This window comes from Paenirhizobium cremeum, assembly GCF_022884085.1.
Classification (GTDB): Bacteria; Pseudomonadota; Alphaproteobacteria; order Rhizobiales; family Rhizobiaceae; genus Allorhizobium; species Allorhizobium cremeum.
The window spans coordinates 111,773-167,865 of sequence record NZ_JAGGCS010000012.1 but is presented as its reverse complement, the minus strand read 5'-3'; the positions used below and the strand labels follow the sequence as shown (position 1 = coordinate 167,865).

General features: G+C 60.1%; 51 protein-coding genes (1 of these 51 cut by a window edge). 32 read left to right on the top strand and 19 right to left on the bottom strand.

Translation table 11 applies throughout. From position 1 onward, the window contains the following. Positions 1–215: 215 nt before the first annotated feature. The 6 genes from J5N58_RS20095 to J5N58_RS20070 all read right to left on the bottom strand — a co-directional run bounded on the left by J5N58_RS20095 (position 216) and on the right by J5N58_RS20070 (position 5,093). Entirely contained in the window at positions 216–638 is a 423-nt protein-coding gene (locus J5N58_RS20095; protein ID WP_244712539.1) for a low affinity iron permease family protein, read from the bottom strand. 651 nt (positions 639–1,289) lie between these two features. Beyond that, positions 1,290–1,991, bottom strand: coding sequence for a DUF6030 family protein (locus J5N58_RS20090; protein ID WP_113467472.1), 702 nt, complete (start codon positions 1,989–1,991; stop codon positions 1,290–1,292). 85 nt (positions 1,992–2,076) lie between these two features. Next, complete coding sequence (locus J5N58_RS20085; RefSeq protein ID WP_112830008.1) at positions 2,077–2,877, bottom strand: metallophosphoesterase family protein; 801 nt, start codon at positions 2,875–2,877, stop codon at positions 2,077–2,079. Between the two features lie 362 nt (positions 2,878–3,239). Next, positions 3,240–3,722 (bottom strand): glycosyltransferase, encoded by a 483-nt coding sequence (locus J5N58_RS20080; protein ID WP_112830007.1) that lies wholly within the window; start codon positions 3,720–3,722, stop codon positions 3,240–3,242. After that, positions 3,719–4,213, bottom strand: coding sequence for a glycosyltransferase family protein (locus tag J5N58_RS20075; protein ID WP_244712537.1), 495 nt, complete (start codon positions 4,211–4,213; stop codon positions 3,719–3,721). Before J5N58_RS20075 ends, J5N58_RS20080 begins: the two co-directional genes overlap by 4 nt. 367 nt (positions 4,214–4,580) lie before the next feature. Beyond that, a complete protein-coding gene (locus tag J5N58_RS20070; protein ID WP_244712535.1) occupies positions 4,581–5,093 on the bottom strand; it encodes a hypothetical protein in 513 nt (170 codons plus the stop codon). A gap of 13 nt (positions 5,094–5,106) precedes the next feature. Here J5N58_RS20070 and J5N58_RS20065 point away from each other — a divergent pair, with 13 nt between their 5' ends. Next, positions 5,107–6,558 carry an O-antigen ligase family protein gene (locus tag J5N58_RS20065; RefSeq protein WP_244712525.1) on the top strand — a complete coding sequence of 484 codons (1,452 nt, stop codon included), beginning with the start codon at positions 5,107–5,109 and terminating at the stop codon, positions 6,556–6,558. On the opposite strand, the gene J5N58_RS20060 is transcribed toward J5N58_RS20065, so the two are convergent. The 3 genes from J5N58_RS20060 to J5N58_RS20050 all read right to left on the bottom strand — a co-directional run bounded on the left by J5N58_RS20060 (position 6,536) and on the right by J5N58_RS20050 (position 8,927). Further along, complete coding sequence (locus J5N58_RS20060) at positions 6,536–6,733, bottom strand: KTSC domain-containing protein (RefSeq protein WP_162708287.1); 198 nt, start codon at positions 6,731–6,733, stop codon at positions 6,536–6,538. The genes J5N58_RS20065 and J5N58_RS20060 overlap by 23 nt on opposite strands. Positions 6,734–6,940: 207 nt before the next feature. Beyond that, positions 6,941–7,822 carry an alginate lyase family protein gene (locus J5N58_RS20055; protein WP_244712523.1) on the bottom strand — a complete coding sequence of 294 codons (882 nt, stop codon included), beginning with the start codon at positions 7,820–7,822 and terminating at the stop codon, positions 6,941–6,943. Positions 7,823–8,318: 496 nt separating this feature from the next. Beyond that, positions 8,319–8,927, bottom strand: a complete 609-nt coding sequence (locus J5N58_RS20050) for a transglutaminase-like cysteine peptidase (protein ID WP_112830003.1) — start codon at positions 8,925–8,927, stop codon at positions 8,319–8,321. A 382-nt stretch (positions 8,928–9,309) separates the two neighbouring features. Between J5N58_RS20050 and J5N58_RS20045 the strand changes: the two genes are divergently transcribed. The 4 genes from J5N58_RS20045 (at position 9,310) to J5N58_RS20030 (ending at position 14,193) form a co-directional block, all read left to right on the top strand. After that, positions 9,310–10,392 carry a polysaccharide biosynthesis/export family protein gene (locus tag J5N58_RS20045; RefSeq protein WP_244712521.1) on the top strand — a complete coding sequence of 361 codons (1,083 nt, stop codon included), beginning with the start codon at positions 9,310–9,312 and terminating at the stop codon, positions 10,390–10,392. A 103-nt stretch (positions 10,393–10,495) separates the two neighbouring features. Beyond that, positions 10,496–11,179 (top strand): hypothetical protein, encoded by a 684-nt coding sequence (locus tag J5N58_RS20040; RefSeq protein ID WP_162708285.1) that lies wholly within the window; start codon positions 10,496–10,498, stop codon positions 11,177–11,179. A gap of 43 nt (positions 11,180–11,222) precedes the next feature. Then, positions 11,223–13,508, top strand: a complete 2,286-nt coding sequence (locus J5N58_RS20035) for a polysaccharide biosynthesis tyrosine autokinase (RefSeq protein ID WP_112830024.1) — start codon at positions 11,223–11,225, stop codon at positions 13,506–13,508. A 58-nt stretch (positions 13,509–13,566) separates the two neighbouring features. Further along, a complete protein-coding gene (locus J5N58_RS20030; RefSeq protein ID WP_112830000.1) occupies positions 13,567–14,193 on the top strand; it encodes a hypothetical protein in 627 nt (208 codons plus the stop codon). Positions 14,194–14,340: 147 nt separating this feature from the next. Here the strand turns inward: J5N58_RS20030 and J5N58_RS20025 are convergent, their stop codons facing one another. Next, positions 14,341–14,853 carry a thermonuclease family protein gene (locus tag J5N58_RS20025; protein WP_244712518.1) on the bottom strand — a complete coding sequence of 171 codons (513 nt, stop codon included), beginning with the start codon at positions 14,851–14,853 and terminating at the stop codon, positions 14,341–14,343. A gap of 1,092 nt (positions 14,854–15,945) precedes the next feature. On the opposite strand from J5N58_RS20025, the gene J5N58_RS20020 reads away from it, so the two are divergent. The 14 genes from J5N58_RS20020 (at position 15,946) to glpK (ending at position 31,640) form a co-directional block, all read left to right on the top strand. Further along, complete coding sequence (locus tag J5N58_RS20020; protein WP_113467476.1) at positions 15,946–17,541, top strand: ABC transporter substrate-binding protein; 1,596 nt, start codon at positions 15,946–15,948, stop codon at positions 17,539–17,541. 180 nt (positions 17,542–17,721) lie between these two features. Further along, the gene (locus J5N58_RS20015) at positions 17,722–18,726 is read left to right on the top strand and encodes an ABC transporter permease subunit (RefSeq protein ID WP_113340516.1); all 1,005 of its coding nucleotides are present in this window, start codon (positions 17,722–17,724) and stop codon (positions 18,724–18,726) included. A 15-nt stretch (positions 18,727–18,741) separates the two neighbouring features. Then, complete coding sequence (locus J5N58_RS20010; RefSeq protein ID WP_244712516.1) at positions 18,742–19,650, top strand: ABC transporter permease subunit; 909 nt, start codon at positions 18,742–18,744, stop codon at positions 19,648–19,650. A gap of 1 nt (position 19,651) precedes the next feature. Beyond that, a complete protein-coding gene (locus J5N58_RS20005) occupies positions 19,652–20,500 on the top strand; it encodes an ABC transporter ATP-binding protein (protein WP_113467478.1) in 849 nt (282 codons plus the stop codon). Then, complete coding sequence (locus J5N58_RS20000; protein WP_113443729.1) at positions 20,497–21,357, top strand: dipeptide ABC transporter ATP-binding protein; 861 nt, start codon at positions 20,497–20,499, stop codon at positions 21,355–21,357. Before J5N58_RS20005 ends, J5N58_RS20000 begins: the two co-directional genes overlap by 4 nt. A gap of 175 nt (positions 21,358–21,532) precedes the next feature. Next, positions 21,533–22,297, top strand: a complete 765-nt coding sequence (locus tag J5N58_RS19995) for a DeoR/GlpR family DNA-binding transcription regulator (protein WP_112830023.1) — start codon at positions 21,533–21,535, stop codon at positions 22,295–22,297. A gap of 120 nt (positions 22,298–22,417) precedes the next feature. After that, positions 22,418–23,929, top strand: a complete 1,512-nt coding sequence (locus J5N58_RS19990; protein WP_112829992.1) for a glycerol-3-phosphate dehydrogenase — start codon at positions 22,418–22,420, stop codon at positions 23,927–23,929. Positions 23,930–23,989: 60 nt separating this feature from the next. Beyond that, positions 23,990–25,072 (top strand): ABC transporter ATP-binding protein, encoded by a 1,083-nt coding sequence (locus tag J5N58_RS19985; protein WP_112829991.1) that lies wholly within the window; start codon positions 23,990–23,992, stop codon positions 25,070–25,072. Between the two features lie 14 nt (positions 25,073–25,086). Continuing rightward, positions 25,087–26,157: an ABC transporter ATP-binding protein gene (locus J5N58_RS19980; RefSeq protein ID WP_113443731.1), complete on the top strand. Its 1,071-nt coding sequence runs from the start codon at positions 25,087–25,089 to the stop codon at positions 26,155–26,157. A 3-nt stretch (positions 26,158–26,160) separates the two neighbouring features. After that, positions 26,161–27,030 carry a carbohydrate ABC transporter permease gene (locus tag J5N58_RS19975; protein ID WP_112829989.1) on the top strand — a complete coding sequence of 290 codons (870 nt, stop codon included), beginning with the start codon at positions 26,161–26,163 and terminating at the stop codon, positions 27,028–27,030. A 13-nt stretch (positions 27,031–27,043) separates the two neighbouring features. Further along, complete coding sequence (locus J5N58_RS19970; RefSeq protein ID WP_112829988.1) at positions 27,044–27,859, top strand: carbohydrate ABC transporter permease; 816 nt, start codon at positions 27,044–27,046, stop codon at positions 27,857–27,859. Positions 27,860–27,874: 15 nt separating this feature from the next. Further along, entirely contained in the window at positions 27,875–28,156 is a 282-nt protein-coding gene (locus J5N58_RS19965) for a DUF2160 domain-containing protein (RefSeq protein ID WP_112829987.1), read from the top strand. A 78-nt stretch (positions 28,157–28,234) separates the two neighbouring features. Continuing rightward, positions 28,235–29,956, top strand: a complete 1,722-nt coding sequence (locus J5N58_RS19960) for an ABC transporter substrate-binding protein (RefSeq protein ID WP_112829986.1) — start codon at positions 28,235–28,237, stop codon at positions 29,954–29,956. Between the two features lie 187 nt (positions 29,957–30,143). After that, positions 30,144–31,640, top strand: a complete 1,497-nt coding sequence (glpK, locus tag J5N58_RS19955; RefSeq protein ID WP_113443732.1) for a glycerol kinase GlpK — start codon at positions 30,144–30,146, stop codon at positions 31,638–31,640. Positions 31,641–31,643: 3 nt separating this feature from the next. Here the strand turns inward: glpK and J5N58_RS19950 are convergent, their stop codons facing one another. From J5N58_RS19950 to J5N58_RS19940, 3 genes are all read right to left on the bottom strand, one after another. After that, a complete protein-coding gene (locus tag J5N58_RS19950) occupies positions 31,644–33,269 on the bottom strand; it encodes a cisplatin damage response ATP-dependent DNA ligase (RefSeq protein WP_113438491.1) in 1,626 nt (541 codons plus the stop codon). A gap of 7 nt (positions 33,270–33,276) precedes the next feature. Further along, the gene (locus J5N58_RS19945; protein ID WP_113443735.1) at positions 33,277–34,287 is read right to left on the bottom strand and encodes a ligase-associated DNA damage response exonuclease; all 1,011 of its coding nucleotides are present in this window, start codon (positions 34,285–34,287) and stop codon (positions 33,277–33,279) included. 203 nt (positions 34,288–34,490) lie between these two features. Then, on the bottom strand, positions 34,491–36,236 hold the full coding sequence (locus J5N58_RS19940) for a methyl-accepting chemotaxis protein (RefSeq protein WP_113443733.1): 1,746 nt from the start codon (positions 36,234–36,236) through the stop codon (positions 34,491–34,493). A gap of 315 nt (positions 36,237–36,551) precedes the next feature. Here J5N58_RS19940 and J5N58_RS19935 point away from each other — a divergent pair, with 315 nt between their 5' ends. From J5N58_RS19935 to J5N58_RS19895, 9 genes are all read left to right on the top strand, one after another. Then, positions 36,552–36,872 carry an STAS domain-containing protein gene (locus J5N58_RS19935; protein ID WP_113438493.1) on the top strand — a complete coding sequence of 107 codons (321 nt, stop codon included), beginning with the start codon at positions 36,552–36,554 and terminating at the stop codon, positions 36,870–36,872. Beyond that, entirely contained in the window at positions 36,869–37,237 is a 369-nt protein-coding gene (locus J5N58_RS19930; RefSeq protein ID WP_099056040.1) for a response regulator, read from the top strand. Before J5N58_RS19935 ends, J5N58_RS19930 begins: the two co-directional genes overlap by 4 nt. Beyond that, a complete protein-coding gene (locus tag J5N58_RS19925) occupies positions 37,234–39,264 on the top strand; it encodes a chemotaxis protein CheA (protein WP_113438494.1) in 2,031 nt (676 codons plus the stop codon). Before J5N58_RS19930 ends, J5N58_RS19925 begins: the two co-directional genes overlap by 4 nt. After that, positions 39,261–39,782, top strand: coding sequence for a chemotaxis protein CheW (locus tag J5N58_RS19920; RefSeq protein WP_112829980.1), 522 nt, complete (start codon positions 39,261–39,263; stop codon positions 39,780–39,782). Before J5N58_RS19925 ends, J5N58_RS19920 begins: the two co-directional genes overlap by 4 nt. A gap of 18 nt (positions 39,783–39,800) precedes the next feature. Further along, the gene (locus tag J5N58_RS19915; RefSeq protein ID WP_244712514.1) at positions 39,801–41,501 is read left to right on the top strand and encodes a methyl-accepting chemotaxis protein; all 1,701 of its coding nucleotides are present in this window, start codon (positions 39,801–39,803) and stop codon (positions 41,499–41,501) included. 2 nt (positions 41,502–41,503) lie between these two features. Next, positions 41,504–41,986, top strand: a complete 483-nt coding sequence (locus J5N58_RS19910; RefSeq protein ID WP_112829978.1) for a chemotaxis protein CheW — start codon at positions 41,504–41,506, stop codon at positions 41,984–41,986. An 18-nt stretch (positions 41,987–42,004) separates the two neighbouring features. After that, a complete protein-coding gene (locus J5N58_RS19905; RefSeq protein ID WP_244712512.1) occupies positions 42,005–42,859 on the top strand; it encodes a CheR family methyltransferase in 855 nt (284 codons plus the stop codon). 6 nt (positions 42,860–42,865) lie between these two features. Next, positions 42,866–43,957, top strand: a complete 1,092-nt coding sequence (locus tag J5N58_RS19900; RefSeq protein WP_112829977.1) for a protein-glutamate methylesterase/protein-glutamine glutaminase — start codon at positions 42,866–42,868, stop codon at positions 43,955–43,957. Positions 43,958–44,083: 126 nt separating this feature from the next. Then, positions 44,084–44,803, top strand: coding sequence for a ParA family protein (locus J5N58_RS19895; RefSeq protein WP_113341086.1), 720 nt, complete (start codon positions 44,084–44,086; stop codon positions 44,801–44,803). Positions 44,804–44,832: 29 nt separating this feature from the next. Here J5N58_RS19895 and J5N58_RS19890 read toward each other — a convergent pair whose 3' ends face one another. From J5N58_RS19890 to J5N58_RS19880, 3 genes are all read right to left on the bottom strand, one after another. Continuing rightward, positions 44,833–46,263, bottom strand: a complete 1,431-nt coding sequence (locus J5N58_RS19890) for a phosphomannomutase (protein WP_244712510.1) — start codon at positions 46,261–46,263, stop codon at positions 44,833–44,835. 241 nt (positions 46,264–46,504) lie between these two features. Further along, entirely contained in the window at positions 46,505–47,011 is a 507-nt protein-coding gene (locus J5N58_RS19885) for a GNAT family N-acetyltransferase (protein ID WP_244712508.1), read from the bottom strand. 478 nt (positions 47,012–47,489) lie between these two features. After that, positions 47,490–48,239, bottom strand: coding sequence for an SDR family NAD(P)-dependent oxidoreductase (locus J5N58_RS19880; protein WP_244712498.1), 750 nt, complete (start codon positions 48,237–48,239; stop codon positions 47,490–47,492). A 188-nt stretch (positions 48,240–48,427) separates the two neighbouring features. Between J5N58_RS19880 and J5N58_RS19875 the strand changes: the two genes are divergently transcribed. Both J5N58_RS19875 and J5N58_RS19870 read left to right on the top strand, forming a co-directional pair. Then, on the top strand, positions 48,428–49,948 hold the full coding sequence (locus tag J5N58_RS19875) for an alkaline phosphatase family protein (protein ID WP_244712496.1): 1,521 nt from the start codon (positions 48,428–48,430) through the stop codon (positions 49,946–49,948). Positions 49,949–50,040: 92 nt separating this feature from the next. Then, positions 50,041–50,667, top strand: a complete 627-nt coding sequence (locus tag J5N58_RS19870) for a ribonuclease D (protein WP_113467147.1) — start codon at positions 50,041–50,043, stop codon at positions 50,665–50,667. Positions 50,668–50,698: 31 nt separating this feature from the next. On the opposite strand, the gene J5N58_RS19865 is transcribed toward J5N58_RS19870, so the two are convergent. Then, entirely contained in the window at positions 50,699–51,088 is a 390-nt protein-coding gene (locus tag J5N58_RS19865; protein WP_244712493.1) for a DUF6665 family protein, read from the bottom strand. A gap of 67 nt (positions 51,089–51,155) precedes the next feature. Here J5N58_RS19865 and J5N58_RS19860 point away from each other — a divergent pair, with 67 nt between their 5' ends. Beyond that, positions 51,156–51,626, top strand: coding sequence for a hypothetical protein (locus J5N58_RS19860; RefSeq protein ID WP_162757790.1), 471 nt, complete (start codon positions 51,156–51,158; stop codon positions 51,624–51,626). Positions 51,627–51,666: 40 nt separating this feature from the next. On the opposite strand, the gene J5N58_RS19855 is transcribed toward J5N58_RS19860, so the two are convergent. After that, complete coding sequence (locus J5N58_RS19855; RefSeq protein ID WP_244712491.1) at positions 51,667–53,073, bottom strand: nicotinate phosphoribosyltransferase; 1,407 nt, start codon at positions 53,071–53,073, stop codon at positions 51,667–51,669. 277 nt (positions 53,074–53,350) lie between these two features. Here J5N58_RS19855 and J5N58_RS19850 point away from each other — a divergent pair, with 277 nt between their 5' ends. Next, positions 53,351–55,078, top strand: a complete 1,728-nt coding sequence (locus tag J5N58_RS19850; RefSeq protein ID WP_113443920.1) for a hypothetical protein — start codon at positions 53,351–53,353, stop codon at positions 55,076–55,078. Between the two features lie 80 nt (positions 55,079–55,158). Here J5N58_RS19850 and rpsA read toward each other — a convergent pair whose 3' ends face one another. Next, positions 55,159–56,093: the 3' portion of a 30S ribosomal protein S1 gene (gene rpsA / locus J5N58_RS19845; protein WP_112829967.1), read on the bottom strand. Its footprint extends 769 nt past the window's final position; the window shows 935 of its 1,704 coding nt (coding positions 770–1,704); the start codon falls outside the window, past its right edge; it ends in the stop codon at positions 55,159–55,161.

Below are 56,093 nucleotides of genomic sequence, written 5' to 3'. Positions count from 1 at the left end.
GCCGCAGGTTCAAATCCTGCCCCCGCAACCAATAATCCCTGTGATCCCAAGAGCCCCCACCGCGGGGCCTTTTGCGTTCCTGAACGCCATACACACTCTGAACGACGGGGATCATCTACATCCGGGCCTTCGATGGCTTCGGCGGTCTCCCCAAACGACAAATGCTTCGCTTTTACGCGCATGTCATCGGAGACCGATGCATGGCGTTCTCTTATTCACTCCGGTAGAGCATCGTCCGCGTCGCCGAGCTTCCCGTCTGCTTTCTCCTTCAGGGTATCGGCCTGTTCTTCCAGCCGCCCGATCAGTCTTCTGAGTTCCTTGTCGTCGAGATTCTCTATTCCGACAAAGGAATTCTTCGCATGGCTGCTCAGGATGAGTTCGTCGAGTTTGGCTTGCAATGCTCGTCCATCTCGGTTCTGCGAATTTTGAAGAACGAAGACCATCAGGAAGGTTATGATGGTGGTCGCGGTGTTGACGATGAGCTGCCAGGTTTCCGAATAGTCGAAGATTGGCCCGCTGATTGCCCACACGACGATAAGAGCCGCGGCGGTGGTAAACACGATCGGCTTGCCGGTCCATTCGGCGATGACGCCGGCAAAACTCTCGAAGATCCCTTGCTTGTTCCTTCTTTTTGACATCGCCCAATCTCCGGCTTGAACCATTGTTGAACGCAGGAGCGGTCGGAAAGGTCCCGCGTGCGCGGATGCCCGATCAGGGAGGAGGCTCAGTATCGCTTTCTCATTCCTCGAAAACGGGGACTTCCTCCCGTATCTCCTCTGAAGTACCCAATCCTTTCGTTCTTGAAACGGCTTAGCCATCCGCCGGGCGTTTTCATGAGCCCGAGCTTACTTCAAAAATGGATTATTTGAATGCTGCGCGGTCAACGGCAAATGCTTGCTATCTTCACGGCTCGATCGTTCCGATCCGCTTGTGACACGAGAAATGAAGAGGTGCTGCTTTGTGACTTTCTGGAGGCTTCGATGGCCGCGCTGGCAGGCGCCAACCTCGTGTCGAGCCGGTTCCTCCAGGGAAAGGAATGCCTATGGGCAATAGGAATTCCTTCCCCGAAGAGTAGCGGCAGCCGCCTCGTGGCAACAGACCAGCGATTTCAGCCAGCCTGCAAGCCCGCAGCGACGTCTTCGTCCTACCGTCCACCAGAAAGAGCGTTTACCGATTCGACCCGGCAGCCGAGCAAAACGGTCAGCTAATCGATGTGTGGAGGGGACGCCGCCGAGATCGAATGGCCGTTCCATAGGGATCGACGGCGCAGCGAGGAAGGTAAGGGGAAGCTATCCGGCCGTGGTGATCAGCAGGTTGTAACGTCGGCTATCCATCATTTCCTGCTTCAGGATGACCCTGTCCAATCCGTACATGATGTATTTTTCCCGCCCGGCTCCCATGACATTCTCGATCTCCGCCAGATCGGCGGTATCGACCTCCGGCCGGACATGCCGGACGAGCTGCATGGATTGATTGAACATTTCACCGAGATGGGAAGGGTCCAAGAGGTTGTACTTGATCCTTATGAAGCTGACCCGCCGCCCCGCCCCCCTGATCTGCAGGAAGATCGAGTTCGACGTGTCCGCAAAGGCGGTGGTTGCCGTGCATTCCCAGGCACCCCCGCTCGCCGGTGTAAAGACGGGATCGGCAGAGGGGCTGATCGATTTCAGGCCGAGGCAGGTTTCTTCGGGAGTGCGGTCAGGTGCCATCGGTAAAATGCGCACCGCATCAGAGGCCGCAAACGAGCGGGCGAGGATGGCCGGTCGGGCGGAAGAGCTCTTCGCCCGGCCTGTTTTCACAACGGTCGTCTCCTGCCTTGGGGCAAGATCGATGTTCAGCATGGCGGCGATCCTCATGAGGTTGCGTCCGCCATTGGCGAGCAGGACGGTTGCCGTAACTGGAATCGTGAAGACAAGGAAGAAAACCAGGAACGGTGTCCAGGCCGGTTTCCGTGGTTTGCTCGGGCTATGCGCCAATGGTTCAGGCGTCATTCTGGGAACCGCTCGATTGTCTGCCGGCCAAACTCCGGTCGGGCGATGCATGACCTTGCCCAAGGCGCATGCCGTGAGCCTTGTTTCATGACGGATGGAGCAGGGAGGGCACGCCCTCCGCAATCTTAAGCACCGAAAGCTTACCAGAAAGATACGCCCCTGTGTCGATGCCAATGCGCGAAGGTCCGAAATCCGGTTCCGAAACGGGAGAGTGACCGTGGATGACGGTGAGCGGCAACTGCGGTCCGGTGGCGAGGAAAGGCTCGCGGATCCAGAGCATGTCCTCGTCGGTCTGCTCTTGCAGGGGAACGCCCGGGCGAACCCCTGCATGTACGAAGAGATAAGGGCCGACACGCAGGCTGATGGGCAAAATCTCGATCAGGGACAAATGCCGTGCGGGAATAGCCTGCGAGAGGACACGGGCCACCTCTTCCGGCCGGCCCCGGCCCCGCGTCAGCAACTCGTCGATATCGATGCCGTAGGAAAGCATTGTCTGGCGGCCGCCGAAGTCTAGCCAGTCCAGATGGTTCATCGGATCCCTGGCGAAGGCGGCGAAGATCGAATCGTGATTGCCGCACAGCGGCAGCCTGCGCATCCGCTTGTCTTGATTGGGGCCGCTCAGATGATTGAGAACGCCGGCGGATTGTGGCCCCCGGTCGACGTAATCGCCGAGATAGATGACGAGACCCGGCGTTTCACTTGCGAGTATGTCCTCGCGAATGCGCTCTTCCGCGGAAAGAAGTTCGTCGAGGCAGCCATGCACGTCCCCTATCGCATAAAGCGTGTAGGGCGGTAGGGCCTCGCCGAGGTCGATGCGCCGACGGCGGATGGCTGGCGCTTCCTCCTTCGGCGGAGTTCCGAAGAGTGATCTCCAGATACTAAGCATTCACTCAGAAATCCCTGTTTGACCGAACCCTGCGACGCGTCCCGTTAAATCCGGCATATCGCAGTGGAACCTCCTGCACCGCGGAGATGGCAATTCCGCGGACATGGAAACGAAGCGAGCCGATTCCGCCGTCGTAAGGTCGAAGACGCGAAAGGAAAGCTCTGACAGAGGATGCAGGCTTCGGCAACCCGGCACGGCGCAGGAAGATGCGTGCATCGGCCGTCGTGTGGAAAGGCCATCCGGTAAATGCGCAATGAATCGAACCGGAAACAGACCGACCTCGGCTTTTCGCGAGGATCGGTCCGGTCGCGTCAGCCTCGAGATCTTGGCGTCATCATGCCGTATGCTCTGTGTAGGAAGGGTCAGGCGAGCATCTCGAGAATCGAGTTGCGCACGTAACCGCGCAGTCTCTCCGCGCTTGCGGCAACGTCATCGGATGGCTTGGCCGGATCGAGCTTCCGGTTGAGGAGGCTTTCGAGTTCCTGCTTGTTTTCGGCCACGTAGATGCCCTCGCGCCGGCGAAGCTGGGAAACGGTCGCAAGTTGATGATCGTTGCGATGTTCGCCCAGGGACGATAGCCGCGGCATCAGCACGATCGGCTTGGCATATTTGTAGGCTTTCAGCACCGTGCCGATCCCGGCATGGGAAACGATGACCGAGCAAGCCTTCAGCCTGCTGTCGAAATCCGACGCCTCGACCGTCGAACTCCACTCCATGTTTTTCGGAACATAGGTGCCGACTCCGGTCTGGGCGAAGACATCGTGCTCGAGTGAAGGCGCGAGCTCATCGATCATGCGGATCAGCCGGTCGAAGGGAAGTTGGGTGCCGACGGTGACGACGATCATAGCAGCGCTCCATGATAGCTCGGACCTGTCGTATCGCTCAGATGCTCCCATTGCGTCAGCCATTTGTCGGAAAGATAGCGGGCTATTTTCCCGGACATGGATAGCTTTTCAACATTCGCGAAACTGTCGATCCAAATCGTCTTGGCACCGATGAGCTTGCCGAAGGCAATGCAGATGATTCCCGGGGCCGCGCCGGTGGAAATGATTACCTTGGGACGACGGGAAAAGACGATGCGCGCGCATTGGCTGATACAGGTGAGGGTAAGGAGTGGACGATTGCGGTTGCAATCGGCAACCACATGACCGTCAATTTTTCCCGCCTGCTTGAGCAGTTCTGCCTTTGTGGTCACGAAGACCGGCGACATGTCTTCGAAGGCTTCCGATACGAGCAGCAATTGCTGCCAGTGACCTCCGCTGGATGCGACCGCAAGAATGGTGTTCTTCATGCTCGTAACCCATGATTGGTTGATGTTGAAATCCCGGAAGGACACACTTGGCATCCTGCAAGGAGCCGGCGTGCAAAAACCCGCATGACAGGATGACGACCGGGGTGCACAGATAGGCGAGCGACGCTCTGGATGGAGATACGCGATAAGCCCTCCGAAACTGTTGCTCGAATCAATCGCAAAAGATCGGCCTTTTTGGGGTTATTGAAATCGGTGCGATCATTCATCGGGAAACCCACCGCGTCGCGGAAAACCGCAGCCGACCAGCCTTTCGCGCTGAACGGCTTGGGCCCCGCGGCGTTTTGCGGTTGCGGCATGTCGATGGTAACCCTCATCGTCCACTCTTTACAAAGCGAGTTACTCTCACGGCGCGTGAAGCGACCGTTTACCGTCAGGCTTTCCGAATTTTATACTAACTTTTGTTTCTCATGGATTGGGGCTTGTCAATATGTTGCGTTGCAATATCATCTTTCATGTGAGTGCCGAAATCAGGATGTCGATAAGGTAATTTATTGATTTTACTGATTTTTATTGGATGTGATGCCGAATTGGCCGTTGCGTGAATGCTCACGATAATAGTGTTGCAATCCCAAAAAAGGACGTTGGCGCAGGTTGTGTCCGGACTATATTTGCTGCGTCGCAGTTGATCGGGGGCTGTGCGAAAAAGAGGCAGGCGCGGCATGGAAACGGTGCGGAGTTTCCTCAGGGGTGCCATGCGAAAGGCGGTCACAATGCACCGCTTCGAGATGGGAGAAGATGTCGGGTTTTTGTTTGGCAGAACCGGCTGAATAATGGAATGCGGCGGATATATTCGGGGCGAGTGAATGCGAACAAGTGAAAGACGTCTTGCTGCGGAACCGGATAGGAAAACGGTATCGAGATCGCGGTTCACGTTTTTCCTGACAGGCGTTTTCTGGTTCAGCATCGCTGTCTGCCTCTTGAACTATGGCGCCAACGATCCGATTACCGTCGCCATGGGGACGGGGCTCGTTTATATCCTTCTTCTCTTGACGGCGATCTCGGCCGGTATTTCCGAAAATGCCCGTTTGCCGTTGTCGATCTGCCTTCTCGTGCTCCTGGCAATTCTAGCGTGGGTGTTGTTTCAGATCGCGCCATTGCCGGAAGGTTGGCCGATCCATCCCGCCTGGCTCGAAGTCCGCAAGTTGAACCCGGAGATATCAGGAAGTATCTCGGTGACGCCTGGCGACGATCTCGGCGCCTATCTCAAAATTGCTCTGCCGTTCGGGGCCTTCATGCTGTCGCTGCTCCTCTTTGGAACGGATCGGCTCGCCGAACGTGCATTGAGGCTCTATGGCATCGTTGGAGGTGTCGTCGCAATCTTTTCGATCATCCAGTTCGTCTTCTGGCCGAAGACACTGCTCTTTGTCGAAAAGGCCGCTTATCTGGACAGCCTTACCGGCTTCTTCGTCAATCGTAATACCGCCGCCACGTTCTTCGGGATCGTCTCCCTTCTGTTGTTTGCTCTGTTGTGGCGCTCGACCAAGGACGTGCAATTCCGGCGTCTCTTCGCTGCCCTTCTTCAACCCGGGCAACAGTGGCACAAAGGCAGCGTATCAGGATGGTCGAACCTGATCTATGCCCTGCTGTTTGTGATGACCCTCCTCGCATTGGTCATGACCAAGTCGCGTGCGGGCGTTGGCGCGACCTTTGTCAGCCTATCCTTGCTGGGTATTCTGTTGGGGGCGACCCGCTACAGCCGCATGGGTACAGCAGGATTTACCCGTCGACCGGAAGGACGGTTGCTGAGGCGTCTGTGGCTCTTTGCTGGCCTGCCTTTGGTGTTTCTGGCCATTCTTGGGGTGATCGGCGGAAATGTTGTGTTGCGCGCCGATGTTCGCGGCGCGGAGGATCCGCGATTCTGCGCTCTGCCAGGGATCGCCGCGAGCGTGAGGGATCATTTCCCATGGGGGGGCGGTCTTGCCTCCTTCCAGGAGATATTTCCCGCCTATCGCAATCCTTCATGCGGTGTGTTCGGTGTTTGGGACAAGGCACACAATGTCTATCTTGAAGGCACGCTTGGCCTCGGAATCATGTTTCCGATCGCTTTGGTCATTGTCGTTGCAAGTCTGGTTTATATATTCGTTCGAGGAATCCGCGAGCGTCGCGAATACAGGTTTGCGGGATGTCTTGGACTGGCGACGCTACTGCTCGTCGCCCTGCATTCTGCGGTGGATTTTTCGCTGCAGATTCCGGGCTTTGCCCTGGCGTTTTCTCTGATGCTCGCGCCGCTTGTGACCATATCTCTCGGCAAATCCCAGAGCACAGTTCCGCATTCCGCGTCCTCGCGTCGCGGGATGCGACGAAAGCGGAGTGCGTCCGGCGCTGCAAATCCGCCCGTTGCGGAACCTAGCCTTTTGCGAGGGGGCTGATGTGGCGCGTGTAATACCAGCCGGGTGAGTCGGCGTTGATCAGATTCTCGTACATGGAACGCGGAGCGACCAGAGACTTTGTTTCGCCGGTGCGAAGTTGAATATAAAGCAGGTGAGACCGGTCGTCATAAGACGCCGAAGCAATGAGGCGTGACTTGACTTCTGTCTTTTCCATCGACACTCCCATTTCGCCAAAAAAAGGGGTTCGTTTTCGCTAGGGTGCAAAGCACCCCCGGCTTTCCTCCAGAAGCAGCATCAGTCTCCATGGTTTACGATAGGTTGTCAATTGTCGGCGGCACCCTGCTCGTGCCTTACCTTCATGAAACTATTGAAGATACGATTCCACCCGAAAAGCGGGCGATTGGCTTTTCGGTAGGCTGCGTTATTTCGCTCCCGCAAGCCCTATCATATAGTTGTTCTTGCTCCAGTCGAAAGCAGACGCTGTGGTGCGCAATTGCGTCGTCAAGCCAGGGTCGCTAACGGAAAAATGTTGGCTGAGGGGCAGCATCCATTCCGACATCGCCCTTTCCTTCATCTGCTCCATTCCTGTCCGTTTCGCGATCAGTTCCGGCTGCTCGAAAGCGGCGACCGAAAATCGCGCGGTGGCCGCAAGACGTTGTTCAGACACATCGGAGAGCGCCCGGTTGTTCTTATCGGCCAGCACCACCAGGATTGTCAGCGCCTTCATGGCGAAGCTCTGGTAGCTGAGAGCCCTGCCGCCGCGCGCGAGTTCCATTGGAAAGCTGCCGTCGGTGTCGCTTTCCGCAAGGCCGGTCTGCAGGACGTTCATGGCCCAGTCGAATTTGCGTTCATCCTGCGTAAGCGCTGCCGCAAGCCCGACAGCCGAAGCTCCCCAATACCGGGTATTGGCATTTCGATCGAGCCATTGGTCTTTCTTGGGGCGAGGCGGGGAAGGGGGCGTAAATTCGGAGACGATCGCGTCGCCGAGTTGATCGAGCCAGCCTTCTACCAGCTTCCGCTGGTCTGTTGTCGGTGCACCCAGCTGGAAAGCGACCGCATAGGCATCGGTGAAGGTCTTCATATTGAATACTGTAATCAGGATTGCCTGTCTGCGCCCCTTTGGATCGTTGTCGTCGAGATTGCCGAGCAGCGCATGCGCTTTGGCCCAAACCGCAAGTTGGCGCATAATGCAGGGACCGATTCGCCCACGGTCGCCAGGGGAATTTATGGCACGCCGGATCATGAGTTTTAGAGACGCCGCGGCATCGTCGATCGGTTTGTTGCGTTTGACATAGGCCGCCATCGCTTCCTTATCGACGACGGACTGGGTCGGTCCGGGCTTGTAGAAGGTACCGATATTCGACATGTCCACCATCGGCGGAACAGGTTTGCTGCAGACGAAGGGTTCGTCGTACCGTTCGGACGTGGGAGGAATTTCAGAAAGCACGAGCGGATAGCGTAAGTCGCCGGCATGGGAAGGGATAGCCGTCGACCAGAGGGACAGCCCGATCGCGCATGCCGCAAACCTCCGCAGGAACCTGCCAAACTTCGAAGAGGCTGTTTTCACTCGATTCGCCCTTTTGCTTGACGTGGAAAGACCTTGGACTTCCGGATCGTTTCGTCGGCAGCATAGTGTCGAAACGAGACATTATCTTGTCAAGCAATGAAGAGAGCGCCTCTTTGCTGCATATCAGGAAGGACGCCGATGACCCGCGTTTTCCGCGTCCTCTTGTTCGTTGGCCCGCTCATGAGGGCTCCAGCCCGATCCTGCCCAGAATTGGACGAGGCTCCGAAAGCGGTCACTTACGACCGATATCGTACCACTGGCGCGGGTTTTCACCCGACTGGATCTTGAGCAGACGCAAGTCGGTTTTGCGCCATTCCTTGATGGTGTTGGTCCGATTGTCGAGGATGAGATCGCCATCCGACGTCGCAACCGCAAGCACGGCATGGCCTTCGCCGTCGAAGGTTCGTGCAACCACGAGGCGCAATGCCTGGGCCGGCCAACCGGCGTCAATGAGGTGGCGACGCTTGGTCAGGGCGAAATCTTCGCAGTCCCCGGCCGCTCCCCCGATTTTCCATTCGTCGTTGCCGGCCTCGTCGCTCTGCGGTCGTATCGACCGGTTTGTCACCCGATTGATGCGCTGCAACTCCAGTTTCTTGGCGGGGGTGAGGTCAACGATATCGTTTCCCCGATTTCCGGCCTGACAATCGTCAGGATTCTGCACGCAGAAACGGACATGGGCGTAGGGCGCCAGCGTCGGTCGGCTGACAGCTATAAGCTGTATTGCCCGGTTTCGACCCAAGTCTTTCGTCAGGCCGCCGAGTGGAACTGCGTAAGAGTAAGATGCAAAACCGGCAGAAATTATCACTGCGAGTCCGACGGACAGCGCTTTGCTATAAAACATGTTCTTCCCCGTCTCTTTTACACTTGTTCAGTGCCCTTCATTGGGGAGACATTACAGAAATTGAATTTAATCCGGCTTAAGTCGATTGATGGCATTTTACGTTTTTTGCAGTTCCTAAGTGGACTCAATGCTGCACTGCGTATAAAGTCCCACCCAAATGGGGTACTGTGAGCATCCGCACCGTTCGGCGCTGCGGTGCAACGGTAATGTTTTCGCATTGCAGACGCGAAAAATGCATGTTTCTTGAGTGAGGGGATTGAACTTGAAGCTTTTCGCCGCCGGCCTGCTTTTGTCTACGTCAGTTGTTGCTCTTACAGGATGTACGGCCACGTCAAGCTCTGGTCCAACTGGCCGGGCAGTGGAAGAAAAGGCAACGGTCAAGGTGACCGATGCATCGTCCAAGCGGTCTGTCGGTATCGACTACGCCTTGGTGGATATAAATAAGGCTCTGCTTGCCTATGCTTCCGATACGACGACGGAAGCGGGTTTGGGTAGCCTTGGCAATTCGCGAGGTGGTCCGCCGAGCCTTCCGCTCGGAGCGGGCGACATCGTTCAGGTCGCAGTCTTCGAATCCCAGGCGGGCGGCCTCTTCATTCCTGCGGATGCGGGCAGCCGTCCCGGTAACTATGTAACCTTGCCCGAACAGACCATCGGGCGCGATGGCACGATCAGCGTACCTTATGCCGGCCGTGTCCGCGCTGCCGGTCGTCAGGTCGAGGATGTTCAGGCGGAAGTCGAGGACTTGCTGTCCAGCAAGGCGATCGAGCCGCAGGTCGTGATTACCAAGGTCAGCAGCAAGTCGGCTCAGGTGGCCGTTTTGGGTGATGTCAACGACCCGATGAAGGTTCAGCTTACTGATGCGGGCGAGCGTGTTCTCGATGCGATCTCCGAGGCCGGCGGTCTGAGTACGCCGAATGCGGAAACCTACGTCACCGTGCAGCGCCGCGGTCGTACCGCCCGCATACGTTTCGACAAACTTCTCGCGAACCCGGCCGAAAACATCTACGTCGCGCCCGGCGACACCATTATTGCCGAGCGCGAGCGCCGGACCTTCCTGGCCTTCGGTGCGACCGGCACGAACGGCAGGTTCGATTTCGAGGAAGAGAACCTGACGCTCGGCGAAGGCCTGGGCAAGGCGGGCGGCCTATTGGATTCCCGCGCGAATCCGGCACAGGTCCTGCTTTATCGTCAGGCGCCTCGCAAGCTGCTCGTCAATCTTGGTGTTGACGTTTCAAGATTCAAGGGTGACGAGATCCCGGTTGTCTTCAGGGCGGATCTGCGTGATCCGGCGGCGCTCTTCGCCGTCCAGAAGTTCCCGATGCAGGACAAGGACGTTCTCTACATCTCGAACTCCGACTCGGTTGAAATCATCAAGTTCCTCAACCTTGTCAATTCGATCTCCTCGACAGCTTCCGGCGTAAGTTCGGACGTAGTTTCGACAAGAGACGCGATTGAAGACCTCTAAGATGACAAAATTGCAGGATTAACTGAAAAAGAGTTTTGCTGTTGCTCGATGATGTTCCTGAAATATAAGAACAGCGCGAGCAAAAATAAGGAGCAAAGACGTGATGGACATGAAGACTGGCAAGTTTCTACTTTTCGCATTGGCGGGTGCCTGTGCAGTTCCCGTCACTGCTGGTGTCTCCTTCGCACAAGAGGCGTCGCAGCCGGCACCCCTTGGGGTCAGGCAGGGAGGTCCCTTGTCTCAGGCCGAAGTTCAGGCCTTCCTGAACGCGCCGCAATCCCTGCTGGTCGACACGATTTCGCCGGCCTCGCTGTCGCTGCAGGTTCGCGGTCTCGCGATTTCCAGTGAGGAAACGCTCGCGCCGCTGCTGGCACTGGTGTCCTCGGCCAACAACGAACAGATCGGCAGCATTGCCGCCGGTCTTGCGCGGGCTGTCCGCGTTTTGAGCGCGAGTACCGATCCGACTGACCTCGCCTATGCGGCGCGCATCCAGGAGGAGGCCGCAAAGGTCACGAATACGATTTTCCAGGCGGCGTTCGCCGGTGCGACCGGTGAAGTCGAGACTGCGGCGCTTGGAGCGGGGGCTGCGGGTGGTGACGACGGTGGCGCGGGAGCTCTGGGAGGCACTGGCGGTGGCGCAGGTGGCACCGGCGGTGGCACGGGTGCAGCCGCAACGCCGACATCGCAGGCGGGCGGGACATCGTTCTCGGGCGCATCCGGTGGCTTTTTTGCAAGTTCGGGAGGGGGCGGAACCACGACGACCGTCGTGAGCCCGAGCGGACTTTAAGTAATTCCGTCCAACAACTGGTCGAGGCGAGATCGTGCAGCTTTTGAACCGTGAACTATACGGTGAGTCAGTCGTCAACGGATCTCCGCGAGAGCATGATTCGGAAGTTATCGATGTCGAGGCCGTGTTTTCCATCGTGCGGCGACAATGGATTGTCGTCGCAGCCTGCATGGCGGCCGGGCTTCTTTTGGGCATCGTTTATCTGCTTTCGGCAGTGCCGCTCTATACCTCCCAGGTCAGCGTACTGATCGACCGCAACAACAAGCAGTTTGCCGATCAGCTCACCCTGGGCGGCGGCGTTATGGACGATGAGGGTTCCGTTCTCAGCCAGGTCGAGCTTCTGAAGTCACAGACCATTGCCCTTTCGGTGGTCGACAAGCTGAAGCTGGTCGACGACCCGCAGTTCAACGCGTCGTTCAAGTCTTTGTATAAGACGCTGTACCGGACGGTGGTCGGTATCGTGAACGTGTCCGAGTGGTTCTCTTCCGATGAGAAAGGCGCGGATGTCGATCTGGAACAGCGCAAGCTCGATGCCGCAGCCGGCGTCCGAAGCAATATAGCCGTGACACGCGTCGGCAGATCCTATGTGCTGACCGTCGAATATGTTTCGCCTTTCCCGGATCTTTCCGCCAGGGTCGCCAATGCAATCGGCGAGGCCTATCTCGAAGACAGCCTGAACTCAAAGTACGACGCAACGCGGCGGGCAAGCAACTGGCTTCTCGAGCGTATCGCGGAGCTTCGCCAGCAGGCCCTTGATACAGACCTTGCGGTCCAGAAATTCAAGAGTGCCAACGGCCTCGTGACGGCAGGCAATCAGCTGGTTTCCGATCAACAGCTCGCCGAGCTGAACAGCGCTCTGATTGTTGCACAGTCGGATGTCGCCAAGTCCCAGGCAAAGCTTCAGCGTATTGAGGAGATCATCGCCTCGGGCCAGACCGACGCCATCGTGACCGATGTGCTGGACAGCAGCATTTCCAACGAATTGCGGACGAAATACCTCAATGCCTCCAAGCTCGAGGCGCAGATTTCCGCCAAGCTCGGACCTCGCCACGTCCAGGCCGTCAGGCTGCGGGCGGAAATGGAGGAATACAAGCGGCTGATGTTTGATGAGCTCAATCGTATCGCGCAGAGTTATCGAAGCGAGGTTGAAGTTGCTCAGGCCCGCGAGAAGACCCTGGCGGCGAGTGTGGCTGACGCCACGGGGGTCAGTGCGAGCGCGAACGAAACCATGGTTCAGTTGCGCGAACTCGAGCGCGAAGCCGAGACCTATCGCAATCTCTATCAGACATTCCTGCAGCGCTACCAGGAAGCCGTACAGCAGCAGTCGTTCCCGCTGACGGATGCCCGAATCATCACGCGTGCTGCGGTTGCCACCCGACCGAGCCATCCGAAAAAGATCGTGGTGCTGGCAGGTTTTCTGGCTCTGGGCCTTTTTGCAGGCGCCAGTATCGGTGCCGTCAGGGAGTTCAGGGATCGCTTCTTCCGGGTTGGCGATCAGATTCGCTCGACGCTTGGTCTGGAATTCCTGGGTACCGCGCCGCTGATGGCGAACGACGACAACTCCCGCTACCTGTCCGAGCCGGGCAACGATCCGCGGGCGGTGGCGAAGTTCGGTCCGATTTACGACTATGTCGTGGATCATCCGCTGTCTTCCTTTGCGGAGACCCTTCGCAACAGCAAGATCGCCGTCGATCTGGCCTGCGCTGCAAAGAAGACGAAAGTCATCGGCATCGTTTCGACGCTGCCGGGCGAAGGCAAGTCCACGATTGCCGTCAATTTCGCCGAGCTTCTCGCGGCTCAGGGAGCGAGAACCACACTGATCGATGCCGACTTGCGTAACCCGGGCGCAACCCGGGCTCTCGCGCAGCATGCACAGAGCGGCATTCTCGAGGCTATCCTCGGCAGTCAGGATCTCGACCGTCTTTGCCTGGTGAATCCGCGAACCGGATTGCGGTTCCTGCCTGCCGTCATCAAGCAGCGTGTGCCGCATTCATCGGAGCTTCTGAATTCTCCCGGCATGAAGGCCATTCTTTCGCGGCTTTCGGAGAGCAACGATTACATCATCGTGGATCTGCCGCCGCTCGCGCCGGTCGTCGATGCACGCGCCTTCGCAGGCATGGTCGATGCATTCCTTCTGGTGGTGGAATGGGGCAAGGTCAGCAGGCGCCTTGTCCGCCAGTCCGTGGAAGCCGATAGCTACCTGTTCAACAAGTGCGTGGGCGTCATCCTCAACAAGGTCGACCAGGGCAAGCAGAAGCTCTATCAGAAATACGGTTCCTCGGAGTATTACTACCGCTCGTACTCTAAGTATTACAATGAGAATATATAGGCGTCTCCGGATAAACGACGCCATAGGCCTTCTTCTGATTTGTGTAGCCCTGGCGGTGATGCTTATCGCATTCATGAACTTGCGCCAGCGGCTTTACTTCACGGAAATCGGCCGCGTTGCGGGTCGCGTCGAAAGCGGAATTCCGGTCGGCGAAGACCGTATTTCACGCGCCGGGAACACCGCGGATGCCGTGGGCGGGCAGGGCGTGTGCCTGTCTGATGTCGTAAAGTCGGGTTTGACCGTTGAACTGAGACGGCTCGATGGGATCGACCAGATAAGGGACTTTCCGCAATGGGTGGAAATCGCAAACCGCACGGATGCATATCTGCTGCACGCTGTGTCATGTCTTCCGACCAATGGCAATTTCTGGCTGCGGATGGCCATGGTGCGGCAGGCCATCGCCGAAGTTCCGACCTCGCTTGAACATTTCATGCGGTTGTCGCAGCTTTATGCGCCCGCGGAAGCGGATGTCCTGCGTGCCCGTCTTCTGTTGCTCGGCCGTCTTTCCCCCATCGGTCTTTCGGCGCTTGCCCCAATCTGGAAGGCCGACGTGAAGGTGGCTTGCAGCCAACGCTTTTCCTGGAGTGTCAAAGGTCTCCCGCCCGCGCGACCGGAAGTCCGCTCCTACCTCGCCGAAATCGCTGGCGATGCAGATGGTTCCAGGCTTCCCTGGTGCCGGCCATAAAGCGGCACGCTGGCCGGTTCGAGTATCCAGCAAGAACGTAAATCGGGTTTGCCTTAGGAATAGCGCAAAATCAAACAGATAGAATATCGAAGTGGTCCCGCTTTCCTGGGGTGGCGCTTCCAGAAGGCCGCCGCGGTGAGCGCGTGATTAGCCGGCCGCTTCGAGCTGGGGAAGAAGGTTTCGGAGGTCGCTTCCGTCAACCACGCATTCCACCTCACGGGTGGCCGCCTCCGGCCTGACGACGCGACATTCCACATGCGGGCTGCGCAGGGCATTGTCGAGGGCCTTGAATGCTTTGAGGCCACAGGCTTGCCGCAAGCCTTCGCCGGTTACGCAGATCCTGCCTCGCTCCACCGGCGTCACACCCGCGAGCCGGAAATCCGATCCGTCATAACGGAATGTGCTGTTATCGATTACATGGAGCCGTCGCGTCGCCTGGAGTTTCAGCGGATAGGGGTCGGTCGCCGGTGCGATGCGCTCATATGTTTGGGCCGACCGATCGATACGGACCGGAACTTGCGTCCAGACCACTTCGGAACGTATGTCGAGCCGACGGTTCGACGATGTCTCTTGCGCCCATCCGGAAGAGAGGGCAATTCCCGCAGTCACCAGCAGGATCGCTGCTGCGAGTCTGGCAAGGAGATCAAGCAAGGCAAGCATTGTAATATCCCGATGACGATAATGGCATCGATACAATGCGGCCGGTTCATACGCGGTTCCGAAGATCGCTCTAATTTAAGTGATCCGGCACATTACACGACGGCGTTGGCTGCGCGCGAATACAGCCATTCTTGGCCCAATCGAACTGAAGCATTTCCCGTATTGTCGGTTACTTGCGATGACAGTCCGCGACAAGGCAAGGATAAGGGACCCGCAAGCAAGCCGGCGGCCTTAGATGGACCCTGACCGCAAAGGAAGCGCTCAGTCGCTTTCCCGGCGGTGAGATGACTCCGTCTTACTCGCAATCCTCGGACCAGGTTCGCTGCTCGCCCCGGAACGTACAGGGGCTGTTGCCCTGTCTTGTATTCTGGCGGTAGTAATCCCGTCTTGCCCGCTGGGAATCCTTGCCTGCGCAACGGTCGGGCATGCGCTGGCAATCGATATAGTTCTTGTCGCTGACGCGCGGATTACGCGGTTCAGCGGCTTGTGTCGGAACCGCCGCAGAAACGACGAGAGCGGTTGAAAGAACAAGCGCTAAAAGTTTCATCGGCTCCCCCTGACATTCCTGTTCTTCTTTATATGGGAGGTCAACGCGGCATTTCCATGATGTTTCTTGTTCCCCGCCGGTCGGTTCTTCATGGAAGATATCCCCTTCGAAACGGCTGGGAGGGGGTGCCTGAGCGATCGTGTCGCTTACGGAGCGGAGGAAGATCTAAAAAAGCGCGCGCTGAAGAGCTGCGCGGATATCGCCGGTCATCAAATTTCCCACGAAATTAATGGAATTTGGACGATATGAAACGTTTAAGAAAACTGCGCGATGACGGAAATTTGGCCAAGATGGAGCAAAACTGCGGCAGAATCTCTCTTTACATCGTTTTTTTTACCGATAAGAAAAAGGCCAGAGCGCCTGCCGGGCGCGACTGGTCTGCGAAGAACAGTTGTCAAATCGCGACCAGGTCCGGCCCGGCGAGGCTTTCGCCTTCGTGGGCGTTTCCACGAACAGAACGGCGCTGCGCAGATATTGGGGTGCGTTGCGTCAGACAGAAACCGGTGGAACCGGCGCGGCCGGATTTCGCCAATGGGAGAACATCAATGAAATTGAAGATTGGCTTTGCTGCGGCTCTGCTCGCGGCCACATTCCTTTCTACCGCCGCCAGCGCCAAGACCTTCGTGTACTGCTCCGAAGGCTCGCCGGAAGGCTTCGACCCGGGTCTCTACACCGCCGGCACGACCTTTGATGCCTCGGCTCATCCGGTCTACAGCCGTCTGCTCGAATTCGAGCCGGGCACGACCAATCCGGTTGCCGGCCTCGCAGAAAGCTGGACCGTTTCCGAGGACGGCAAGGAATACCTCTTCAAGCTGCGTCCTGGCGTGAAGTTCCAGACCACCGATTTCTTCACTCCGACCCGCGAACTGAACGCTGACGACGTCGTTTTCTCGATCGAGCGCCAGATCAAGGCTGACCATCCTTGGCACCAGTACGTCCCGGGCACGTCCTGGGAATATGCTGCCGGCATGGGCTTCCCGGAACTCATCAAGTCCGTCGAGAAGGTCGATGACCTCACGGTCAAGTTCGTCCTCAACCGTGCTGAAGCTCCGTTCCTCGCCAACGTCGCCATGCCGTTCGCTTCGATCATGTCGAAGGAATATGCCGACAAGCTCGACGCCGAAGGCAAGAAGGAACAGTTGAACCAGATGCCGGTCGGCACTGGCCCGTTCATCTTCGTCGGCTACCAGCAGGATGCCGTCATCCGCTACAAGAAGAACGCCGACTACTGGGGCGGCGCTCCGAAGATCGACGATCTCGTCTTCGCAATCACCACCGACGCTGCCGTTCGCTATCAGAAGCTGAAGGCCGGTGAATGCCACCTGATGCCGTTCCCGAACGCTGCCGACGTTGAATCCATGAAGGCCGATCCGAACCTAAAGGTCATGGAACAGGAAGGCCTGAACGTTGCCTACCTCGCCTACAACACCACGCAGTCGCCCTTCGACAAGGTCGAAGTCCGCAAGGCGCTGAACAAGGCGATCAACAAGAAGGCAATCGTCGACGCCGTGTTCCAGGGCATGGCCACCCCGGCGAAGAACCCGATCCCGCCGACAATGTGGTCCTATAACGACAAGATCGAAGACGACACCTACGACCTCGATGCAGCCAAGAAGATGCTTGAGGAAGCCGGCGTCAAGGATCTGTCGATGAAGATCTGGGCCATGCCGGTGTCGCGTCCCTACATGCTGAACGCCCGCCGCGCGGCCGAAATCATGCAGGACGACTTCGCCAAGATCGGCGTCAAGGTCGAGATCGTCTCTTATGAATGGGCTGAATATCTCGACCGTTCCAAGGCCAAGGATCGCGATGGCGCGGCCATGCTCGGCTGGACCGGCGACAATGGTGACCCGGACAACTTCCTCGACACCCTGCTCGGCTGCGAAGCCGTCGGCGGCAATAACCGCGCCCAGTGGTGCAACCCGGAGTTCGACGCCCTCGTGAAGAAGGCCAAGGTCACCTCGGACAAGGCTGAGCGCACCAAGCTCTACGAAGAGGCTCAGGTCATCTTCAAGCGCGAAGCGCCGTGGGCAACGCTTGACCACTCCCTGTCCGTCGTTCCGATGCGCAAGGATGTCTCCGGCTTCGTCCAGAGCCCGCTCGGCGACTTCACCTTCGAAAACGTCGACATCGCCGAGTAATCGTCAGGATTGAACGGATCACCGCGGAAGCCACGCGCTTCCGCGGTGATTGCATGACAGCCCGGCGGTTGTTACCGTCGAGCCGGAGCTTCCGGAACGCAGTTGCTGCTTCCCGAGCAAGATCGGCCAGAGATCGGCCGACGATTACAGACCTCCAAGAAAAACATAAGCGGGTCCCTCATGTTTGGCTTTCTCCTGCGGCGGCTTGCCGTCCTCATCCCGACATTCATCGGGGTATCGATCATAGCCTTCGCCTTCATCCGGCTGCTTCCGGGCGATCCGGTCGCTCTGCTGTCCGGCGAACGTGTCATGTCGCCCGAGCGGCATGCCCAGATCAGCGCCCAGCTCGGCCTCGACCGGCCCCTGGTCATCCAGTATCTCGATTATCTGGGCGGCGTGCTGACCGGTGATTTCGGCTCCTCCATCGTCTCCAAGTCTCCGATCCTCGACCAGTTCATGTCGCTGTTTCCGGCAACGGTCGAGCTCTCCTTCTGTGCGATCATCATCGCGATCGTCCTCGGCATACCGGCTGGCGTCATCGCAGCGATCAAGCGGGGTTCGGTTTTCGACCAGTCGATGATGGGTGTGGCCCTCGTCGGCTATTCCATGCCGATCTTCTGGTGGGGCCTGCTGCTCATCATCCTGTTCTCCGGAATATTGCAATGGACCCCGGTGTCGGGCCGCATCTCGCTGATGTATTTCTTCCCCCCGGTAACGGGCTTCATGCTGATCGACTCGCTGTTGTCGGGCCAGAAGGGTGCTTTTTCGTCCGCGCTCAGCCATCTGGTCCTGCCTTCGATCGTGCTTGCTACCATCCCGCTCGCCGTCATCGCCCGCCAAACGCGCTCGGCCATGCTCGAAGTGCTCTCGGAAGACTATATCCGCACGGCTCGCGCCAAGGGTCTTTCGCCCTTCCGGGTCATCGGCCTGCACGCCCTGCGGAACGCAATGATCCCGGTCATCACCACGATCGGCCTGCAGATCGGCGTCATGCTCGCCGGCGCCATCCTGACCGAGACGATCTTCTCCTGGCCGGGCATCGGCAAGTGGATGGTCGATAGCGTCTTCCGTCGCGACTATCCGGTGATCCAGGGCGGCCTTCTTCTGATCGCCGGCATCATCATGGTCGTCAATCTCATTGTTGATCTGCTTTACGGCCTGATCAACCCGCGTATCCGCCACTAAGAGGTGAAAAACTCCATGGCTGAGACAACTCAAGGCCAGACGGTCTCAAGCGCGGCGATGCGCCGCCAGATGCTGGCCGAATTCTGGTTCTATTTCTCCGAAAATCGCGGGGCGGTGATCGGGCTCGTCGTCTTCATCGCGCTCGTGCTGGTCGCGATCCTTGCGCCGCTGGTCGCGCCCCATTCCCCGTTCGAACAGTATCGCGACGCGATTCTCCTTCCGCCGTCGTGGGTCGAAGGCGGCAACACCGCCTATTTGCTCGGTACGGATCCTGTCGGTCGCGACATTCTTTCCCGCCTGATCTACGGTGCCCAATATTCGCTCTTCATCGGTGTCTTCGTCACCACGTTGTCGCTGACCGGCGGCATTCTCGTCGGCCTGATCGCCGGCTACTACCGCGGCTGGATCGATACCGTCATCATGCGCCTGATGGACATCATCCTAGCCTTCCCATCGTTGCTTCTCGCCCTGGTGCTGGTCGCTATCCTCGGGCCGAGCCTGACCAACGGCATGATTGCCATCGCGCTCACCCTTCAGCCGCATTTCGTGCGCCTCACCCGCGCGGCAGTCATGGCGGAGAAGAGCCGCGACTACGTGACCGCCGCCCGCCTTGCGGGCGCCGGCCCTTTCCGGCTGATGTTCCGCACCATCCTGCCGAACTGTACCGCGCCGCTGATCGTTCAGGCGACGCTGTCCTTCTCCAACGCGATCCTCGATGCCGCTGCCCTCGGCTTTCTCGGCATGGGCGCTCAGCCGCCGGCTCCGGAATGGGGAACCATGCTCGCTGAAGCCCGCGAATTCATCCTGCGTGCCTGGTGGGTGGTCACCTTCCCCGGTCTTGCCATCCTCATCACCGTTCTCGCCATCAACCTGATGGGCGACGGTCTGCGCGATGCGCTCGATCCGAAACTGAAGAGGTCCTGACATGGCGCTTCTCGATATTCAGAACCTGACCGTCGAATTCGAAACGGCCTCTGGCTGGTTCAAGGCGGTCGATGGCGTATCACTTTCGGTGGAAGCCGGCGAAGTGCTGGCGATCGTCGGTGAATCAGGCTCCGGCAAGTCGGTCTCGATGCTCGCCGTCATGGGCCTTCTACCCTGGACGGCGAAGATTACCGCCGACAGCATGCTCTTTCAGGGCAAGGACATCATGCGCATTTCGCCCGCCGAACGGCGCAAGCTGATCGGCAAAGACATCGCCATGATCTTCCAGGAACCGGTGGCAAGCCTCAATCCCTGCTTCACCGTGGGTTTCCAGATCGAGGAAGTTCTGCGCATTCATATGGGCCTCGGCAAGACCGCCCGTCGCGAGCGCGCCATCGAGCTTTTCCGGCTGGTCGGCTTGCCCGATCCGGCCGAGCGGCTCAATCACTTCCCGCACCAGATGTCCGGTGGCCAGTGCCAGCGCGTGATGATCGCCATGGCGATCGCCTGCGATCCGAAGCTTCTGATCGCCGACGAGCCGACCACCGCGCTCGACGTGACCATCCAGAAACAGATCCTCGACCTCCTGATGGACCTGCAGGCAAAGAACGGCATGGGCCTCATTATGATTACCCATGACATGGGCGTCGTGGCCGAGACCGCCGACCGTGTGATTGTGCAGTACAAGGGCCGCAAGATGGAAGAGGCCGACGTGCTCTCGCTCTTCGAAGCGCCGAAGAACGCCTATACGCGCGCTCTTCTTTCCGCCTTGCCGGAGAACGCGACCGGGGATCGTCTGACGACCGTTTCCGACTTCCTCGCAGGTTCGGCAGCAGGAGAAAACACATGAGCGATACGACCGCGACACAACCGCCGATGCTCGAGATCCGTAATATCAAGCGCGATTACCACGTGCCGACCGGCCTCTTCAAACCGGAGAAGGTCGTGCATGCCGTCAAGGGCGTGTCTTTCAAGCTGGAAACCGGCAAGACGCTTGCCATCGTCGGCGAAAGCGGCTGCGGCAAGTCCACGCTCGCCCGCATCCTGACCTTCATCGACGAGCCGACATCGGGCGAACTCCTGATTGAGGGAAAGCCGGTCGACACCCGTCCGGGTCATCTTACGGCGGAAATGCGCCAGAAGGTGCAGATCGTCTTCCAGAACCCCTATGGATCGCTCAACCCACGCCAGAAGATCGGCGACGTTCTCGGCGAGCCGCTGGCGATCAACACGAACATGGCCGCTGCCGAACGTCGCGAGCGGGCGACGGAAATGCTGGTGAAAGTCGGCCTTGGACCGGAACACTACAATCGCTATCCGCACATGTTCTCCGGCGGCCAGCGTCAGCGTATCGCCATTGCCCGCGCGCTGATGCTGAATCCGAAGCTGCTTGTGCTGGACGAGCCGGTTTCCGCCCTCGACCTTTCGGTACAGGCACAGGTGCTGAACCTGCTGGCGGATCTTCAGGACGAGTTCGGCCTGACCTATGTCTTCATCAGCCACGATCTCTCGGTTGTGCGCTACATCGCGGACGAGGTGATGGTGATGTATTACGGCGAGGCAGTCGAATATGGCAGCCGCGACGAAGTCTTCTCAGATCCGAAGCACGACTATACCCGGACATTGTTTGCCGCGACGCCGCGCGCCGACGTCGAATCGATTCGCGCCCGCATTGCTGCAAAGAAGACGGGAACAAAGGTGGCCTGATCGGGTCTCCGCACGATAGCGGCGTAGACTACAGGCCGGCGCGAAAGCGCCGGCCTTTTTCTTGGCCAGCGCTTATGCCGTAGAGCCCGTAATCACTGATGAGCCTATTGCTGGATTTTCGTTTTTCCGTAGGATGAAGAAAAACGAAAAAGAAAAGCGAATGGGAGGGATCGTCATGTTGCTTACCCCGCGTCAGGCGGAAATCGTAGCGCTCGCCAAGGAACAGGGCCGCGTTCTGGTCGATGAACTCGCCACCCGTTTTTCCGTCACGCCCCAGACGATCCGCAAGGATTTGAATGACCTCTGCGACGGTCGGGCGCTGACGCGCATTCATGGCGGCGCGATCTTCCCGAGTGGCAACGAAAACGTCAAATACGAGGCGCGGCGGTCGATTGCCGCTTCCGAAAAACAGGCGATCGGCAGGGCCGCAGCCGCCCTCATTCCCGACAACTCCTCGCTTTTCATCAATATCGGTACGACGACGGAAGCCGTGGGCGAAGCGCTCACCGACCACCGCGAACTCATGGTCATCACCAATAACATCAACGTTGCCAATCGCTTGAGGGTGTTCCCCTCGATCGAGGTGGTGATTGCCGGTGGTGTTGTCCGTGGCTCCGACGGCGGCATCGTCGGTGAGGCGGCGGTCGATTTCATTCGGCAGTTCAAGGTGGATTTCGCCGTCATCGGCGTGTCGGCAATCGATGGAGACGGCGCGCTTCTTGATTTCGACTTTCGCGAGGTAAAGGTGGCCCAGGCCATCATGGCCAATGCCCGGCATGTCATATTGGTGAGCGATTCCAGCAAGTTCGAGCGTACTGCTCCGGTGCGCATCGGCCATCTTTCACAGGTCCATACCTTCATCACCGATCGCTGTCCACTGGATGCGATACGGACGATCTGCGTCGAAAACGGCGTTAATCTCATCGAGACTGCACCATGAAGTACACCCCCGCAAGGGATCGATAAATCTTCGTTTGACATTCGATTTGATTTCGAATTAGATAAACATACTTTCGCATTTGCAAAAATTTGTGCAATGCGAAATAGGGTGGGGAAAAGAATGTCAGGCGATACGGTTTTCGATCTGTTTGTGATCGGTGGCGGCATCAACGGTTGCGGCATTGCCCGCGATGCTGTTGGTCGTGGCTACTCCGTGGCGCTCGCCGAAATGAACGATTTCGCCTCCGGCACCTCGTCAGGCGCGACCAAGCTCATTCATGGCGGCCTTCGTTATCTCGAATACTACGAATTTCGGCTTGTGCGCGAGGCGCTTATGGAGCGTGAGGTGCTTTGGGCAATGGCGCCGCATATCATCTGGCCCATGCGCTTCGTCCTGCCTTTCCAGAAGGGCGGCATTCGCCCCGCATGGCTCATCCGGCTCGGACTTTTCCTTTACGATCATCTGGGTGGACGCAAGCTTCTGCCGCCGACGAAGACGCTCGATCTTCGGCGCGATGTCGCCGGCAAGCCGCTGAAGCCGCTGTTTTCGCGTGCTTTCGAATATTCCGACGGCTGGGTCGATGACGCGCGCATGGTCGTGTTGAATGCCCGTGATGCCGCTGATCGCGGTGCCACTATCCTCAGCCGTTCAAAGGTCGTGTCGGCGCGCCGGGACGGCGACGTCTGGGTGGTCGATGTCCGCAACGAACAGACCGGAGCCGTGACGACCTTCCGGTCTCGCATGCTGGTCAATGCCGCGGGTCCCTGGGTGGATCAGGTGCTGGCCGGCGCTTTCGGGCGCAACAACGTGCACAATGTCCGTCTCGTGCAGGGCAGCCATATCGTGGTGCGCAAGAAGTTCTCCGACCCGCGCGCCTATTTCTTTCAGAATCCGGATAACCGCATCATCTTCGCGATCCCTTATGAAAAGGAATTCACGCTGATCGGGACAACGGATCGCGACTATTCGGGCGATCCTAAAAGTGTGAAGATCAGCGACGAAGAGGTCACCTATCTGTGCAATGCGGCAAGCGAGTATTTTGCCGAACCGGTGCGTCCCGAAGATATCGTCTGGACTTATTCGGCGGTGCGCCCGCTTTATGACGACGGCGCCTCCAAGGCCCAGGAGGCGACCCGTGATTATGTGTTGAAGCTGGATGGAGACAGGGCCGGCCCGCCCCTGCTCAATGTCTTCGGCGGCAAGCTGACGACCTATCGGCGACTGGCCGAGCACGCGCTGGAAAAGATCGGCGAGGCCATCGGTGTGAAGGGTTCTTCCTGGACAGCCGGAAGCCGGCTTCCGGGTGGTGATTTCGGGCCGACTGGCTACGAGGCGGAAGTTGCCAAGCTTGCGAAGCACGCCCCTTTCCTGTCACGACCGCACGCCGAGCGGCTCGTCCGCTGTTACGGGACGCTGGCGAATTCCATTATCGGCCACGCATCGCGGCCGGAGGATCTGGGTAGGTTTTTTGGCGGCACGCTCTACGAAGCGGAAGTTCGCTGGCTGATCGATAGGGAATGGGCGCGCACGGCAGACGATGTGCTGTGGCGGCGCACGAAACAGGGATTGTTCCTGACGGCCGTGGAGGCCGCGGAACTTGAGGAATATATGGCAGGCGCTGTCGTTCACTGACGCGCCCGGCCGGACTTGTTCATATCTATCGCCGACGGTTGGAGGAGGCCCGAGGAAAAAATGCTCGAATTGCGCAATGTGTCGAAGATGGCGGGTGGCGAATTCCATATTCGCCCGACCGATCTGACGTTACGGCGGGGTACGCTGAACGTCCTGCTCGGGCCGACGCTCTCCGGCAAGACCTCGCTGATGCGCCTCATGGCTGGCCTCGACAAGCCGACCGAGGGCGCGATCCATTTCGACGGCGAGGACGTGACCGGCGTCCCGGTGCAGAAGCGCAACGTTGCCATGGTATATCAGCAGTTTATCAACTATCCGGCGCTGACCGTCTATGAAAACATCGCCTCGCCGATGCGGATTGCCGGAAAGGACCACGCGACCATTGATCGCGAAGTGCGCAAGGCGGCCGACCTCCTCAAGCTCACGCCCTATCTTGATCGTACGCCGCTCAATCTTTCCGGCGGCCAGCAGCAGCGTACGGCGCTGGCGCGGGCGATCGTCAAGAAGGCCAATCTGGTCCTGCTCGACGAGCCGCTGGCAAACCTCGATTACAAACTGCGCGAGGAACTGCGCGAAGAACTGCCCAAGATTTTCGCCGAATCCGGCGCGATCTTCGTCTACGCCACCACGGAACCCTCCGAGGCGCTGCTGCTTGGCGGCAATACGGCCACGCTCAGCGAAGGCCGCATCACCCAGTTCGGTCCGACGATCGAGGTCTATCGCCATCCGGTCGATCTCCTCACGGCAAAAACCTTCGCCGATCCGCCGCTGAACACCATTCAGGCCGTCAAGGCCGATGGCGTATTTCGCGTCGGCGAACAGGCCGCGCTTCCGGTGCCTCCGCATTTGCTCGATGTTGCGAACGGTCCGGTTACGATTGCATTCCAGCCGCACCATCTGGCGCTTCGCCGCCAGCATGACGCTGTCGCCAGAGTGAGCGCCCGTACCCTGATCTCCGAGATAGCCGGCTCGGAAAGCTTTATTCACCTCGAATTCGCTGGCGCCCGCTGGGTCATGCTCGCTCATGGCATCCATGACATCGAGCCGGATCGGGAAATCGAGGTCTATGTCGATGCGCGCCATCTGATGGCGTTCGATGGCGAGGGTCGCGCGCTTGGCGCGCCGGCCTCCGAGGCGGTGTGAGGAGGTACGGGATCATGGCACGCATCAATCTCCAGCACATCCGTCACGCTTACAGCGCCAAGGCGCAGGCTGCCGGCGACTACGCACTTAAGGAAGTGCATCACGAATGGGCCGATGGCGGCGCCTATGCGCTGCTTGGTCCCTCCGGCTGCGGCAAGACCACTTTGCTCAACATCATTTCCGGGCTGCTTTATCCTTCTGAAGGACATATCGAATTCGATGGGGTCGATGTTACCAGGCTCTCGACCGAGCAGCGCAACATTGCGCAGGTTTTCCAGTTCCCGGTCGTCTACGACACGATGACGGTGTTCGACAATCTCGCCTTTCCCTTGCGCAACCGGCATGTGCCGGAAGCCGAGGTTCAGCATCGTGTTGCGGAGATCCTCGAAATGATCGACCTCGGCGGCATGGCGAAGCGCCGGGCGCAAGGCCTGACCGCCGACCAGAAGCAGAAGATTTCCCTGGGCCGCGGCCTCGTGCGGGCAGATGTCAATGCGATCCTCTTCGACGAACCGCTGACGGTGATCGACCCGCATATGAAATGGGTACTGCGGTCGCAACTGAAGCGGCTGCACCGCCAGTCCGGTTTCACCATGGTCTATGTCACGCATGACCAGACCGAGGCGCTCACCTTCGCCGACAAGGTGGTGGTGATGTATGACGGGCAGATCGTGCAGATCGGCACGCCGGCCGAACTCTTCGAAAAGCCGAGCCACACATTCGTCGGCTATTTCATCGGCTCTCCGGGCATGAACGTCATGCCGGTCGCCGTAGAGGGCTCTTCTGCCCGTATTGGCGATCAATCCATTCCGCTAGCCGGCTCGCCCAAGCTCGGCGCCGCCGGCAAGGTAGAGCTCGGTATCCGGCCTGAATTCGTCCGTCTCGGACGCGAAGGCATGCCGGTTCAGGTCAGCAAGGTCGAGGACATCGGCCGCCAGAAGATCGTTCGCGCCACATTCTGCGGCCAGCCGTTGTCGATCGTCCTTGCCGAGGATGACGAGGTGCCGGCGGAGGCGCGCATCACTTTCGACCCGAAGGCGATTGGTATCTACGCCGATTCCTGGCGCGTGGGCATGGAGGGCTGACCCGTGGAAAAGACCTGGAACAACAAGGCCTGGTTCATGGTGCTGCCGGTCCTGGTGCTGGTGGCCTTCTCGGCGGTGATCCCGCTGATGACGGTGGTGAACTATTCGGTGCAGGATACGTTCGGAAACAACGAATTCTTCTGGGCCGGCACGGACTGGTTCAAGGAAATCCTCGAATCCGACCGTTTCTGGGATGCGCTGGTGCGCAACCTGATCTTTTCCATGGTGATCCTGGCGATCGAGGTTCCGCTCGGCATCCTGATTGCGCTCAACATGCCGAAGAAGGGGCTTGGCGTTCCCGTTTGCCTCGTGCTGATGGCGCTGCCGCTGCTCATTCCGTGGAACGTCGTCGGCACCATCTGGCAGGTATTCGGCCGCGTCGATATCGGCCTTCTCGGCCACACGCTGACGGCGCTCGGCGTCAGCTATAACTATACGCAGGATCCGGTCGCCGCGTGGATCACCGTCATCGTCATGGATGTGTGGCACTGGACAAGCCTCGTCGTGCTGCTCTGCTATGCCGGTCTCGTGTCGATCCCGGATGCCTATTATCAGGCGGCCAAGATCGATGGTGCATCCCGCTGGTCGGTATTCCGTTACATCCAGTTGCCGAAGATGAAGCGTGTGCTTCTGATCGCGGTGCTGCTGCGCTTCATGGACAGCTTCATGATCTATACCGAACCATTCGTCGTCACCGGCGGCGGCCCCGGCAACTCCACGACCTTCCTGTCGATCGACCTGGTCAAGATGGCGGTCGGCCAGTTCGACCTCGGCCCGGCGGCTGCCATGTCGATCATCTACTTCCTGATTATCCTGGCCCTGTCCTGGATTTTCTACACCGTTATGACCAACAGCGATGCAGCGGAAAAGTGAGGGAGGCAGGACGATGAACCACGATACGCGCGGCAGGCTCTCCTTTCTCGTTCCGACGATCTACATCGTCTTCCTGATCCTGCCGATCTACTGGCTGGTCAATATGAGCTTCAAGGAAAATACCGAGATCCTCGGCGCCTTGTCGCTATGGCCCAGCAATCCGACACTCAGGAACTATGCGGTGATCTTCACCGATCCCTCCTGGTACAAGGGCTATATCAACTCGATCATCTACGTGGTGATGAACACCGTGATCTCGGTCACGGCGGCGCTGCCGGCGGCCTATGCCTTCTCGCGCTACCGGTTCCTTGGCGACAAGCACCTGTTCTTCTGGTTGCTGACCAACCGCATGGCGCCGCCTGCCGTCTTCGCGCTACCCTTCTTCCAGCTCTATTCGGCCTTCGGCCTGATCGACACCCACATTGCGGTGGCCATCGCTCACTGCCTGTTCAACGTGCCGCTCGCCGTCTGGATCCTTGAGGGCTTCATGTCCGGCGTGCCGAAGGAAATCGACGAGACCGCCTATATCGACGGCTATTCCTTCCCGAAATTCTTCGTGAAGATCTTCATGCCGCTGATTGCCTCCGGCATCGGTGTCGCCGCCTTCTTCTGCTTCATGTTCTCGTGGGTCGAATTGCTGATCGCCCGCACGCTGACGACGACGGACGCCAAGCCGATTGCCGCGATTATGACCCGCACGGTTTCGGCCTCGGGCATGGACTGGGGCGTGCTGGCCGCCGCGGGTGTTCTCACGATCATTCCCGGCGCGCTCGTCATCTATTTTGTCCGTAACTACATCGCCAAGGGCTTCGCCCTGGGCCGCGTCTGAGTAAGGGAGGCTCTGATGAACTTTTCCTGGATGGCCTGGACGTTGCCGACAGCGCTGTTCTTCGGCGGCATCTTTGCCCTGATTGCGCTGATGGCGGTGTGGGAATATTTCGCGCCGGGCGGCAATCCGCGCATCGGCATCCTGCGCTTCGAAACGACCCGCGGCGACCGGCTTTTCGTTTCGCTGCTCGGTTCGGCATTCATTCATCTTGCCTGGCTGGGACTTGGCGGTCCCAACCTCTGGTGGGCTCTCGCCTTGTCAGTGGTCTACGCCGTTGGCGTATTCCGCTTCGTGTGAGGCAGAAAGGACGGATGGCGGGAGGACCGGCATCCACGACGAAAGAAACTGCAATCGCAAACCCTTGGGAGGACAATCATGCGACGGCATCTTTTGACGACGACGGCAGCCATGCTGCTGGCACTTACCGGCACGGCTTTCGCCGGCATGGAGGAGGCAAAACAGTTCCTGGACAAGGAAGTGGGGGACCTTTCGGCCCTCTCCCGCGCCGATCAGGAAAAGGAAATGCAGTGGTTCATCGACGCTGCCAAACCTTTTGCCGGTATGGAAATCAAGGTGGTTTCGGAAACCATCACCACCCATGAATATGAATCGAAGGTTCTGGCACCCGCCTTCACCGCGATCACCGGTATCAAGATCACCCACGATCTCATCGGCGAAGGCGATGTGATCGAGAAGCTGCAGACGCAGATGCAGTCGGGCGAAAACATCTATGACGCCTATGTCAACGATAGCGATCTCATCGGCACTCATTGGCGCTACCAGCAGGCCCGCTCGCTGACCGACTGGATGGCCAACGAAGGCAAGGACGTCACCAATCCCGGCCTCGACATCGATGACTTCATCGGCAAGTCCTTCACCACCGCTCCGGATGGCAAGCTTTACCAGCTTCCCGACCAGCAGTTCGCCAACCTTTACTGGTTCCGTTACGACTGGTTCAACGATCCGAAGAACAAGGAGGACTTCAAGGCGAAGTATGGCTACGACCTCGGCGTTCCCGTCAACTGGTCGGCTTACGAGGATATCGCCGAATTCTTCACCGGCCGCGAGATCGACGGCAAGAAGGTCTATGGCCACATGGACTACGGCAAGAAGGACCCGTCGCTCGGCTGGCGCTTCACCGACGCCTGGCTCTCCATGGCCGGCAACGGCGACAAGGGTATTCCGAACGGAAAGCCGGTCGATGAATGGGGCATCAAGGTCGACGAGAATTCTCGGCCGGTCGGCTCCTGCGTCGCCCGTGGCGGCGATACCAACGGCCCGGCAGCCGTCTATTCGATCCAGAAGTATCTTGATTGGCTGAAGGCCTATGCTCCGGCTTCCGCCGCCGGCATGACCTTCTCGGAATCCGGTCCGGTGCCGTCGCAGGGTGAGATTGCCCAGCAGATGTTCACCTACACGGCATTTACGGCTGACTTCGTCAAGGATGGCCTGCCGGTCGTCAATTCGGACGGCACGCCGAAGTGGCGTTTCGCTCCGTCTCCGCATGGCGTCTACTGGAAGGACGGCATGAAGCTCGGCTATCAGGACGCCGGTTCCTGGACGCTGATGAAGTCGACGCCCGACGACCGCGCCAAGGCCGCATGGCTCTACGCCCAGTTCGTCACCTCGAAGACGGTCGACGTCAAGAAGAGCCATGTCGGCCTGACCTTCATCCGTCAGTCGACGCTGGATCACCAGTCCTTCACCGATCGCGCGCCGAAGCTCGGCGGTCTGATCGAGTTCTACCGTTCGCCGGCTCGCCTGCAGTGGTCGCCGACGGGCACGAACATTCCTGACTATCCGAAGCTCGCTCAGCTCTGGTGGCAAGCAATCGGCGATGCCTCTTCCGGTGCGAAGACCGCTCAGGAAGCCATGGACTCGCTGTGCGCCGAGCAGGAAAAGGTCCTTTCCCGCCTCGAACGTTCCGGCGTTCAGGGTGATATGGGTCCGAAGCTCGCCGAAGAGCATGATATCGAGTACTGGAACAAGGATGCCGTCGCGAAGGGCAATCTTGCGCCGCAGCTGAAGATCGAGAACGAGAAGGAAAAGCCCGTCACCGTCAACTATGACGAACTCGTCGCCAGCTGGAAGAAGTAAATCCTGGTAGAAATCGGGAGAAGGACCGGGGCGCGGACCAAGCGCCCCGGTCACCTGTGTTTCGGGAATGACGACGGTTTCCCGAAAATATGGAGGGATCTTGCGTCCTTGACGGCGCGGGACAAAGAGTAGAGGCAGGGCAGGCATCCTGTTTTCACCTGCCATGCGAAAGGGAGCGAGACAGTCCATGGGTGGTTACATCCTCGCCATCGATCAGGGAACCACATCCAGCCGCGCCGTTGTCTTCGATGGAGACATGACGATTGCGGGCGTTGGCCAGCAGGAATTCACGCAGCATTTCCCGTCTTCCGGCTGGGTGGAACACGATGCAGAGGAAATCTGGAGAAGCGTTCTCGCAACCGTTCGAACCGCACTTACCAAGGCAAGCGTATCCGCCGCCGACATCACAGCGATCGGCATCACCAACCAGCGCGAGACCACGGTCGTGTGGGACCGCAAGACCGGCGAGCCGCTGCACCGCGCGATCGTCTGGCAGGATCGCCGCACGGCCCGTTTCTGCGAGGAGCTGAAGGAAAAAGGCCTCGAACCGAAGTTCACCGCAAAGACCGGCCTGCTGCTTGATCCCTATTTTTCCGGCACAAAGCTTTCCTGGCTCTTGACCAATGTCGAAGGATTGCGCGCCCGCGCCGAGGCCGGCGAGGTTTGCTTCGGCACAGTGGATAGCTGGCTCATCTACAAGCTGACGGGCGGCAAGGTGCATGTTACCGACGCCACGAACGCGTCCCGCACGCTTCTTTACAATATCGGCGAGAACCGCTGGGACGACGAACTTCTGTCGATTCTCGATGTTCCCGCCGCCATGCTCCCGGAAGTCAAGGATTGCGCCGCCGATTTCGGCGTGACCGATCCGGCGGTCTTCGGCGTCGCCATCCCCATTCTGGGTGTCGCGGGCGACCAGCAGGCCGCCGTGATCGGCAACGCCTGCTTCGAGCCCGGCATGATGAAATCCACTTATGGCACCGGCTGCTTTGCCCTGCTCAACACCGGCACCGACCGGGTCGCCTCGTCGAACCGCCTGCTGACGACCATCGCCTACCGGCTGGACGGGGTGACGACCTATGCGCTGGAGGGCTCTATCTTTATCGCCGGCGCGGCGGTGCAGTGGTTGCGTGACGAACTCGGTTTCATCGGCGTTTCATCCGAGGTGGGCGCGCTGGCCATGAAGGCGGACCCTAACCAGCGCGTTTATCTCGTGCCTGCTTTCACCGGTCTTGGAGCTCCTTATTGGGATGCGGATGCGCGCGGCGCGATTTTCGGCCTGACGCGCAGCACCGGGCCGGAGGAATTCGCCCGCGCAGCCCTGGAAAGCGTCGCTTACCAGACCCACGACCTGCTGGAGGCGATGAAGAAGGACTGGAACGGTGCAGCCGACAAGACCGTGCTGCGCGTCGATGGCGGCATGGTTGCCTCCGACTGGACCATGCAGCGGCTCGCTGACATTCTGGCAAGCCCGGTCGACCGGCCGGTGATCCTTGAAACGACGGTCCTCGGCGCCGCATGGCTCGCGGGCTCCCGCGCTGGCATCTGGCCGGATCGCAAGGGCTTTGCCGAACGCTGGCGTCGCGATCATCGTTTCGAGCCTGCCATGCCGCAGGCCGAGCGTATTGCGGCTATTGCCGGTTGGCACGACAGCGTGTCGCGCTGCCTGACCAAGCGGCGTTGACGCTCAGCTTGCCCTGTCGATCATGCCGACCAGCGTTTCCAGCCGGTCGGCCTCCCGCGGCAGCTTGTCCTGCCGCAGCCGTGCGATGCGGGGAAACCGCATCGCCACTCCGGATTTGTGCCGGCCGGACCGTGCGATGCCTTCGAAGGCCACTTCCACGACGAAGCCGTGATCGTGGTCGGCTCTCAGCGCTCGAACCGGGCCGAACCGATCGATGGTATTGTTGCGCACATAGCGGTCGAGAAGTTCGAGTTCCGCATCGGTAAAGCCGAAATAGGCCTTTCCGACGGGAACGAGTACGTCGCCCTGCTCCGGATCGGCGGTCCAGACCCCGAAAGTGAAATCGGAATAATAGCTCGAACGTTTGCCGTGGCCGCGCTGCGCATACATCAGCACGGCGTCGACATTCATCGGGTCGCGCTTCCATTTGAACCACGGCCCCTTTATGCGCCCGGCCTGATAGCTGCTGTCCAACCGCTTTATCATCACGCCCTCGATCACAGGATCGGGTGGATCGCCACGCAAACGGTCGAGCTCTTCCCATGAGGAAAACGGCACCAGCGGAGAAAGGTCGAAACGTGTCAGCGCGACATTCTCGATTGTGCGGACGAGCCGTTCCCGGCGGATGAGAAATGTCTCGGCGCGAATGTCGGTATCGCGATCGAAGAGCATGTCATAGGCCCGGATGAAGGCCGGGTAGTCGCGGATCATCTTGCTGGAAACGGTCTTGCGGTTCAGCCGCTGCTGAAGGTCGGAAAATGTCCGGGTTGGCTCGTTCGAGCGGAGCGTTCCGCCGATCAACAGTTCGCCGTCGATCACGCCCTCGAACTCGGCGGCGTCCAGCACATCCGGAAAGGCGGCGGAGATGTCGTCGCCCGAGCGGGAGTAGAGCTTTCGCCTTCCGCCGAAATGAGAAAGCTGCACACGGATGCCATCCCATTTCCACTCGGCGGCAAAGTCCTTGGGGTCCAGTCCTTCCAGATCGCGGTCGCCAACGGGATTGGAGAGCATGACCGAGTGAAAGATCGCCGGCGTTGCAAGAACCGGCTTGTCGCCGCGATCTTCCAGCCAGGCGAACAGGTTTTCGTAGGGCGGCTCGAGCCCGTGCCAGAGCGTTTCGATCTCGCTCACCTCCTTCCGGCCGAATTGCGCAAGCGCCTGCTTGGCAAGGCGGGCCGATACCCCGATCCTTAAGCCACCGGTCACCAGCTTCAGAAAGGCGAAACGGCCGGATGTGTCGAGTGCGTCGAGCAGCCCCCGGACGACACTGCGCGTGTCGCTGCGGCTGGCGGTCTGCAGGGCATGGATCACCTCGGAAAGCCGTGGCTGGCTTGTGAGCGAACGCTGGGTGACCCGGTCGCCGTCCCATACCAGCGAGATGGTTTCGGCGAGGTCCCCGACGTAATCGTAGGAATAGCGGAATAGCTCCTCATCCATCCGCTCCAGTACCAGCTCGCGCAGGAGAGCCGGCTTCACATTGGCAAGGTCGAGCGTACCGGCGAGAACGGCGAGCCCGTAACCCCTGTCGGGATCGGGGGTATCGCGGAAATAGTCGGTGAGCAGCGTCAGCTTGCCGTTGCGCGCGGGCGTCAGCACGAGGCGGTCGAGCAGGTCGGAGAAGGCTTTCATGACGCCGTCAGTCTCCCTCGTCCTCATAGCCGACAAGATGCAGCGGCCGGGCCGCGATGCCGCTCAGCTCGCACCAGCGCACCAGCGCCTCCTCGCGCCCGTGCGTTACCCAGACTTGCTGAGGCGCAATTTCCCGAATCGTGGTGGTGAGTTCCGGCCAGTCGCAGTGATCCGAGATGACGAGCGGAAGCTCGACGCCAAGCTGCTTGGCGCGCTGGCGGATCATCATCCAGCCGGATGCGAAGATCGACAACGGATCGTTGAAGCGTCGCGCCCACCGGTCGTTGAAGGCGGATGGCGGACCGATGACGACCTTGCCGCGAAACCCGTCCGCGGCCACCGTATCGTCGGTCGCTGGCCTGAGTTCGCCAAGCGGAATGCCTTCGTCTGCATAATATTCGCAAAGCCGGGAGAGCGCGCCATGGATATAGATCGGTTCGTCATATCCCGCGCGACGAATGAGCGAGATTACTCGCTGCGCCTTGCCCAGCGCATAGGCGCCAACCAGATGGCTGCGATCCGGAAATTGGGACAGGGAAGTGATGAGCTTGCCGATCTCCCTGTCAGGATCGGGATGATGAAAGACCGGAAGTGCGAAGGTCGCCTCCGTAATGAAGACGTCGCAGGCGACAGGCTCGAACGGTGCGCAGGTGGGATCGATGCCGCGCTTGTAATCGCCCGAGACGACGATCCGCGTTCCTTGCCTCTCGATTGCGATCTGGGCTGATCCCAGCACATGGCCTGCGGGATGAAAGCTGACGGCGACCCCGTTCAGGTCGAGGGGGCGTCCCAATGCAATCGCCTGTTCGCTGTCACAGAAATCCGGCCCGAGGCGAATGCGCATGATGTCGAGCGTCTGGCGGGTAGCGAGCACTTTTCCGTGGCCGGGCCTGGCATGGTCGGAGTGAGCATGCGTAATCAATGCCCGCGAGACCGGACGGACCGGATCGACGTGAAAATCGCCTAGCGGGCAATAGAGGCCTTCCGGCGTCGGATGGAGCAGGGCTTCCGGCTTTATCATCCAGCTTCAAATAGGGTGGCGACATCCATCCCGCCAGTGCGGTTCTTCGGCAGAGCACGTCTTGGCGCGAGGCATTCGCACGGCGCATCCTGCTTTATCCGAGTTGCCTCTGAGCAGGCCTCACCAGGTCATAAAACGAAGGCGGGGCCTGCATCCTGCAATACAGGCCCCATCGATGGGTTCATCTATTTGTGGTTGCCTTAGAACAGAGCTGACTCGAAGAGATCTTCGTCATCATCCGCTGCCGAGGCGGCGGCAACCGGCGCGGCGGTGGCTGCCGGTAGCGGAAGAACGGCCGCGTGAATCTCGCGTTCGGCCGCCATGGTATAGCTGCGATAGATCTGGCTGCCGATTGCCTCGATTGCATGGCTGAGATCCGAGAGAGCCGGCGGGACACCCGGGGCAGCCCCGGCCACTTCGTCGGAGCAACGTGCGAGAATGTCGCCGAGTTCCGCCTTGTAATCGAGCTGGACCATCGCCTTTTCCATGCGCTCGGCGGCGTCGCGGCCATCCTCGCCAAGACGGGCAAGATCCTTTTCCATGCTGTCGCCCGCGTCATGGATGCGGCAGGCCGCGGACTGCAGGCGTTGTCCGAGGTTGACGTCGCCGTCCAGGCCGTCCGTTCCCTCCGCCATGTCTGCAGCAGCCTCCTGAAGCGCATGCAGCGCCGTCAGGATGGTTTCCGCCGTCTCGTCCATCTGGCCGGCGAAATTGCGCAGCTCGGCCGTCACGACATTGATCGCGCGGCCTTCCTCGCCGATGCGGCTGCAGCGCAGATTGGTGTTCAGCGCCATATACTGGATGTCGGTGCGGACCACGCGGACGATCTCGATACCGGAAACCAGTTCGCCGACCAGTTCGGCGGTGCTGCGGCTGAGATCGGTGGCTTCGAGCGAGGCCGCCTCCACGGTCGTCACGATCTTTCGGGCTGCCGCAACATTCTGTTCCAGCTGCCGGATTGCGCGGCTGTTGCCGCTTTCGCCATTGCCGGCCATCAGGTCGCGCAGCGACAGCATCTCGCCGATATCGCCGCGGAAGCTTCCCATCGTGTTGACGATCTTTGTCGTGTCGCGGTCGAAATCTGCACTCGTCTGTTCGAGCTGACGGGCGACCAGACAGGTGATGGCGATCGAAAGCCGGTTCTTTTGATCTTGCGAAAGCGAGCGCCCTTCGCCCGTTTCGAGATAGTCGTCAAGGATAGCGAAGGCCGATTGGCAATGCTCGATGCGCTGGCGGGAAATGTCGCCAATCTGCATAGCGGAAAGCACCGTCGCAAGCTTCGTTTGAACGCCGCCGGCAAGCTTGCGCACCCGCTGGGCGGTGGCGCCAAGCGTGCGATGCTGCTCGGTCAGGAGCTCGCTGCTTTCGGCAAGATCCTTGACGATGCCGGGAACCACGGTCTCGAACTGATGCAGGATTTCCCGACCGCGGGCCGCCGCCGGGTCGAGACGCTTGCCGAGTTGGTCGAGCGTTTCGGCAAACTTGTCGACCTGGCTTGCGCCATACTGGATGCGCTCGATGATTTCCTCTGCAAAGCCGGCAAAATCCGCGATACCGGCGCCGGTGATCTTGGCGGTAATCGCGAAGGTACGCAGGTAGCGCAACGTTTCGCGCATCGTCACGACCTTGTCGCGCAACCCTTTTTCGATCGAGGAAATGGTGGCGAGCGCCGACTGCCGCCGGCTTTCCCGCTCTGGCAGCGCCGAAAGCTCCGTCATGGTCGCCTTGAGTTCGCGGCCCGTCGCTTCAGCGTTGTCGCCGTCAAGCGCGCCTGTCACGGCATCCAGCGTCGCCGCCAGCTTGTCGATGGATTCCAGGACCGAGAGCAGGATGGTGCCGCCTTCGAGAAAACGTTTCTCGATGGCCGTGCGCGCCTGTTCGAGATCGGCGGAAATCACGCCGTTCCCGGATGTCGTGAGATCATGGCTAAGTCTGGCGTGCTGCATGCTGTCTAATCCCCGCCCGTTTCAGGTCTTCTTGGCGCATTTGGAAATCTTGCGCTTTTTTGAAAGTCGAATTTGGCTATTCGCTAGAGTAGTCGTTTTTTGACATTTGCGGCCATGCTGCATGAAGAAGCTTAAGCCATCCACAACGCGCGGATAGAATTCCAGCCATTGGTAAAGTTGGACTTTTCGATTTTGGTAAAATTCTAGCGAATATCGGGGAGTTAAAAGTCGTCGTAACCTGTTTACGACACATTAACCGTCCGATGAGAGCTTTTTTTTCGACGCAGTAGAACTGCTGACAGGTTCGGGGGAACAATGTCGACCGGTGTGGCAATACTAAAGTTGGATGGTCCTTGTACCATCCGAAACGCGACGGTTCTTCACAAGGAATTGCTCGATTTTATCGGAGAGAATGAAAGCATCTCTCTGGATATAGCCGGTGACGCCGATTTCGACGCCAGTTTCGTCCAGTTGATTGAATCGGCTCGGCGCTATGCCACCGGCCGCGGCAAGTCCCTGACACTCAATCACCCCGCGAGCGGCAGACTTCTCGACGTGCTTCAACGTGTCGGCCTGGTCGACGCTTCCAAATCCGCAACATCCGATTTCTGGCTCAATGGAGGAGACCTTCGATGAGCGCCAAGATTCTTACGGTGGATGATTCCGCCAGCGTTCGCCTTACCACCCGTATCGCACTGACCAATGCCGGCTATCAGGTGACGGAAGCCGTCGACGGCACCGATGGCCTTGCCAAGGTGAATGGTGGTCAGTTCGACCTCATCATCACCGATCTCAACATGCCGAACATGGACGGGCTGACCATGATCCGGGAACTGCGCAAGGTTCCCGCGAACACCGGTATTCCGATCATCTTCCTGACGACCGAATCGGACGGAGACATCAAGCAGCAGGCAAAGGCGGCGGGCGCGACCGGCTGGCTGACCAAGCCTTTCGATCCTGAAAATCTTGTGAAAGTCGCTAAGAAGGTTCTCGGCAGATGACGGACGTCGATCCAATCGCAGTCTTCCTGACGGAAGCGACTGAATTGCTTGAACAGGTCGAGGCGGGTTTGCTCGACCTCACCAGCCGATTGGACGACAAGGACCAGATTGACGCAGTCTTTCGTGGTCTCCACACCCTCAAGGGCTCCGGCGCGATGTTCGGCTTCGATGCGCTGGCCGCCTTCACCCATCATTGCGAAACCGCATTCGACCGCGTGCGCAAGGGCGATGTGCCCGCCACCCAAGAACTGGTCGCCGCCGTTCTTGCGGCTCAGGATCATATGCGGGCGCTGCTTGAAACGCCGAACGGTGATCACGAGGAAAAGAGCGCCGAACTTCTCGCCGTGCTGCAGGCCGCGGTCGCCGGTTCGGGCGGCGCAGTTTCCGCTCAGCCCGCAGCCGTCGCGGCTCAGCCGGTTCAGCAAGAACCAAAGGGCGGTTCTTGGCGCATTCGTTTCAGCCTGCCACGCGACTCCATGGCGAACGGTACCAATCCGCTCGGCCTGCTCGATGAATTGCGCGATCTCGGCGATTGCCGCATCGTAGCCGATGTCAGCAAGGTTCCTCCCCTGGACGCGCTTGTTCCGACGGAAATCCACCTTGCCTGGGATATCCATCTTGTCACCGACGCCGGACGCGACGCGATCGAGGATGTTTTCATCTTCGTCATGGACGAGATGGAACTGTCGATCGAGCGACTGCAGGACGAGGCTGCAAAGCCCGAGGCGGTAAAGACGGCGGCGCCAGCCGCGCCGGTGCCGGCGGTTACGGAAGTTCCGCAGACCCAGGCGAAGACGAACGAGACTGTAGCGCCCGCTGCCGACAGCAGGCCACAGCAACAGCAGGCCAAGGCGGCGGAAAACGTGCGCGTTCCAGCCGAACGGCTCGATGAACTGATGGACAGGGTCGGCGAACTGGTGATCGCCCAGTCGCGCCTGTCGCAGCTGGCTGACGCGACGATGGAAATCCAGCTGCGCGCGGTCTCCGAAGATATCGAGCGCCTGTCGGGCGAATTGCGCGATACGATGATGGTTCTGCGCATGATGCCGGTCGCAAGCCTCTTCGGCCGCTTCCGCCGCCTCGTGCACGACCTTTCCCGCGAGACGGGCAAGAAGATCGAGCTCATCACCGAAGGCGAAACGACCGAGGTCGACAAGACCGTCATCGATCGCCTCGCCGATCCTCTGGTGCATCTGGTGCGCAACTCCATCGACCATGGTCTGGAACTGCCGCAGGACCGCCGTGGCGCCGGCAAGGATGAGACAGGCCGCATCATACTCTCGGCCCATCAATCGGGCGGGGAGGTCATCATCACCATCAAGGACGATGGTCGCGGCATCGATCGGGCCCGCGTCCGGGCCAAGGCGGAATCTTCCGGTCTGGTTCAGCCCGGCGCCACGCTGACGGATCAGGAATTGTTGCAGATGATCTTCCAGCCCGGTTTCTCCACGGCTGCGACGATCACCAATCTGTCCGGCCGCGGCGTTGGCATGGACGTCGTCAAGAAGACGGTGGAGGCTCTTCGGGGCACCATCGATGTCACCAGCACGCCCGGTGAAGGCTCCGAGATATCGCTGCGCATTCCGCTGACGCTGGCGATCATTGACGGCCTGCTGGTGCGGGTCGGCAATGCACCTTATGTTATTCCGCTTTCGGCGGTCGAGGAATGCCTCGAGCTCTCCGTTGAGGACGACATGCGCTCGCGCGGCCGCAGCTTCATTTCTCTCCGGGAAAGCCTCGTGCCCTTCATCCGGTTACGCGAACTCTTCCATACCGGCACGACGCCGGATCCCTTCCAGAAGATCGTCGTCATCTCCACCGGCACCGAACGGGTCGGGCTGGTTGTCGACCAGATCATCGGTGACCACCAGACGGTCATCAAGTCGCTGTCGAAGCTGCATCACGACGTCGCGACCTTCTCCGGCGCCACGATCCTTGGCGATGGCAGCGTCGCCCTTATCCTGGATGTCACCCACCTGGTGGCGTCGGGTCAACATCAGGAGGCGCAGTTGCGCGCGGCAGGATGAGCGAAGCACTGAAGATGGTAAGGACCGATTATTGGGGCGAGGCCAACGAGGCGGAGGTCCTGACCTTCGAACTGGCCGGCGAGACCTTTGCCTTCGACGCCGTCATCGTTCAGGAAATTCTCGATCTCTTGCCGGAAACGGCGGTGCCGGGCAGTCGGCCATTCGTCGGCAGCGTCATCAATTTCCGTGGCAAGGTCATACCGCTCGCGGACATAAGGCTGGCCTTTGGCATGGAAGCCACCCAGCCGACGATCGATAGCCGGATCATCGTGATCGAGCTGGATATCGAGGGCGAACTGACCCTGGTCGGCGTCCGGACCGATAAGGTGAATGAAGTCACCACACTCAATCGTGCCGCAAGCGAGCCGCCGCCGAGCGTCGGCATGCGCTGGCGTCCTGACTTCATCCACTGCCTGGTGAAGAGGGACAGCGATTTTATCATTTTGCCTAATCTCGAAGCGATCTTTTCCCAGAAGGTCGACCGCTCCCATTTTCATATCGCCAATTTGTCCTCGTGACCCAAGGAATTCCGCGTCATGCGCTTCACCATTAAACTGAAACTCGCACTGGCTTTTTCCGCAGTCGTGCTCCTTCTTGTCGGTGTAACTCTCTACGCCGTAAATAGTCTTGCAAGCATGGACCATGCGCTCGCAGCGGTTATCAATGGTCCAGCCACGCAGCTTCAACATGCTATGCAGGTCAACATCGAACAGGCCGAGCAAGTGCGTGCGCAGCGCAATGCCCTTCTGCGTACGACGATGGAACAATCGGAAGCCGATTACCGCAGTGCCGAGCAGCGTACGCAGAACCTCGCGAACGCCATCGAGAAGGGCCTTCCAAACGCCAGCGAGGAAGGGCGCCCGATGTGGCTTGAGCTGCAGACCGCGACCAAGGCTCTCGGCGAAGTGACGAAGGAGATCGAGCAGATCCACAAAGCCCAGGGACGTGATTCGGCTCTTTCCTACGCGAGCGTGGAACTGAACAAGGTTTCGCTGCCGCTGCGCGAAGTTGCTATCAAGCTGCAGGCTCTGTCCATTGCCAAGATGGAGGAGGCGAAAGTCGAAGCTGAGCAAAGCTATCAGGAGACGCGCACCCTCCTGCTGACTGTTGCCGGCGTTGCTTTCGCGATCGCTGTCGCTGCCGCGGTCTGGCTGTCGCTGACGATCAGCCGTGGCCTTTCGCGGGCCGTGACCGCAGTCCGCAGCGTTGCCGAGGGCGATCTGACGAGAACAGCGCAGGTAACCACTCGCGACGAGGTGGGTGAGCTTCTCTCCTATGTCAACGAAATGGTCGAGCGGCTTCGTGGTGTTGTTGCGGACGCGCTTTCTGCGTCTGACAACGTGTCGTCGGGCAGCCAGGAGCTTTCGGCGAGCTCGGAACAGCTCTCGCAGGGTGCGACGGAACAGGCTGCTTCGGCGGAAGAAGCCTCTGCCTCGATGGAGCAGATGGCGGCCAACATCAAGCAGAACGCCGACAATGCGGCCCAGACGGAAAAGATCGCCCGCCAGTCTGCCAAGGATGCCGAAGCGAGCGGCGATGCGGTGAACCGGGCCGTGGCCGCAATGCGCACGATCGCCGAGAAGATCTCGATCGTGCAGGAAATCGCCCGGCAGACCGATCTTCTGGCGCTCAACGCCGCGGTCGAGGCAGCGCGCGCCGGCGAACACGGCAAGGGCTTTGCGGTCGTTGCTTCGGAAGTGCGCAAGCTTGCCGAACGCTCCCAGTCTGCGGCAGCCGAAATCAGCGCGATGTCTGGCGAGACGGTGCAGTCTGCCCAGGATGCGGGCGAGATGCTGAACCGTCTGGTTCCGGATATCCGCAAGACGGCGGAACTGGTTGCCGAGATTTCGGCCGCCTGCCGCGAGCAGGATATCGGCGCCTCGCAGATCAACGAGGCGATCCAGCAGCTCGACAAGGTGACGCAGCAGAATGCCGGCGCCTCCGAGGAAATGTCGGCGACATCTGAAGAACTCGCCGCACAGGCGGAGGAACTCCAGACATCCATCGCTTTCTTCAAGGTGGATGGTGCTTCGACCCGCGCTACCCAGAAATCCGCAGCACCGCGTATGCCAGCCTCCGCCACATCGAAGCCCGCCGCTCAGCGTGCTCCGCAGAAGCAGGCTTTCCAGGGGGGAATGAACGTCGCGGCCCAGCAGGCCCGTGCCAAGGGTTTTGCCCTCGATCTGACCATGGGCGGGCCGGACGCCGATGATGCGGACTTCAGGGAAAGTGCTTGAGCATGGCACCGATCCAGTCCGAATCCCAGTTCGTCACTTTTGCGCTCGGCGAGGAAATCTTCGCCGTGCCGGTCGAAGTGGTGCGCGAGATCCTCGACCATGAGGAAGTCTTCAAGATACCGAACGGTCCCGAATACCTGATGGGCCTCCGCGATGTGCGGGGGCAGGGCGTTCCCACCATCGATCTTCGGCTGAAGCTTGGCCTGCCGAAGACGGTGCCGACGCCGAACACCCGGGTTCTCGTGCTCGACATTCCGTTCGAGGATCGTTCGCTGACGCTTGGCATGGTCGCCGATCGCGTCTTCGAGGTCACGCCCTTCCGGCGTGACCAGATCGAGAAGGCTCCCGAGATCGGGGTCGCCTGGAAGTCGGATTACATCGCGGGCGTTGTTCGTCGTCCCGAGGGCTTCGTCGTCATCATCGACCTCACCCATCTCCTGTCGAGCAGCGATACGGCTCTGCTGTCATCCAGGCAGGCGGCGTAACCCGGCGGAGACGCGGCATTGGCACTGGTGAACTACACGGACGCGCCGAGCGACGATCATATCAGCAAGCGTAATTTCGATCGCTTGGCGCGCTTCATTTATGACTATAGCGGCATCAAGATGCCCATGACGAAACGAACCATGCTCGAGGGCCGCCTGCGCAGACGCCTCAGGGCCACGGGCATATCGAGCTTCGATGGGTACTGTGACTACATCTTCAATCACGACGGCCTCCAGCATGAAGCTGTCTATCTGATCGATGCGGTCACCACCAACAAGACGGACTTCTTCCGGGAGCCGAACCACTTCCAGTTCCTCAGGGATCGCCTGCTTCCGGCGTTGCAGGCTGCGGGAACCACCCGGCTCCGGGTCTGGAGCGCGGCGTGTTCGACGGGAGCGGAACCCTACACTCTCGCCATGGTTCTCGAAGACTTCCTGACCCGGGCGGGGTCTCCCGACTATAGCATTCTTGCCACCGATCTCAGCACGGATGTCTTGGCCACGGCGCTTTCGGGCGTTTACCATGCTGATATGGTCGCTCCCGTTCCCATGGTGCTGCGGCAGCGCTTCGTCATGGAGCATGTGGAGAAGGGACGCCAAGAGGTGCGCATTCATCCCCGGCTGCGTTCGAAGATCGGCTTCGGGCGGTTGAACCTGATGGACCCGCAATACAGCGTAGGCGACCCGATGCACGTCATCTTCTGTCGGAATGTCCTGATCTATTTCGACAAGCCGACGCAGCAGAAGGTTTTGTCGCGTCTGTGCGACAGCCTTGTGCTCGGCGGACACCTCTTCATCGGCCATTCCGAGACCGTTTCCGGTTTCGAACTGCCGTTGAAACAGGTCGCCAACACTGTATTCCAGCGCATTTGAGGCAGCATGGGAAAAAAAGTCCGCGTCCTCATCATCGATGACTCCGCCAGCGTCCGGCAGACCCTGACGCGAATATTCGAGTCCGATCCGGACATCGAGGTGATCGGCGCTGCCTCCGACCCGTTCATGGCGGCCCGAAAGCTTCAGGAGGACGTGCCCGACGTCATCACGCTCGATGTCGAAATGCCGCGTATGGACGGCATCACCTTCCTGCGCAAGCTGATGGCGCAGCACCCCATTCCCGTCGTCATGTGTTCGTCGCTGACGGAGAAAGGCTCGGAAACCCTCCTCCAGGCCCTCGAGGCCGGCGCGGTGGACGTCATTCTCAAGCCGAAGATCGGGGCTGCGGATCACCTGGCCGAAACCGGCATGCGCATCTGCGAGGTGGTGAAGAGCGCGGCCCATGCGCGCCTGCCGGCGACACGTCGCCGTTTCAGCGGCTCGGCCTCCGCAAGCGGCCCGGCCCAGAAGCTGACGGCCGATGCCGTGTTGCCGCCGCCGACCGGCAAGGCGATGGCAAAAACCACGGAAATGGTGGTCTGCATCGGCGCTTCAACCGGCGGGACGGAAGCGCTTCGGGATCTTCTGGAGCGCCTGCCCGCCAACGCGCCGGGCATTGTCGTCGTCCAGCACATGCCCGAAAAGTTCACCGCCGCCTTCGCCCGCCGTCTCGACAGCCTTTGCGAGGTCGCCGTGAAGGAGGCCGTTGACGGCGATCCGGTACTCCGGGGCCATGTGCTGATTGCGCCCGGCGACAAGCACATGCTTCTCGAACGGCAGGGCGCGCGTTACCACGTGTCGGTGCGGACCGGGCCGCTTGTCTCCCGCCACCGGCCCTCCGTTGACGTTCTCTTCCGCTCCGCGGCACGCTCTGCCGGATCGAACGCCATGGGCGTCATCATGACCGGCATGGGCGATGACGGCGCCCGTGGAATGGAGGAGATGCATCAGGTCGGCGCATTCAACATCGCCCAGGACGAGGCGAGTTCCATCGTTTTCGGCATGCCGAAGGAAGCGATTGCCAGAGGCGGTGTCGACCGCGTGGTGCCGCTGGACCAGATCGCCCGCGAGATCCTTGCTGCAGACGCAAGGCGTTAAGGGCTGGATCTCGTCTGTCCCGTTGAGATTTTGTTAACCATGTTTGGCAAGGATAGGCGAGGGACACCATGCGCCGGTGTCTCTTCCGAGCGATGAGCGGCTCATCAGCACTCCAGGGTTTCGAGCATGGCTGTGATCACTTTCGCCAATACCAAGGGTGGCGCCGGAAAGACCACGGCCGTTCTCCTGCTGGCGACGGAGTTGGAGCGCAAGGGCTATCGGGTGACCATCCTCGACGCCGATCCGCAGTATTGGATCCATCGCTGGTTCGAGGCCTCCCGCGGCCGCACGGGCATAAACGTCGTGTCCTATGTCACCATGGCTTCGCTGCAGCGTCACATTGAGGAAAGCCGTTCCCGCTCCGATTTCGTACTGATCGACCTGCCGGGTGCGCGCAGCCCGCTTCTTGCCAAGACGGTCGGTTTTTCCGACCATGTCATGATTCCGATCCAGGGGTGCGCCATGGATGCCCAGGGCGGCGCCCATGTGATCGAACTCCTGCAGTACCTTGAGGAGAAGGGCAATATCTTCATTCCCTTCTCTGTGGTTCTCACCCGCGTGAATTCCATGGTCACCACCCGCGCCATGCAGGTGGTGAAGGCGCTTTTGGCCGAACGCCGCGTCCATGTCCTCGACACGCCGATCATCGAGCGTTCGGCCTTCCGCGATATATTCGATTGCGGCGGCACGCTCTATTCAGCCGATCCGGGTCGGGTCAGCAATCTGGCGAAGGCGCGTGAAAACGCCGCCGCCTTCGCCAATGAGGTTATCGAATCGCTTGAGACGCGCGTCCGCTTCCAGATTCCTGAACCGGGAGCCGCGGCTTCCATCCGCACCGCTGCCTGAACGAGGGTTAGCCGGATAACGAATTGCGATCAGGCAATCCGCTGCCAACCGCCAAGCAGTGCGAGACCCTTTTCGAGAAGGGCCTGGGCCGCATCCTCATTGGCGGCTTCCACATAGCAACGCATTTCCGGCGCATTTCCCGACGGACGGAAATGGATGATGCTGTCGTCGTCGAGCGTTACCCGCAAACCGTCGATATCGCTTGTTGATTTCACCGTGCCGAGGGGGGCGAGGAAGTCGGAAAGACAGTCCGGCGAGCTGCGCAGATATGCCATTAGCGCCGCGCTGCGCTCGGTCGCGTAGTTTTCCAGCCGGTCGGCAAATGCAACAGGCAGGCTGAAGGTTCTGGCGACGGTCGAAAGCGTCTGTGAATTCTCTGCGGCAATCCCGAGAATCGCCAGCGCCGGCAGGAAGCTGTCGCGCGTGGGCAGCGCCTTCAATGTCGTCGATCCGATCGAGAAGTCTGAACCCAGCATCAGGCCGCCATTGGCTTCGAAACCGATGACCTTGCTTTCACCGGAGGCAAGCGCTTCGTCCATTGCCGCGATCACGAATGGCGAACCGACGCGCGTGCGCACAACCTTGAAGTCGCCGGCGGTCTCTATGCCCGAATTGGAGGTCACCGGCGTTGCAACGACGTTTGCGCCAAGGAAGCGTGCGGCGACCAGACCCAGCAGATCGCCGCGTAGCGGCAGGCCGTGTTCGTCGGTAACGAGCGGGCGGTCCCCGTCGCCGTCGGTGGAGATGATGGCATCGAGCGAGAGCTCGTCGCTCCAACCCGCCAGCAGCCGGATCGTCTCGTCCGAGACGGCCTCGGTATCGACAGGAATGAACTGTTCCGAACGACCCATCGGAAAGACCGTTGCGCCATAATGTTCGAATACCTTGACCATCATGTCGCGGGCGACGGTGCTGTGCTGGTACACCCCGATGCGTTTGCCCTTGAGTGACCCGGCAGGAAGAATAGCCATGTTGCGGTCGAGAAAGAGCCGGCTGGCTTTTTCCTCGTGATCTTCCGCCACTCCGGCCTCGACGCGATTGGCAGCCTCGTCCTCGGCGAGCAGTGCTGCCGCTTCGGTAATGGCGGCCTCGTCCGTCTTGGCGATTTCACCCTCCGGCCGATAGAACTTGATGCCGTTGCGATCGGCCGGAATGTGCGAACCGGTAATCATGATGCCGGCCGCGCCGATCGACTGGCCGTAAAGCGCCAGCGCAGGCGTCGGGATCGTTCCGCAGTCGATCGGTTTCAAGCCGGCGCGGATCAGCGCGCCCATGACCGTCGAGGCGATTTCCGGACTGGACTGGCGAAAATCGCGCGCCACCACCACGGGGCTGCCGGGAGATGCAAGCCCCCCCGAAAGCAGGAAGCGGGCAAAGGCCGTGGAATAGAGAGCGGATACACTGCCGACGAGTTCCGAGGAAAGACCACGCAACCCGCTCGTCCCGAATTTTGCTGCCATGCCGCCTGCTCCCTTGCCGCTGATCCCGAGCTATATAGAGCGCTCATCCAACACGCTCAAGCGAAGATGGAGAGACCGCCCGGCAACGGGATCGGAGAGCTTCCGCTGCCGATTGTCGCGATAGGCAAGCTATTCGGGGAGCGCCGCGAGAAACGCACCGAGCTGATTATCCGGTCGGCCTGTCGGCGAGATCCGACGGGACGGCAAAAGGGGCCGGCAGCAACGCGGAAGGCCTCAATGTCTATGAGCCAGACAGTCCCTCGCGGGAAAAGGCTGCAAAGTCATCGCCTTTCATCATGTGGATCTGCTCGTCGAGCGAATGGGTGATGCCCAGGCGTTCGTAGAAGGCCTGGGCCTGTAGGTTGTCGAAATCGACAGAAAGGCGCAGATATCGGGCTCCCCGTTCGAAGCCGCGTGCCGCAGCTGCCTGCAGCAGCCTTTCGCCGATCCGCATGCCGCGAAAATCTTCCTCGACATAGAGATCCTGGACGTAAATCCCGGCTTCGCCGTGAAAGGTGGAAAAGCTACCAAAGGTGAGGCACATGCCGGCGAAGCAGCCGTCGACCTCGGCGATCAGTCCGTCAAAGGCCGGCCGCTCGCCGAAACCATGGGCAAGCAGGTCCGCAGGCGTGCTTTCGACCTTATTTTCCCTCCCGGTATGGCGAGCCAGGGCCAGAATGCCCGCATGCAGCAGCTCGGCGTCTGCCGGGAGCGCGTTGCGGATCTTCACGGACTTCGAATCAGGCATGGTCGGCTCCTCAGGGTGATGATGCCGCAGAACATCTTCCACCCGTGACCGTTTTTCAAACGGAGTGACCATGGGACTGAAGGAATATAGCGGTGAGTCGCAAGGGCAGAAACGAAAAGAGCCTGGCGCGGGAGGAGGTGCGCCAGGCTCTTGAACTTGATCGGCAATTGGGAGGAGGAGGAGTATTGCCGATCCTATCTAGCGGCGCTGGGAGGAGGAGTGCGCCGTTCGATGATTTGACTATAGCTTGATTGCGCAGAATGAATAGTACCGTTGCTGCAATGCACCAATGCGATTTATGCATAGCTTTGCGGTTCAAAATTGACCGTGAGCGCTTTGGAGTGGGAATTCAAGCGCTGCGACAGGCGGACGCAGGCCCAAATTGCCGCATCTGCAGGCAATTCCAGGTCGTTCCACCGCCATCGGACGCTGGAAATGCATGAATCCGGGACGGACCGTCGCGGGCGGCAGCCTACCGTCATTTTTCCCGGTGCACCTGAAAACCGGCCCAGGACTGGCTGACGGGCATGATTTCGAGGCTGTTGATGTTGATGTGCGGCGGTTGAGAGGCCACCCAGTGGATCGTATTGGCGATGTCCTCCGGCTGGATTGCGTGCGCGCCGCCATAAAGTGCTTCATAGGCTGCCTGGTTGCCGCCGGTGCGAACCAGCGTGAACTCGCTTTCGCAAAGACCGGGCTCGATCGAGGTGATACGAACGCCCTTGCCGTGCAGGTCGGAGCGAAGACCGAGCGAGAACTGGCGCAGGAATGCCTTGGTGCCGGCATAGACATTGCCGCCGGAATAGGGCCAGTGGGCGGCGACCGAGGAAAGGTTGACGATCATGCCGCGCCGCTCGATCAGCGTCGGCAGCAGATGATGGGTGATCGCCAGAAGCCCGGTGATGTTGGTGTTGACCATCGTTTTCCAGTCTGCGAACGGAACCTCGGGTGCAGGCGCCGTGCCAAGCGCCAGGCCGGCATTGTTGACGAGCACGTCTATGCCGGAAAACGCGGCGGGAAGCCCGGCCAGCGCCTCGCGCATGGCGGTTTCGTCGGTAATGTCGAAGACAAGGCCGTGAAAGGCGTCGCCGAGTTCCGCTCCGAGATCGTCCAGTCGCTGCGCGCGGCGACCGGTGCCGATGACTTTCCAGCCCTCGGCGACGAAGCGGCGTGCCGTGGCTGCGCCAAATCCGGCCGTTGCGCCGGTAATGAGGATTGTGCCGCTCATCTCAACATCCTTTCTTGCGATGGTCGTTGCTTGGTTTTAGGGCGCTGGCGGCGGCAGGCAAGCGACCGGTGCTCATTGAGCATGGCAGGGGCATGTTTTTTCATTTGCGTGTTGCCGGATGACGGGGAAACTCTGCACTGCCGGCGGGCGAATCGAGGAACACAGCAAAGACCTCTGGAGAACGGTTGATGAAGCCGAATATTCTTTTGATTACGGCCGACCAGTGGCGCGGCGACTGCCTGTCGGCGACGGGGCATCCCGTGGTCAGAACACCGAATGTGGACGCCCTTGCCGGTGAAGGCGTGCTGTTTCGCCGCCACTATGCCGGCGCGGCCCCCTGTTCACCGGCTCGCGCATCGCTCTACACGGGCCTCTATCAGATGAATCACCGGGTTTGTCGCAACGGCTCGCCGCTCGATGCCCGCTTCGACAATATCGCGCTGGCTGCGCGGCGGGCGGGCTATGACGCGACCGTGTTCGGATACACCGATATTTCGCCGGATCCACGACCGCTCGATCCGAATGACCCTGTGCTGACCTCCTATGAAGGGGTCCTTCCGGGCTTCACCGTCGGGCAGATCCTGTTGGAGCATGAGCGCCACTGGCTAGGCTGGCTGCGGGCGAGAGGACGCCGGGATGCCTTCGATCGCAATGTCCACCGGACCGCGTCGCCGGGCGACTGTCGCGTCGGAAATGATCCTCCCGCCTATTCGAAAGAGGAAACCCAGACGGCTTTCCTGGCGGAAGCTTTTCTGAACTGGCGCGAAACGCAGGATCGCCCCTGGTTTGCCCATATTTCGTTCCTTCGTCCGCACCCCCCTTTCTGTGTCCCGGAACCCTATAACAGCATGTTTGCGGCGGGCGATGGACCCGCCTATGCCCGCGCCGACCGCCGTGCCGACGAAGCGATGATCCATCCATTCATGCGCTATGCAATGGACAGCCTGCAGAAATCGAGCTTCGTCCATGGCGCGACTGGGCCTCTGAGCGAATGGCGGGATGAGGATTTCGACAGGATCCGCGCCATCTATTTCGGCATGATCGCCGAAGTCGATGCCCAGATCGGACGTATTTTCGATGCACTGCGCGACCAAGGCGACTGGGAGAGGACTATAATTGTCTTCACCTCCGATCACGGCGAGATGATGGGCGACCATTGGGCGTTGGGGAAAGGCGGCTATCACGATGGCAGCTATCATATCCCACTGGTGATCCGCGATCCCGCGGCCACCGCGTCGGCTGGCCGGCAGGTCGAAGCCTTCACCTCTGCCGCCGATATTCTGCCGACGCTTTGCGACAGGCTTGGGCTCACGCCGCGCAACCATCAGGACGGCGCCTCGCTGATGCCCTTCCTGGGCGGTGGCGTGCCGGAGCTCTGGCGGGATGCAGCCTTCTTCGAATTCGATTTCCGCGAGATCGTGACTGCAGGGGCGGAAAGGCATTTCAGCCTGCCGTCGAACCTCTGCAATCTCGCCGTCGTCCGCGACAGGGCGTTCAAATATGTCCACTTCGCCGGTCTGCCGCCGCTTCTGTTCGATCTCCAGCGGGATCCGATGGAACTGCACAATGTTGCGGAAGAGCCGGACTACGCCGGAACGCGGTTGCACTATGCGGAAAAATTGCTGGCGCTGCGCGCCGGGCATTTGGACCAGACGCTCGCCTATACCGCATTGACGGAAAACGGCCCCGTCAGCCGACCGCAATTGTGATGCACGGAGCGGGTCTCGAAAACGGTAGTGCTCGGGCCTGCTTTGGGCTATAGCCGGGCGCGAAGACATGGCCGCGATCTGGAGAATATTGGATGGCATCGACGATTCGCTATTACGAGGGTGACATTTCCGCAGAAGATGCTGCGCGTTACACGGGCGCAATCGCCATCGATACCGAGACGCTCGGCCTGGTGCCGCGCCGCGACCGGCTCTGCGTCGTTCAGCTTTCCTCGGGTGACGGCACTGCGGATGTCATCCGGATTGCTGCCGGCCAGAAAGAAGCGCCAAACCTTGTGGCCATGCTCGCCGACCCCTCTCGGCAGAAGATCTTCCATTACGGCCGTTTCGATATCGCCGTCCTGTTCCATACCTTCGGTGTCACCACCGCGCCGGTTTTCTGCACCAAGATTGCCTCCCGTCTGAGCCGGACCTACACGGACCGGCACGGACTTAAGGATAATCTGAAGGAGATGCTGGAGATCGATATCTCCAAGGCCCAGCAGTCATCGGACTGGGCGGCTGAAATGCTCTCTCCGGCGCAGCTCGAATACGCCGCTTCTGACGTTCTTTACCTGCATGCCCTGCGCGACAAGCTGACGGAACGTCTGAAGCGCGATGGCCGTATGGCCCATGCCGAAGCCTGTTTCGAATTTCTGCCGACCCGCGCCAAGCTTGACCTGCTCGGCTGGGAAGAAACGGACATTTTCGCCCACAGCTGACGGTTCTCTCTGTCCTTCGCCAGCTACCGTTTCAGCCGAAGGGACGGAGGGCGATCAGGTGTCGCCGTCCCCCCCGCGTTTTGGCCGTTCCTGTCTCAGGCTTCCTGCGCACGCCCACCCGGATGAGAACCTCCCGTGGAATCCGGTAGCGGCGCACGGCATCCGCCTGGCTGCGGAAGCCCGATATCTCTCTCTGGATGAAGAAGGCCCAGACCAGTTCGGCAGCCTGGTCGATGAGTTCCTCGCAGCGTTGCTCCGACGCGCCCTCGGCCCGCGCCGTCGCCAGCGCTTCGAGCGCCGCTTCCAGCTTCCTGCCGATCCGGCCGAGCGCATCCGCCTTTTCGGCCGCAAGTTCCAGATCCAGCGCCGATAATATGCCGGCGCCGGTGGACGAGAAGAAAGAGGGCGGAAGAAAGCTCACGCTAGCCTCGATGATGTGGCAACTGGCTGAAGATGGCGTCTGTCGCGCTCTCAGGCAAGAGAACTCCATGTTCGCCAATCAGTGTTTTTTAATCCCTCGGGTGCATTATGGTGGTCAATCAGGACATCCTCCTGCCGGCCTTTCCGATCGTCGGAAGGACGGTCGACCAAGCGGTATGAATGCGACCATGATGGAAGCACCGAAGGCTTCTTTGCCAGGTGTCATGCGGGCCTCTGACAGTCTCGAACATGAACGATCCGCGCCGGCAACGGTCCCTGTTGCGGCAGACATGCTCAGAAAATGGCTGGAACAGCCCGCTGAGATCGCCGTCTTCACGGAAGAGCTTGGCGCATGGGGCGAGACACCGGCTCTGCCCACGGACGACCGATCCCGCCGGTCGAGGGGAAGCTGGCTTGATGCCGTTGCCGGGCTGGTGGCTGAATCGGAGAATGCGGCGGGAGAAGCGATCCTCTCGCTCAAAGCCGACGACAACGGCCTTTACGGTCTCTTCAGGGATGTTCGCGTCAGAGAAGACTAAGGCCGTTCCGTTTTCGCCGGAAAGGAACCACGGTCCTCTGCTAGCGCCACTGAGCGCCGGCGGCGGCGGCAAGCTCGCGGATTTCGTCGAAAGCCAGGTCGCGTAGCAGCTTTCCGTTTTCCCAAACCGGTTGCAACAGGTTCGGTCTTTGTCCGAGTTCGCCGAGAGGGACGGCAAAGATATCGCCTTCCTCCTGCACGACGGCCTGCCGGCCGAGTGTAGGCGGCTTTTCCTGCGGATTGCCGGGCCTGCGTCCGATATCACGCCAGACGCCGCCCTCATCCTTCAGCGCGCTTGCGCGCATGGTGAAGGAGAGCGTGTCGCGGCTCACCTTCTGCAGGAGCGAGGAACCCATGCCGAAGGAGATGTTCTCCGAGGAAAAGCCCATGCCCTCCAGCCGCCCGAGGATCATCTGTATGTCCTGCAGAGAGACGCCATCCGACTGGATAACCCGAACATTGTTGTCCAGAACCTTGAAACCCTTACCGTTCAGATGTGTGCCGAAGGCATAGGCGAGCTGTGCGACGACCTGCACAGGTGTATCGATCGGATCGCCGCTGTCTGAGCGGACGATCAGGGTCGCGTTGGCGGCGCGAATCCTCGTCTGCAGTTTCTTGCCGAGTATATCGGCCACTGCATTGTTGAGATCGAAGCTGTCCGCCACGATCGAATAGGCACCGAACCGGGCGAAGCGCTCGATCATGTTCGAATAGGCTTCTGCCTCGCGGGTCTGTCCCCAGGCGGTGACCGTCGTGTGCTCGGATGCGGGAACGGATCTGCCGGCCATCAGCGCGCCATAGTAACGACGGGCATGCAGAACGCCGGGTAGCGAATCGGTGCTGCTGAAATGCACCAGATGGGCGGCTCCGCCGAGGCCTGTCTGCTCGAGGCTGGCCGTTCCTCTTGCGCCGAAATCGCTGATGCTGGCGGAGATCAGTTCCTCGGCCCGGTCCGACGTCCGTTCCAGGAAAGGCCGGATCGCCTGCTTGATCCGCCACGCCATGGTCGCCACGGTCGAGGGGTACCAGACGGCCCTCAGCAGCGCGGTCTCCATGTAGGAGGTCAGCCAGGGCAACTCCGGATCGGTATTGGCGACCTGGACCACAGGCACGTCGCGACGCACGACAAGCCCTTCCTGCAGGGCCTCGATCCTCAGCGGCAGGTAGCCGCCATGGACGTTGACGATATGGGTCCAGCCGGCCCTGTCGAAGGGTTGTCCGTGCAGCGTGGCGACTTCCTCGGCCTCATCGATATCGGCACGGGTAATCGGCCGGGAAAGATATTCCTTGAGGAACATCTGCAGCCCGAAGAACATCACTTCAGGCCGGAAGGAGTTGCCGCGGGTGGTAACATAGGCGCTGATGGCGCGCGTGCCGGCGGGATATTGGAGGAAGTGCCCCAGCTTGTAGCTGTCGGTATCGAGGATGGGATTTCGGTTATTCGGCATTCGGCACCCATCGGTTGGGCTCGACATTGCGCATGCGGCGGCCCGGCAGTTCGTATTGGCAAAGATGTACGCGAGCCTTTTCGAAGCGGCAAGACGCGAAGGTGGCATTTATGGTTAGCGAATTGTTTACGCCTCGCGGGCATCATGGCGGCAAATAGAGTGGCGATCGCCCTTGCTCGAAATCTGCCGGCAGGATGGCCTGGCGGAACAGGGTTGCCGCATGTGCGGTTCCGAATTGCCGATGTTCCCTGCAATCTTTGCATGAAGAGGAGTTCCCATGCTGCCTCCGGCTCAGGCAATTTCGAATTCCGGAACATCCTATCCTGATTCCAGGAAGCAGCAGGAGGCGGTGATCGACGTCACGCCGCGCCAGGCCGCAAGCACGCCGCACGCCGTGCAGGTTCTCGAACAGAACGCCGCGATCGCCGGCCGGCTCAACATGCTGCTGCTGTCCGGCCAGGAGCGCATGTCGCAGAACCTTGCGTCCCTGATCGATCTTCTCGGGCGTGCCCTGAAAGTCGAGCGCAACGACGGCGAAAGCCTGAGCGGCTATGCCGCGCGCCTGGTTCAGACCCTGACCAACCTGCCACAGGAGGAACGCCAGTCTGTCCAGCGCCAGCTCACTCAGCTGTTCGGTGGTTTGCAGCTTCGCACGCTGATGGAAGCTTTCCGCAACCCGGTTGGCCCCGAGGCGGCCATGCTCTCCATTTATCTGGAGCTCTATCGCAACAAGGACCGCGACCTTGCCGCCCGATCGGCCGTGACCTCCTATCGGCAGAATGCCGGCGAGCAGAAGCCGGTCGCCGGCATCGCGTCCCCTTCGAACCGTACGCTATCTCAAACACAGAAACCTTCCGCATCCGCAACGACCAGCCAGCCTGCCGAATGGTGGGACGAAGCCCTGGAAGGCGATATCGTTCGGCCGGTCACCAGGGATGCCGGTGCGAGATCTGCGCCCGATTTCGGTAGCGGCGACGAAATATTGCGGACCGGGGCCAGGTCGGCCGGTTCCGCGGAAAACCCTGTTCTCTCCCGAAACGCTGCGGCAGGCTCGCCAGAGGCGAGGGTGGAGAATCCGGATAGCGGCGTGGATGACATCCGGACCCTGCAGGAGCGGCTTCGCCAGAACTTCGAGTTCGGCGATGAACCGGAGCCTTCGCCCGGCTTCTCGCGCACGGTCACCGTTCCGACACCCGAAGTCCGGACGGCCGCCCATGCCACGCGCATGATGCTGTCCAACGGGAACGCCATTCAAGCCGGCGCCGACATTCAGACACCGATTGCGGAGCCGGAAACGACGGCCGCGCCGGAAGGATTGCAGGAAACCATCGAGGATGCCGCCGATCAAGCGCTCAATACGCTCAAGAGCTGGAAGGACGCAGTGGTCCGGGCGCTCGCGGGTCCGGCGGATCTGTTGCCGCAGGCGGCGGAAACCGACGGCGAAGCATCGGCGCCGACCGCAGCCTATGCGTCGTCCACGGAAATGCCGGAGGAACAGCCGCCCATCGATAAGGCCCGCTTGTCCGGCATGACGAAGAGCGAGGCCATGCAGCCGGCTGCCTCGGCATTCGAGGGGGAAGCGCCGGGCGACCCCACCACCGCAGACATTCGGCACCGCGCATGGGCGGAAGGCGAGGTTTCCCCGCGCGCGACGGCGGATATCGACCAGCCGGCCTTGCGCCAGTCTATGGTGCTTCGCGAGGGTGTACCCTTGCCGATGGTCAGCTACCTGATGGCGCAGGACGAATATGTCGAGGACGAGAAGGAACTCAGACGCCGCTATGAAGACGAAGACGGCGGGGATGACTTCGCCGGCGGCGATGACGGGGGCGGAAAGGATCAGGCCGGCGAAGAGCAGGCGAATGCCGCGGAAGAAGCCCCGGCGGAACAGCATCCGCTTGCTGCCGAAGGGGAGGTAGATGGCCGTACGCCACTGCTCACCGCCGACCTGTCCGATGGCCTGCCCGCAGCGGATCTCTATCAGCGAATGGCCGATTGGGCCTGAGTTTCCCGGGAAATCCGATCAAAAGAAAAGCCCGCCGGTCATGCGACCGGCGGGCTTTTTGATGCGATTGAAACCTGGCCTTATTCGGCGTTGCGGTTCTTGAGCGCGGCACCGAGGATGTCGCCGAGCGAAGCGCCGCTATCGGAGGAACCGAACTGAGCGACGGCTTCCTTCTCTTCAGCGATTTCCAGAGCCTTGATCGACAGCATGACCTTGCGATCCTTCTTGGAGAAGTTGGTCACGCGGGCATCGACGATCTGGCCGACCGAGAAGCGTTCCGGACGCTGTTCGTCGCGGTCGCGGGAAAGATCGGCACGACGGATGAAGGAAGTGATGTCCTCGTGGTTGACGAGCTTCACTTCGATACCGCCGTCGTTGATTCCGATGACTTCGCAGGAAACGACTGCGTTCTTGCGCAGGTCGCCGGAAGCGGCAGCTTCGCCGACCGAATCGCGGCCGAGCTGCTTGATGCCGAGCGAGATGCGTTCCTTCTCGACGTCGACATCGAGAACGACAGCCTTGACCACGTCACCCTTGTTGTACTCCTCGATGACCTGTTCGCCCGGACGGTTCCAGTCGAGGTCGGAGAGGTGAACCATGCCGTCGACATCGCCTTCGAGGCCGATGAACAGGCCGAATTCGGTCTTGTTCTTGACTTCGCCTTCGACTTCGGTGCCGGCCGGGTGGCTATAGGCGAATGCCTGCCACGGGTTTTCCAGCGTCTGCTTGAGGCCGAGCGAGATACGGCGCTTGGACGGATCGACTTCGAGAACGACGACGTCGACTTCCTGGCTCGTGGACAGGATCTTGCCGGGGTGTACGTTCTTCTTGGTCCAGGACATTTCCGAGATGTGGATCAGGCCTTCGATGCCCGGCTCCAGCTCGACGAATGCACCGTAGTCGGTGATGTTCGTGACGGTGCCGGAAATCTTCTTGCCGACCGGATACTTGGCGGCAATGCCATCCCACGGATCCGACTCGAGCTGCTTCATGCCGAGCGAGATGCGGTGAGTTT

Coding starts and splice junctions, on each gene's coding strand:
- J5N58_RS20095 (WP_244712539.1), bottom strand. CDS start 638: ATGTCAAAAAGAAGGAACAAGCAAGGGATCTTCGAGAGTTTTGCCGGC.
- J5N58_RS20090 (WP_113467472.1), bottom strand. CDS start 1,991: ATGACGCCTGAACCATTGGCGCATAGCCCGAGCAAACCACGGAAACCG.
- J5N58_RS20085 (WP_112830008.1), bottom strand. CDS start 2,877: ATGCTTAGTATCTGGAGATCACTCTTCGGAACTCCGCCGAAGGAGGAA.
- J5N58_RS20080 (WP_112830007.1), bottom strand. CDS start 3,722: ATGATCGTCGTCACCGTCGGCACCCAACTTCCCTTCGACCGGCTGATC.
- J5N58_RS20070 (WP_244712535.1), bottom strand. CDS start 5,093: ATGCTGAACCAGAAAACGCCTGTCAGGAAAAACGTGAACCGCGATCTC.
- J5N58_RS20060 (WP_162708287.1), bottom strand. CDS start 6,733: ATGGAAAAGACAGAAGTCAAGTCACGCCTCATTGCTTCGGCGTCTTAT.
- J5N58_RS20055 (WP_244712523.1), bottom strand. CDS start 7,822: ATGGCGGCCTATGTCAAACGCAACAAACCGATCGACGATGCCGCGGCG.
- J5N58_RS20050 (WP_112830003.1), bottom strand. CDS start 8,927: ATGTTTTATAGCAAAGCGCTGTCCGTCGGACTCGCAGTGATAATTTCT.
- J5N58_RS20040 (WP_162708285.1), top strand. CDS start 10,496: ATGGACATGAAGACTGGCAAGTTTCTACTTTTCGCATTGGCGGGTGCC.
- J5N58_RS20030 (WP_112830000.1), top strand. CDS start 13,567: ATGCTTATCGCATTCATGAACTTGCGCCAGCGGCTTTACTTCACGGAA.
- J5N58_RS20025 (WP_244712518.1), bottom strand. CDS start 14,853: ATGCTTGCCTTGCTTGATCTCCTTGCCAGACTCGCAGCAGCGATCCTG.
- J5N58_RS20020 (WP_113467476.1), top strand. CDS start 15,946: ATGAAATTGAAGATTGGCTTTGCTGCGGCTCTGCTCGCGGCCACATTC.
- J5N58_RS20015 (WP_113340516.1), top strand. CDS start 17,722: ATGTTTGGCTTTCTCCTGCGGCGGCTTGCCGTCCTCATCCCGACATTC.
- J5N58_RS20010 (WP_244712516.1), top strand. CDS start 18,742: ATGGCTGAGACAACTCAAGGCCAGACGGTCTCAAGCGCGGCGATGCGC.
- J5N58_RS20005 (WP_113467478.1), top strand. CDS start 19,652: ATGGCGCTTCTCGATATTCAGAACCTGACCGTCGAATTCGAAACGGCC.
- J5N58_RS20000 (WP_113443729.1), top strand. CDS start 20,497: ATGAGCGATACGACCGCGACACAACCGCCGATGCTCGAGATCCGTAAT.
- J5N58_RS19995 (WP_112830023.1), top strand. CDS start 21,533: ATGTTGCTTACCCCGCGTCAGGCGGAAATCGTAGCGCTCGCCAAGGAA.
- J5N58_RS19990 (WP_112829992.1), top strand. CDS start 22,418: ATGTCAGGCGATACGGTTTTCGATCTGTTTGTGATCGGTGGCGGCATC.
- J5N58_RS19985 (WP_112829991.1), top strand. CDS start 23,990: ATGCTCGAATTGCGCAATGTGTCGAAGATGGCGGGTGGCGAATTCCAT.
- J5N58_RS19980 (WP_113443731.1), top strand. CDS start 25,087: ATGGCACGCATCAATCTCCAGCACATCCGTCACGCTTACAGCGCCAAG.
- J5N58_RS19970 (WP_112829988.1), top strand. CDS start 27,044: ATGAACCACGATACGCGCGGCAGGCTCTCCTTTCTCGTTCCGACGATC.
- J5N58_RS19965 (WP_112829987.1), top strand. CDS start 27,875: ATGAACTTTTCCTGGATGGCCTGGACGTTGCCGACAGCGCTGTTCTTC.
- J5N58_RS19960 (WP_112829986.1), top strand. CDS start 28,235: ATGCGACGGCATCTTTTGACGACGACGGCAGCCATGCTGCTGGCACTT.
- glpK (WP_113443732.1), top strand. CDS start 30,144: ATGGGTGGTTACATCCTCGCCATCGATCAGGGAACCACATCCAGCCGC.
- J5N58_RS19950 (WP_113438491.1), bottom strand. CDS start 33,269: ATGAAAGCCTTCTCCGACCTGCTCGACCGCCTCGTGCTGACGCCCGCG.
- J5N58_RS19940 (WP_113443733.1), bottom strand. CDS start 36,236: ATGCAGCACGCCAGACTTAGCCATGATCTCACGACATCCGGGAACGGC.
- J5N58_RS19935 (WP_113438493.1), top strand. CDS start 36,552: ATGTCGACCGGTGTGGCAATACTAAAGTTGGATGGTCCTTGTACCATC.
- J5N58_RS19930 (WP_099056040.1), top strand. CDS start 36,869: ATGAGCGCCAAGATTCTTACGGTGGATGATTCCGCCAGCGTTCGCCTT.
- J5N58_RS19925 (WP_113438494.1), top strand. CDS start 37,234: ATGACGGACGTCGATCCAATCGCAGTCTTCCTGACGGAAGCGACTGAA.
- J5N58_RS19920 (WP_112829980.1), top strand. CDS start 39,261: ATGAGCGAAGCACTGAAGATGGTAAGGACCGATTATTGGGGCGAGGCC.
- J5N58_RS19915 (WP_244712514.1), top strand. CDS start 39,801: ATGCGCTTCACCATTAAACTGAAACTCGCACTGGCTTTTTCCGCAGTC.
- J5N58_RS19910 (WP_112829978.1), top strand. CDS start 41,504: ATGGCACCGATCCAGTCCGAATCCCAGTTCGTCACTTTTGCGCTCGGC.
- J5N58_RS19900 (WP_112829977.1), top strand. CDS start 42,866: ATGGGAAAAAAAGTCCGCGTCCTCATCATCGATGACTCCGCCAGCGTC.
- J5N58_RS19895 (WP_113341086.1), top strand. CDS start 44,084: ATGGCTGTGATCACTTTCGCCAATACCAAGGGTGGCGCCGGAAAGACC.
- J5N58_RS19890 (WP_244712510.1), bottom strand. CDS start 46,263: ATGGCAGCAAAATTCGGGACGAGCGGGTTGCGTGGTCTTTCCTCGGAA.
- J5N58_RS19885 (WP_244712508.1), bottom strand. CDS start 47,011: ATGCCTGATTCGAAGTCCGTGAAGATCCGCAACGCGCTCCCGGCAGAC.
- J5N58_RS19880 (WP_244712498.1), bottom strand. CDS start 48,239: ATGAGCGGCACAATCCTCATTACCGGCGCAACGGCCGGATTTGGCGCA.
- J5N58_RS19875 (WP_244712496.1), top strand. CDS start 48,428: ATGAAGCCGAATATTCTTTTGATTACGGCCGACCAGTGGCGCGGCGAC.
- J5N58_RS19870 (WP_113467147.1), top strand. CDS start 50,041: ATGGCATCGACGATTCGCTATTACGAGGGTGACATTTCCGCAGAAGAT.
- J5N58_RS19860 (WP_162757790.1), top strand. CDS start 51,156: ATGTTCGCCAATCAGTGTTTTTTAATCCCTCGGGTGCATTATGGTGGT.
- J5N58_RS19855 (WP_244712491.1), bottom strand. CDS start 53,073: ATGCCGAATAACCGAAATCCCATCCTCGATACCGACAGCTACAAGCTG.
- J5N58_RS19850 (WP_113443920.1), top strand. CDS start 53,351: ATGCTGCCTCCGGCTCAGGCAATTTCGAATTCCGGAACATCCTATCCT.